This window comes from Rhodococcus sp. 06-470-2, from assembly GCF_002258235.1.
Lineage (GTDB): Bacteria > Actinomycetota > Actinomycetes > Mycobacteriales > Mycobacteriaceae > Rhodococcoides.
Map to the genome: position 1 here is coordinate 1 of NZ_NOYB01000041.1, position 57,671 is coordinate 57,671.

Here is a 57,671-nt window from a genome sequence, read left to right on the forward strand (position 1 = left end):
GGTGTGAACGAGGTCGGCTCGGACTTCCCCGCCACCCTGCTCTGGGAATTCCGACTGTCGTCCCTGGCCACCCAGGCGACCCTGTGGCTGACTCTGGGACTGGCATTCGCGTTCCTCACCGACCGCGCAGTACGCCCGATCCGCCGCGAGGCCGTCACGGCGTAGCCCGGTTCTGCGTCAATGGACCATTGCACCGCTCAGACGTGTGCAAAGTGCCATTGACGCAGTGTGGCCGGCCCGGTCGGCCGGGGTGAATGGACCATTGCACCGCTCAGACGTATGCAATGGTCCATTCACGCGTCCGGGGGTGAGCGATCCGGGGGTGAGCGGTGCGAGGGTGAGCGGTCCGGGTGAGGGGGAGTGAGTGAGCTCAGCCGAATCCGAGTTGATGCAGTCGCTCGTCGTCGATGCCGAAGTGATGTCCGATTTCGTGGGCGACGGTGATTGCAATTTCCCGTCGGGCCTCGTTTTCGTCGTCGACCATCTCGAGGATCGGTTTGCGGTAGATGGTGATGACGTCCGGTAGGTGGCCGCTGTACTCGTAGCGTTCGGTCAGCGCGATGCCCTCGTACAGTCCGAGGATGTCCTCGGTGGGGTGTTCCTCCTCGACGAGAACCACCACGTTGTTCATGAAGTCGGTGAGTTCGCGCGGCAGGGTGTCGAGTGCGTCGGACACGGCTTCCTCGAAGTCGACACGCGTCATGTGGGTGGGAATGTCACCCTCCGGTGGTGATCGGGGCGGCACCGGGCAGTGGTGTCGGCAATGCGCGGCCGTCGGGAGCGGAGGGCGGCGGGACGGGAGCTGCACCGTTGATGAGGATGTCGCCCTTGGCGGTACCGACGATGGTCGCGAAGCCGCCGGAATCGAGTTCCTTGCCCACCGAGCACGTCACCTGCCTGCTACCGGCGAGCCAACTTGCGACATCGATGGTGTCCCAGAACAGGGTGAGCGTCTTGTCTCGCAGTGCGGTGTCCGAGCCGAGGTAGCCGTTGACGGCGTCGGTGCACGTGGCTTCCAGGTATGCGTCCTGGTCGGCCTCGGACGGGTGTCCGCCGGGGAACTGCTGCGTCAGGTTGATCACCGACGCCACCTCGTACGCGTGCGGTGCCGAGCAGTCCACCGGATCGGCAGGCACGTTCTGGTTGATGCCGACGCAGGTGCCGGTCGGCCAGACCTTCGATTGGTCCTGGTCGAGAATCGAGCCGGTCATCTCCATCAGCGCACCGGTGTTCGACGGCATCTGCACTCCGCAGCGCAATGTCCGCTCACCCTTGGCCCATCCGGCCTGGCTGGGGAACATCAGCCCGACGCCGAAGCGTCCGTTGGGATCGAACTTGGCTCCGACGTAGTCGTCGACGGCGGCCTCGCAGTGTTCGTCGCGCAGTTCGCTGAACCGGATGGAACCGGGATACGGCGACCCCGGACCGAACTCGACGCCGGGGTAGACGGCTATGTCGATGTCGCGAGCCACCTCGAAGCGATGGGGATCGGCGCAGGGAACTTCGGCGAGATCCTGTCGGTCCGTCTCCGGATCGTCGGTGGGCGTCCACTGCAGGCATGCGCCCGGATCGGCGGCACCGAAGGACGACGCCGAAACGGGGCCATCGGTCGCAGGCCCACCGGCCGTCGCATGGGTGGTGATCTTCTCGGGCGTCGAGAACCCGTCGGAGAGAAAAACCGTCGCGCCCGCGGCCAGCACCGCACCGACCGCAACCATGGCCAGCCCGCGTCGAGCTGTGGTTGCAGACAGTGTTCGCCGAGACTTCTCGCTCGGCGGAGAGTCTGTTTCGTATCCGGACATCACCCTCCATCATGCCCGAGTATGTTCGGTCCTCATGAGCGACCCAACAGGTGACGACGACCTCAGCGAGCTCGCCGGCCGACTGTTCGCGATGGCCCGCACCGGTGACGCGGCCGCTCTGGCGAGTTACGTCGACGCAGGCGTTCCGGTGAATCTGCACAACGAATCAGGTGACACGCTGGTCATGCTCGCCGCGTACCACGGGCACGCCGATGCGGTGCGTGCGCTGGTCGAGCGCGGTGCCGATGTGAACAAGCCCAACGACAAAGGGCAGACCCCACTCGCGGGCGCGGTCTTCAAAGGTGAGGACGACGTGGTGCGCGTGCTCGTCGACGGCGGAGCCGATCCACACGGCGGTCACCCGTCGGCAATCGATGCCGCCACGATGTTCGGACGCGAGGACTACCTGGGGTTGCTCGGCAAGTAAGGTTCGTTCTCGTGATCGACCTGAAATTCCTTCGCGAGAATCCCGATGCAGTGCGCGCCTCGCAGCGCACCCGAGGCGAGGACCCCGCTCTCGTCGACGCGCTTCTCGATGCCGACGCCTCCCGCCGCGCTGCGGTGCTGGCGGGCGATCAGCTGCGCGCCGAGCAGAAAGCGTTGGGAAAGCAGGTAGGCAAGGCTTCCGCCGAGGACCGTCCCGCGCTGCTCGCCGGAGCGTCGGAGCTCGCTGCCAGAGTGAAGGCGGCTCAGGTCGCCGAAACCGAGGCCGACGCAGCCCTCGACACGGCCCATCGCGCGATCTCGAACATCGTCCAGGACGGCACGCCCGCAGGCGGCGAGGACGACTTCGTGCTGCTCGAGACCGTCGGGCAGATCCCGGAGTTCGATTTCGAGCCCAAGGATCACCTCGAGCTCGGCGAGTCACTGAACCTCATCGACATGGAACGCGGAGCCAAGGTCTCGGGTTCGCGCTTCTATTTCATGACCGGCTACGGCGCGCTGCTGCAGCAGGGATTGCTGCAGCTCGCCGCGCAGAAAGCCGTCAAGAACGGCTTCACCATGATGATCCCGCCGGTGCTGGTGCGGCCGGAGATCATGTCGGGAACCGGATTCCTCGGCGCACACGCAGACGAGATCTACCGCCTCGAAGCCGACGACCTCTACCTCGTCGGCACCTCCGAAGTAGCCCTCGCGGGCTACCACTCGGGCGAGATCATCGACCTCGCCGACGGCCCGAAACGGTACGCGGGATGGTCGTCGTGCTTCCGCCGCGAAGCGGGCAGCTACGGCAAGGACACCCGCGGCATCATCCGAGTGCACCAGTTCGACAAGATCGAGATGTTCTCCTACATCAAGCCCGAGGACGCAGCCGCCGAACACCAGAAGCTGCTGGAATACGAGAAGGAAATGCTCGCCGCCGTCGAGGTGCCCTACCGCGTCATCGACACCGCAGGCGGAGACCTCGGCTCCTCGGCAGCTCGTAAGTTCGACTGCGAGGCCTGGATTCCCACCCAGCAGGCCTACCGCGAGCTGACCTCGACCTCGAACTGCACGACGTTCCAGGCCCGACGCCTCGGCGTGCGCTACCGCGACGAGAACGGCAAGCCCCAGACCGCGGCGACACTCAACGGCACCCTCGCCACCACCCGCTGGATCGTCGCGATCCTCGAAAACCACCAGCAGGCCGACGGCACCGTCCGCGTCCCCGAGGCTCTGGTGCCCTTCGTCGGAACGGATGTTCTGCGCTAGTCGGGTCGTTCCGCAGGCTCCACTCCTGCGCTAGTTGGGTCGTTCCGCAGGCTCCACTCCTGCGCTAGCTGGGTCGTTCCGCAGGCTCCACTCCTGCGCTAGTTGGGTCGTTCCGCAGGCTCCACTCCTGCGCTAGTTGGGTCGTTCCGCAGGCTCCACTCCTGCGCTAGTTGGGTCGTTCCGCAGGCTCCACTCCTGCGCTAGTTGGGTCGTTCCGCAGGCTCCACTCCTGCGCTAGTTGGGTCGTTCCGCAGGCTCCACTCCTGCGCTAGTTGGGTCGTTCCGCAGGCTCCACTCCTGCGCTAGTTGGGTCGTTCCGCAGGCTCCACTCCTGCGCTAGTTGGGTCGTTCCGCAGGCTCCACTCCTGCGCTAGTCCGGTCGGCTCAGGCGATATCGCCGATGCAGTAGCCCTCGCCGCCGATGGCCAGTACGAACGTGCGGTTCTGGTACACCCCGGACGCGTCGATGATGTCTGCGTTGACCTGGGTGTAGATGCCGTTCTGCCCGGTGACGAACACGCTGTCGGGGTCGAACGAGGTGATGCCGGGCAGGATGTCGGGATTGTCCACCAGTGGCGGGGCAGTGGGAACGCCGGTCCCGAGCGCATCCCAGGTCCGACGGCCGTCGCACACGATCGGGTACGTCTCTTCCACATCGCCGAGGTTGACCGGAGTCCCGGCGAGACGTCCCAGGTAGCGATCGACGGTGTAGACCGCGTCTGCCGCGTCGAACACGGGGGCGGTGCCGGTGGGGTAGACCGTGGGGCACGCGTAGCCGGACGCGATCTCACTGCGCTTCACGCTGACCGTTGCGGTGGGCCCGGTCCAGGTGACCGCGTACTGGCCGTCGACGCCGGGGGCGGCAACGGCAGCGAGGATCGCTGCGGGGTCGACGTACATCGTCGGAATGTCGGTGGGCGGAACCGTCCAGCACCGCACCGTGACGACGCCGATTCCGCCGCCGGTGAGGTCGCCCACGAACGGACGCAGCGCCATCGCGGCGTCGGGGTTTCCGGGAACCTCGCCGACGGGTGGGCCGGGCGGGATCGGTGGGGGCGTCGCGGTGGTCGCGGAGGCTGTGGTCGGAGTTGTCGTCGACGCCGCTGTCTCGGTGGTGGTGCTCGAGGCTCCGGACTGTTCGGACGGCAGTCCGACTGCGGAATCACAGGCTCCCACCAGCGCGAGCGTTGCGATCAGCGGCAGCGCGGTCCGGACGACCCTGGTCCGCCGTGGTGGTGCCGCACTGTTCTTCACGTCGTCTCTCCCCCGTTGCTTTCGACCGGACCTGTCATCTCCCGGACCTTTTCTCCGACATCGTCCACCGACTACGCTAACGGACTGTGGAACCCGTCTATCGATCAGTCATCGGCATCGCTCGTGCAGTGTTCGCGTTCGAGGGCCTGAAATTCGACGTCGAGGGCGAGGAACACATCCCTGCCACCGGCGGAGCCGTCATCGCCGTCAACCACACCGGATACATGGACTTCACCTACGCCGGGCTACCGCCACGACGGGTGAAGCGCTACATCCGATTCATGGCGAAGAAGGAAGTCTTCGACAACAAGATCTCCGGCCCGATCATGCGTGCACTGCGGCACATCCCCGTCGATCGAGGGGCCGGTGCGGAGTCGTACAAGTCGGCGGTCCAGAGCCTGCGCAACGGTGAACTCGTGGGCGTGTACCCGGAGGCGACCATCAGCCGCAGCTTCGAGATCAAGGAATTCAAGTCCGGCGCGGCGCGCATGGCCATCGAGGCAGGCGTGCCGATCATCCCGACGGTCATCTGGGGCGCACAGCGCGTGTGGACCAAGGGATACCCGAAACGGTTGGGCCGCACCAACACTCCTATCTCGATCGCCGTCGGTGAACCGCTACCGCCCGTTGGTCCGCCGAACGAACTGACCGAGAAGCTGCGCACGGTGATGCAGAAGATGCTGCTCGAACTTCAGGAGAACTATCACCACGAGGCAGGGGCCTACTGGGTGCCTGCGCGATTGGGCGGCAGCGCACCGACCCTCGAAGAGGCAGACAAGCTCGATGCCCAGGACCTCGCCGCGCGTGCGGCCAAGCGGGCCGAATAGAGCCACGCGATGAACCTCCGTGGTGAACGGGTCGTGTTGCGGCCCGTCACCACCGAGGATGTGCCGGAGCTACGCCGAATACTGCACACCCCCGAGGTGTACGCGCGATGGGGCGACGAGGACGCCGACGAGAACTGGCCGTTCGACAACCCCGACGAGAAGCGTCTGGTCGTCGAATTGGACGGCGCACCAGTGGGATTGATTCAGTACGGCGAAGAGACCGATCCGATGTACCGGCACGCGACGATCGATATCTTCCTCGACCCGGCAGTACACGGCCGCGGCGTCGGAAAGGATGCCGTGGGCACGCTGGTGCGGTACCTGACCGCCGAACTGGGGCATCATCGTGTGGTGATCGACCCCGCTGCCGACAACGCGGCAGCGATAGCCTGTTACAGCGCAGTCGGATTCGAGCCGGTCGGGATCATGCGTCGATACGAGAAGGGCCCGAGCGGCTGGCACGACAGCCTGTTGATGGACTTGATCGTCGAGTAGCTATCGGTGGTTCGCCGGAGTGGAGCCCGCGGAACGACCCGTAGGGCCAGGAAGTGTCAGTCGGAACCGCGCACCGGTAGGCCCTGCGGCACAGACGAGTTCACCGGCGTGAGCGCGCGCCAGCGTGCGCGCTATGGACAACCCGAGTCCGACGCCGCCGGAGGAACGGTCACGCGCAGCGTTCAACCGAACGAGCCGCTCGAAGATGCGCTCACGATCGGCTTCGGCGACACCGGGACCGTCGTCGTCGACGGTGACGAACGCCTGTGACTCGGTTCCTGTCGTCACTCGGACGCTACCGCCCGGCGGCGTGAAGCGAGCGGCATTGTCGAGTACGTTCGACAGAACCTGCTCGATGCGGCCGACGTCCACCCTGACCGGCACCGGTTGCGAGGCGTCGACCTCGAACCGGACCTGCGGGGACAGCAGTGCAGCACGCTCGACGGTGCGTCGAACCACGTCGGCGAGATCCGCGTCGGACAACTCCAGCTCCGAAGTGTTCTCTGCACGAACGGAATCGAGCATGTCGCCCACCAGACGCGAGGCCCTGGCGGACTCGCCGACCAGCAAGTCGCTCCACCTGCCGACCCGATCGGGGCGGTGCTCCGCGTCGCGCTGCAACGACTGGGCCAGCGCCGAGATCCCGGCCACCGGTGTGCGCAGTTCGTGTGCCGCGTCGGCCAGGAATCGGCGCATGTCCTCCTCTGCCCGACGCGCCGACTGGGCTGCCGCAGCTTCCTTGCGCTCGGCATCCTCGAGGGCGTCGAGCATCTCGTCGACGGCCGATGCGGTGCGGCCCAGGTCGGTCTTCGGCTTGGACGGCAGTAGCCGTCGCCCTCTGTCGCCGTTGGTGATTCGGCGTGCGACCGACGTCATCGAGTCCAGGGGGGACAAGGCGCGCCTGACCGCGTAGATCAATGCGGCGGCGGCCAGTAGCAGAGTGACTGCACCGGCACCCACCATGAGAATGCGCAATTGTCGGCGCACATCTGCGATCGCGGTGGTGTCGCCGAGCAGTGACAGCGTCGATCCATCGGGCAGGGGCTCGGTGATTTCCAACGAATCCGACGGCGGGGCAGGAGGATCGGGTGGACCGGGAGGGCTGGGAGCCTTCGACAGGCCGGCGGGCGGAGCCGGGGTCGCGGGCCTGATATCCGGGCCGGGCGGTCCGCTGCCGGGTACGCCGTACACCGTGCCGTCCGCGGCGGTGACGCGAACCCGGATGGCGTCGCCCTGCAACGCCTGCACCAGATCGCCGGGCCCGACGCCGCTGTCCACCAGCTCGACCGCACGGGATGCCCTGTCGGTCAACCGGGCCTCCAGATCACGCCGAAGCTGTTGACCGAGAACGACATCCACCGACGACCCGACGATCACCAGCAATATTGCGAACAGCACGACGACGGTGGCGACCACGCGGGTACGCAACGAGGGCGTGGGTGTGCGGTTCACTGCGGGGCCCGCAGAGCGTAACCGAGGCCGCGGACAGTGTGGATCAACCGTGGCCCATGGGCTTCCATCTTGCGACGCAACGCACTGACATGCACCTCCACCAGATTGCCGTCGTACGCGCCGTAGCCCCAGACCGATTCGAGGATGGACGTTTTCGAGACCGTGCGACCGCGTTGCGCGACGAGGAAGGTCGCCAACCGGAGTTCGGTGGCCGTCAGGTCGAGGACGTGACCGGCGCGCGTGACGACCCCCGCGGATTCGTCCACCAATAGATCGCCCACTTGGATTGCGTCCGAGGATCTGCCGCGTCTACGCAGCACCGATCTCGCTCGCGCGACCACCTCGTCGAGCTGAAACGGCTTGACCACGTAGTCGTCTGCGCCGTCGCTCAATCCGCGCAGGCGGTCCTCCAACTGATCCTTCGCGGTGACCATGATGATTCCTGCATCGCTGCTCTGGCGGACGACGTCGATCAACGCGAACCCGTCCCGCGCGCCGGGCAGCATGACGTCGAGAATCACGACATCGGGGCGAAAGCCTGCCATCGTGGTGTCGAAGTCGTCACCGTCGGGCAAGGACGCAGCGGTGAATCCCGCGTCCTCGAACGCGGCGACCAGCGCCTCTCGGATAGGTAGCGAGTCCTCAACCACCATCACCCGGGGAGCGGAACTGTATGTCATGCCTCGATTGTCACCCACCAGCTGAAGTGATCCTGAAGATGCGGCCGGCTTCAGGGTGACTTCAGCTAGCGGCGGCAGGGTCGATGACAGACCGAAACGAACGACAAAGACTCGAACAAGGAGTGAACGTGAACGATCAGACTCAACCGATCCCCGCCGCATCGAACCCGGAGCCAGTCCCCGGCAACGCGGTTCGAGAGACCCAACCGAAGCGGTGGAAGGGACGGGTGCCGATGGTGGCGACGGCCGCAGCGGGACTCGCAGTAGGAGCGCTGGTGGCGTCGGCAGTCTTCGCTGCCACCGGTCCGGACGTCTCACCCGGAGTATCCACGGTGGCGTCGTCGTCGACCCTCGGGGAGCGAACCGACGGCGGCGGCGGGTCGGATGTCCCTGCGGTGCCGGCCGCACCGGATTCCGGAGACGGATCGACGGTGCCCGCCGTTCCGACACCGCCAGGATCTGCGGACGGCGCAACTCCTCCGGCACCGGCGGACGGGGCAACTCCGCCTGCACCGCCCGCCGGGGGTCCGGGCAAGGGTGGGCCGGGTGGACCAGCTGAAGGTGGGCCAGCTGAGGGTGGCCCGGGCAAGGGTGGACCGGCTCCTCTGTGCGCTCCGGAAAACGGCGCGACGCCGCCTGCGCCTCCGGCCGAGGGTGACGGTGCGACGCCGCCTGCTCCGCCCACACCGGGTGCTGAGGGTGACGGTGTGACGCCGCCTGCTCCGGCCGATGGCGCGACTCCTCCCGCTCCGCCGGCAGCTCCCTCGGGTTCCTGAACCAACCTCTTCCAGCCCCGCACCGTGTTCTCGGTGCGGGGCTGGATTGTTTCTGCGGTTCGTGTGGGCAGGCTCAGGCGATGTGGGGGCCTGCTCGGGCGTGGGATGGTCTGGGTTGTCGGTACGGGTCGACGGTGGCGGGTGGTACGAACCAGGGGTGGTTGTCGGTGCCGATGAATACTTCCCAGTCACTGTGGTGGAGGAGTCGGTGGTGGAATCCGCACAGTAGGACGAGGTTGTTCATGTCGGTGGGTCCGCCGTCGCCCCAGTGCCGGATGTGGTGTCCTTCGGTCCAGGCGGCGGGTTTGCCGCAGCCGGGGAAAGCGCAACCGTGATCGCGGGCGATGAGGGCTTTGCGTTGTTTGGCGGTGACGGTGCGTGCGGTGCGGGCGAGGTTGATCGGGGAACCCGTCTCGTCCATGACGATGGCGGTGAGCAGGCAATCGCAGGCGAGTTGCCGGGAGGTGTTGCGGGACAGTGGTCCCATCCAGGGGAGCCACCCGACGGTGGTGCCGTCGCCGAACAGGTCCCTGTATGCGCCGCGATCCGTTGCACGGCGGTCACTGCCACTGCCACTGCCACTGCCGTTGTCCGGCTCGGTTGGTGCGTCGTCGATGATGGGGCTACCGGTGTTGATGTCGACCGGATCGCCTGCTTCTGTGTCGGATTCGGCTGCAGCGCGCGTGGTTTCGTCGTCGGCGATGTCGTCTGCGTCGGCACTGTCGCGAAGGTCGGCGAGATCGCGCAGGCTGATGTGCAGGTTCAGGTGCGGGCGTTCACCGCCTTCGATGGGTCGATCACTGGAGGCGAGGTACTGGTCGAGGATGTGTCCGAAGGCGTCGGCTCGTCGCTTGGCGGGGCTGCGGTCGTCTCCGGTTTTGGGTGTCTCGTCGCCGTCGGCAGCGGGGCGGGGTTCGGTCAGCGGTGAGAGTGCGGTGAGCAGCTTTTCTCCGGTGATCGCATCGAAGTCTCCCTTGAGTACCAGCCGGCCGTTGAGGGTCTTGGAGGCGAAGAATTCGTTGCGGTCGGTGTCCTCGGGAGGTGGCTTTTTGCCGCCGAATCTGTCGTTGAGGTTGGTGATGGCTTCGCGGATCCGGCCGGTGCGTGCGTCGGGCCCGGTCGCGGCGGCGATCATCGCTTTCCGCGCTATGTCCTGGCCTTTCTGCGGGAGGTTCTTCGGTGGGGTTTCGGCGAAGGTGAGGATCAACGCGGCGTGATCGACGGACATGACTCCTGCGTTCACGGCGTCGGCGATGTCGGGGAAGTTCTTCAGTCCGCGGGCGAGGGCAACGATCTTGGTGGCCTTGGACGGTGAGAGCAGGGTGGTGGAGGTGAGCCAGCCTGCGGGGCCGGGGAAGCCGAGCTTCTCCCGGCTCACGCGGGTGTCGATCTCGGCGACGAGAGCGATCCGCCGGGCTTCGAGCAGCTGGATCTGGTGGGAGACCACAGCAGACTCGGCGAGGAGTTCTGCCTCGCTCAGTTGCCAGATCGCGGTGGTCATGCCATGAAGTGTATCGAACGTGCGTTCGACTGACAACCATTGTTGAATCGAAAACTGTTGTCCTGCTTAACTATTCGCGGATCCGAACTTGTCGGTACCCCATGGTAGGGGATCGATGAACGCAGATGCACCGAATCTCGGTGGCCGAGCAGTCCGGGGGGGACGATGCTCAAAGCGAATTACTGATCAGCTTCTCGCGCAACACGTTCCAGTTCATCTCGATAGGCCGCCCACCATGCTGCGTCGCCGTCGGTCATGTTTTCGTTCCCCAGTCGCAGCCCGACGGAATCGTCGATGAGTTCGCGCACGATGTCTGCATGCCCGGCATGTCGATTCGTTTCGATGCACACATGCACCAGAACACGGTGCAACGTGACTTCCTGCTTCTCGGCGGGCCAGTGCAGTACGCGTCCGACGGTATCGAGGTCGTTCGATTCGATGGTCTTGTCGGCGTGAAGCCAGGCCTCGCGATACAGGTCGACGATGAACTCGGAGGGTTCATCGGCGGCGGCCCACATATCGGAGTTCGCTTGCGCGACAGCTGATTTTTCCAGTTCGGTGAATCGGGCCGGGAATTCTCGGCCGAAGGTCAGGCCGAAGTAGCCGTACTCGACGATCGCCAGGTGCTTGATCAGACCCAGGAGATTCGTCCCCGTCGGCGTCATCGGCCGTCGTTTCTGGTACTCGGTGAGACCGTCGAGCTTCCATAGCATGTTCTCGCGTGCGATCCGCAGGTACTGGTGCAGCTCGTCTTTCATGCTGGTCGGCTCGCCCATGCTCGTCAGCTCACCGACGCGTGCCAGACCAGAGCGGCAGCCAGCGCGCCGAGTCCGTTCAACGACCAGTGCAGGGCGATAGGGGCGATCAAACTTCCGCTCCGGCTGCGCAGCCACGTGAACACCACACCCGCCGCCGCAGTGGCCACCACGGCCAGCGCTATACCGACTATCTGCCCGAACAGCCCGCCGCCGAGAAACCCGCTCAGCCCCACGTTGCCCGCCGTCAGCCCGAGCGACGACGCGATGTGCCACAGACCGAACAGTAGAGATCCTGCAGCGAACACGCCGCGAGCTCCGTAGATGCGTCCCAGCGTGCCGTGCAGAACCCCGCGGAATGCGAGTTCCTCCGGGATGACGGTCTGCAGCGGAATGACGATCATCGACGCGACGATGGCGGCGGATACGGTTGCGTATCGGTCGGCCATGAAGAACGGCCGAGTCAGCGGCAGCAACGCACCGATCGCGACGGCGGTGAGGACGACCCCGACGGCTCCGAGTGCGTACAGAGATCCGGTCTTCCACTGCTTGGGAGACAGTCCCAGTTCGGCCCACCCCAGACCGCGACGGTTCGCCAGGACGACCAGCAGAACAGCGGCGATCGGAACCGTCGCGACGCTGGCCCACACCGTGGTGAAGTGCGCTATGAGGTTGGTGCCCACGAGTACGAGGACGACGATGGCGACGTCGAGGTAAGCGTGGAAGGCGCGTCGTGGTGCCACGCTCCCGGCCGTGTTCACAGCAAGCATTGGAGCGAGTGTACTGGCGTCAGCTGAGAGCGCCCGGTGAATCGAGGCTCCGGTCGAGGCCTTTGCGGTCGTAGATGCGGGTGAACACCACGCCGAACACGAGCCCGATGAGCAGTCCGAGCGACGTCATCCCCACCGAGTGCAGCAGGCCTGCGTCGAGTGAAGCGTTGAAGTACAGGATCGAGCGGGTGCCGAGGAAGATCTGATGCATCGGCTCGAACTGCGCGAGCCAGGTGAAGAGCCGCGGGCTGGCTTCGAGGGGAATGGTGCCACCCGAGGACGGCAACGCCAGGATGATGAACACGATCAGATTGATCAGCAGTCCTGCCGTGCCGAATGCGGACATCACCGCCAATGCCGTGATGCCGACCGCGGTGATCGCGAACGCGCCGTACATCCACAGGGTCCAGGCGTGGGTGATCGGCATACCGAGCAGATGGCTGATCAGCAGGTAGAGGGCAGAGACGAGCAGGGCCAGGACGACCATCACGAGCCATTTCACGAGCAACGTCCGGAAGCGGTTGATCTGGGTCGGTCCGCGATGGATGTACTTGGGGCCGATCTCCGTCGGCGTGAATCCGAGCAGGCCGTCGACGAGTGCGCTGACGATGGTCGCACCCGTGAACCCCGCCAGGACGAGCAAGAGCGCGTAGTAGAAGGCGGACAGGCCACCGCCGGTGCCGTCGGGCAGAGGATCGTACTGGGCAACGATCACATCGATTGGCTGCGTGAGGGTGAGAGCACTTGCACCGGCGAGCTGAGTCTCGCCGAGCTGTTGGCGTACCTGTTCGGTGATCTGCTGTCCCACAGTTTCATTGACCGACTCGAACGCAGGTGTTGCGACACCGGTCACGAGTGACATTCCGAAACTGCCCGCGCGTGGATTGGTGTAGACCGTAATGATCGGCTTCTCGACGTCCCCGGGAATCACGCTCGCCTGAGCGAGGATTCCCATTCGCTTGGTGAAATCGCTGGGAATGACGATGGAACCGTAGGCCTCGGCCGTCGACAGCAGCGATTGTGCCTGCGCCGGGCCGACTTCCCTGAAATCGACCTTGTCCGGATCGACGTTCTGTAGCAGACCCTCGACGATGTCGTTGCCTATGTTGCGTTGCTCGCCCGCGAGGGTGTCGCCCTCGTCCTGGTTGACGATCGCGATGGGTAGGTCGTGCAGATTGCCCCTGGGGTCGAGCACGCCGCCCAGATACAGCGCGGCGAGAAACGACATCAGGGCCGAGACCACCAGGATGGGCGCGAGCCAGAAACGCGGCGAACGAAGGACGTCGGCCATCGACCGAGGGGTTCTGTCGGAGGTCACCGCATCAGTGTCGCAAGTTCGGCTCCCGTGTGCGCGGTAGTTCGACCCTTGCTACGAGACCGGGATGGAGCCTGCGGGACGACCGCAGGCCCCGCCCGCGCACTCGGGGCGCAGCCGCTGGACCGTCAGGCGTCGGCCCGACGCGGCAGCTTCCACTCCGGGCGCACCCAGTGGCAGGTGTAACCCTCGGGGTACTTCTGCAGGTAGTCCTGGTGCTCGGGCTCGGCTTCCCAGAAATCTCCGGCCGCGGTCACCTCGGTGACGACCTTGCCCGGCCACAGTCCCGACGCGTCGACGTCGGCAATGGTGTCCTCGGCGACGCGCTTCTGCTCGTCGGTGAGGTAGAAGATGGCCGAGCGGTAGCTGGCACCGATGTCGTTGCCCTGACGGTTCTTGGTGGTGGGGTCGTGGATCTGGAAGAAGAACTCGAGCAGATCGCGGTACGTCGTCTGGGTGGGGTCGTAGACGACCTCCAGTCCCTCGGCGTGGTTGCCGTGGTTGCGGTAGGTCGCGTTGGGGACCTCGCCGCCGGTGTAGCCGACGCGGGTGGAGACCACGCCCGGGAGCTTGCGGACGAGCTCTTCGGCTCCCCAGAAGCATCCTCCGGCGAGAATGGCGGTTTCGGTGGCTGCAGACATCGTTGCTCTCCTAGCTCTTTATCGATCGATACGTGGGGTTCAACGAACGAGGCGTCCTCATAATTCCGAATCGTGGGTGCGTTCTCCGACCTCGAGGACCAGTTTGCCGGTGTTGGCTCCGTCGAACAGCAGGTTCAGTGTCGATCCGAAGGCGGGGACGCCGCCGATCTCGATCTGCTCCCGCGCCGTCATCTTGCCGCTGGTGAGCAGTTCGGACAGTGCGTCGATGCCCTCCTGGTAGCGATCGAGGTAGTCGAAGATGATGAAGCCCGTCATCGACGCCCGATTGATCAACAGGGACAGGTAGTGCGACGGGCCGGGTTGCGGATCGGTGGCGTTGTAGCCGGAGATGGCTCCGCACAACACCACTCGCGCTCCCTTGCGCAGCCGTGAGAGGGCCGCGTCGAGGATCTCACCGCCGACGTTGTCGAAATACACGTCGATGCCCTCGGGTGCAGCTGCCTTCAGGCCCTTGTACACCGATTCGTTCTTGTAGTCGATCGCTGCGTCGAAACCCAGTTCCTCGGTGAGCCACGCGCACTTCTCGGGACCACCCGCAATGCCGATCACAGTGGCTCCCTTGGCTTTTGCGATCTGGCCCGCGATGCTGCCCACGGCGCCCGCGGCTCCGGAGATCACCACGGTGTCGCCCTCGGTGAGCTTGCCGACGTCCATCAGGCCGAAGTACGCCGTCAGTCCTGGGAAGCCGAGCGCTCCGAGCCACGTGGGTGCCGGTGCGATGGATTCGTCGACCTTCTGCACCCCCGTGCCGTCCGACAGTGCGTGCTCGGTGACGCCGAACGAGCCCGAAACGATCTCTCCGACAGCATAATCGGGGTGGTGGGATTCCAGCACCCGTCCCACGGCGTGCGCCCGCATCACCTCGCCGATCCCGACGGGCGGTACGTACGAGCGCGCATCGTTGAGCCATCCCCGCATCGCCGGGTCGAGAGAGACGTAGTCGACGGTGACGACGAACTCGCCGTCGCCCGGCGTGGGAATCGGTTCCTCGGTGAGGTTCCACGTCGACTCGTCGGGACGTCCCACCGGGCGCTGAGCCAATCGGATCTGACGGTTCACAGATGTCATCTACCGTTCCTTCCACGTCGAAGACAGGTCACCTCGACACTAGGGCAGAATGACGTCACGATGACCAACGCGCCGAACACCACCCGCCTCGCCCCCCGTCTCGTCGCCAGCGACGTCGACGGCACTCTGCTCGACCAGCACGAGCGTGTCACCGAACGCACCAGGCGTGCCGTGTCGGCCGTCGTCGCCGACGGTGTGCCGTTCGTGCTGTCCACCGGCCGCCCGCCGCGGTGGATCCACCCTGTCGTCGATCAGTTGGGATACGCGCCGATGTCGGTGTGCGCCAACGGAGCGGTCATCTACGACGCCGCCAACGATCGCGTGCTCAGCGCCGAGACGCTCTCGGTGCAGACACTGCAGTGGTTGGCCGACGTCGCCTATCGCGCACTGCCGGGCTGCGGGCTGGCCGCGGAGCGGGTGGGCCGGACGGCACACGACTCGGCCACCCCGCAGTTCGTCAGCTCCCCGGGCTACGAGCACGCCTGGCTGAACCCGGACAACGTCGAGATGACCGAGGACGACGTGGTCGACGTTCCGGCCGTGAAGCTGCTGATTCGTCTTTCCGGCTCCACCAGCGGACACATGGCAGACATCCTGTCCCCGCTGATCTCCGGTCGCGCCGACCTGACGTTCTCCACCGACAACGGACTGATCGAGCTCTCGGCACCGGGAATCACCAAGGCGTCGGGTCTGGCCAAGGTCGCCGAGACCCTGTCGGTGGACGTGAAGGACATCGTGGCCTTCGGCGACATGCCCAACGACGTCCCGATGTTGACGATGGTGGGACTGGGTGTCGCGATGGGTAACGCGCATCCGGCTGCCGTCGCGGCGGCGAACGAGGTGACCGTCACCAACGCAGAGGACGGAGTGGCGCACGTCCTCGAACGCTGGTGGTGACGCGTCGCCACGCTGGGCACGAAGGTGTAGTACCGGAACGCGAAAGGGCCGAGTCACCACGGTGACTCGGCCCTTTCGCTGGTGAATCTCAGCCTGCGGGTGCGGGCTCCGGTGCGGGAGCGGGCACAGGGGCCGGTTCCACCGGTGCTGCAACGGGGTTCTGCATCTCCGCGTTGTAGGTGTCGTTGTACGTCTTGATCACCGTGGTCACGATTCCGGTGAGCTCGTTGAAGATCAGCGAGCCGTTCTCGAAGTCGGTCCGGAGGCCCTCCGGCACCCGGAACTCGTCGGTGAGCGGCAGACCGAGCACGCCGTCGACGCCACCCTGCTGCACGTACTGCTGGAAGATCTTGCCGATGACGGCCACGGCCTGGCCTGCCATGTTGGTGATGATCTCACCGTTGGCGAACTGCGCCTTCTCGCGGCCACCGCTGACCTGCACCAGACCGCTCACCGGTACGCCCAGCGCACCGGTTTCGCCGCCCGAGGACAACCACCTCTGAGCGACGGGACTGGTCGACGCCAGACGCTGCAACTCGGCGACCAGGGCCGGGATGTTCTCGCCCAGAGTGGAACTGACGTCGGTGCCCGGACGGGACGGTGCCGCGTCGGTCACTGCGGTATCGGGAGCTGTGTCGGTCACGTCGGGCGAGACCGGAGTGGCATCTCCGCCGCCGCCGAGGTTCGCCGCAGCGATGTCGCGGATCTCTCCGAGCCGCGCGTATCCGGCGTCACCCGGGCATTCGGTGTTGCCGACGTCGCGGTGACCGAAGATTACCGGCAGGTCGATGCTCTTGCCCTTGCCGACGAACGTGAAATTCGTTCCCTCCGAGGTCATCGTGGTGGTGCCCTTGGGGTCGAGACCGGCCTTGCCGAGTCGCCATCCGAGGAACTTGCCGACCGAATCGATGGTCTCCTGCGAGGGATCCTCGTTGGAGTAGTCGCCCATCATGGCCACACCGACGGTGTTCTCGTTGAACCCGCCCGCGTGGGCACCCTGAACCGGCTTGTCCAGACCGCCCGCGCGGCCCTCGAAGATCTGACCGTACTTGTCGACGATGGCGTTGTACCCGATGTCGCACCAGCCGAGCGTCTGCGCGTGGTACGCGTAGATGGCTCGGACGATTTCGGCCGATTCGGACTTGGAGTAGTCGTTGCTGCCTGCGGTGTGATGCACGGTGGCACCACCGATGAAGTCGTCGATCGTCGGTGTGGCGCAACGGATCGACTCGTCGGCACCCCACTGAGCGCGGGTGATCACGTTCGGGCCTGCGTCACCGGCGACGGGAGTGGCGAGGTCGCTCAGTGCCGAGTCGGCGGGCGACGTGCCGGGGGTGATGAGTACCGCGCTGATGTCGTTCACGGCCGCGGCCAGCTGTTCGGCCGAGCTGTCGGACTCGGGTGCCGGGGCCGCGGGATCGGCCGGAGCCGGATCCTGTTGGCGCAGTGGCTTGCTCGATGACGCCGGGGTGTAGCCCAAGGGCTGTTCCGCGGCAGCGGGAACCTCGGCCGGAGCGCCGGGAGCAGGCAGTTCGACGACCGGAACCTCGGGAACCGGTGCAGTTGCGAAGCTTTCGGGAGCTGCACTGCTCGTCATCGGCGTCAGCAATACCTGCACGGCCTTGGTCAGTCCGACGAAGATCGGTTCGGTGCCCTGCTTTTCCGCAGCGGGAACGGCGTCGCTCGCAGTGGTATCGACCGGCGCGGTTTGCAGCCACGGGCCCCAGGAGCCGTCCTCCAGTTGCCGGCGGATCTGAGCGGAAGCACCGTCGAGCTGCTCGGAGGTCAGGGCCACCATGCTGAACGGGGTGTCCTGCGTGATCTCCTTGACCGCGGCACCGAGTGGCGGACCGGTCGGATCGGCGGCTTCGGGGTTCACCGGTGCAGAGGCGTCCACCCGAGGAATCGGGGCCTGTGCGGTCGCGTTGCCCGGGGCCGGGGTGGTGAGACCCGGGATGTCGGGGATCTCGATCGGCGGGATCACGATGGAATCCGGCAGCGGCAGGTACTTCAGATCGGAGAGCCGCAGATCGGGCAACGGCAGTCCGGTGAGCTCCTGCAGCGGAATCACGATGTCCGGTGCAGCGCTCAGCGCGGTCTCGACGATCTTGGTCGGCACAGTGACGGGGGTTGTCTCGTTGGCCGGTCGAACTCCGGTTGTCGTGCTGTCGGTGAGGCCTGCGACCGCGAAGGGGGTCGCGACGGCCAGTAGTGCGACAGCACCGAGAACGATCGACGGCTTCGTTCGACGGTTCGGCAAGGCGGTACTCCCTGGTTGTTGGTAGGTACGCGTCGTAGGAAGTCTGATTGCTGAACAACATGAATCACATCAGCAACATGAGTCCCATCAGACACAAGGCTAAACCTTAGCTTGACAGTTAGCCATCCCCGGGAAGTTCCGGTGGCGCGGCGCGTCGGGCGCGTCACCTACGCTTTCGAGCTGTGACTGTGCACTTCATCGGAGCCGGACCGGGCGCTGCCGACCTGCTCACGCTGCGGGCCGTCGAGTTCCTGCGATCGAGCCCGGTCTGCGTCTACGCCGGTACCTACATCGACGACGCGATCCTCGACCACTGCTCGGCAGGCACCCGCCTGGTCGACACCGCGAAGCTCGATCTCGACGCCATCACCGGTGAGCTGGTCGCCGCCCACGAACGCGGCGAGGACGTCGCTCGCCTGTGCTCGGGGGATCCGTCCCTCTATTCCGCCCTGGCCGAACAGTCCGCTCGACTCGACGCGGCAGGCGTGCCCTGGGACGTCACCCCGGGCGTTCCGGCCTACGCGGCCGCAGCCGCCGCACTGGGCGTCGAGCTGACGGTTCCCGAAGTGACGCAGTCGGTGGTGCTCACTCGCGCGCAGGCCCGCTCGACGGCGATGCCCGATACCGAGGCGCTGAAGAACTTCGCCGCCACCCGCGCGACCCTGGCGCTGCACCTCGCGATCACCCGCACGCGCATCCTGACCGAGGAACTGACGGAGTTCTACGGTCCGGAGTGCCCGGCCACCGTCGTTTTCCACGCCAGCAAGCCGGACGAGCTGATCCTGCGCGGCACTCTGGCCGATATCGCCGACCAGGTCGAGGCCGCCGACCTGCGGCAGGCAGCGGTGATTCTGGTGGGGCCTGCCCTGGCTCGACGCGTCGTCACCGAATCTCACCTCTACGACGCGTGCCGGGACCGATCGTGAGGATTCACCTGATCGGCATCGGCGGTGGCCACCCCGATCAGATCACCGTCCAGGCGATCCAGAAGCTGCGGGCGGTGGATGTGTTCGTCGTGGCCGACAAGGGCGCATCGGTCGGCGATCTCGGGGCGGCCAGGCAGGAAATACTCGAGCGTCACCACGGCGGCAGCTACCGGGTGATCGAGGTACCCGACCCGCCGCGGGACCGATCGCCCCGGCAATACGAGACCGCGGTCCTCGATTGGCACGACGCCCGCGCCCGCGCCTACGCCGATGTGCTCGACGGTCTCGACCGAGGCACCGTCGTGGGGTTTCTCGTCTGGGGCGACCCCGCGCTCTACGACAGCACCATCCGCGTCGTCGAGCGGCTGGCCGCGTTGCGCGGCGACATCGAGTTCGATGTCACACCCGGTGTCTCCAGCGTGTCGATGCTGGCGGCGAGTCATCGCCTCGTTCTCAACCGCATCGGCGGACCGATCGTCATCACCACCGGTAGAAACTTGGCGGGCGACGTCGCCGCTGGCCTCGACAACCTCGTGGTCATGCTCGACGGCAAGCTGGCCTGCAGCGCGCTGACCGGCGCAGGATGGGACATCCACTGGGGTGCCAATCTGGGAACGGTGGACGAGAAGCTGGTGGCAGGTCCGCTCGACGACGTGCTCGGTGAGATCCGCAGCGCCCGCGAGCAGGTCAAGTCCCAGCACGGCTGGGTGATGGACACCTACCTGCTCCGACGTTCCGTTCGATGACACCGGGCCCGCCGATGGGCACCTGGAGGGGCAGAGCGGTCACGATCGTCGGATACCCTGGTTGCCCGTGACTGCTGTAAGCCCCGAGACCACCTCTTCCGACGCCTCCGTGACCGGCCGATACGACCTCATCGTCGTCGGATCCGGGTTCTTCGGACTGACCGTGGCGGAGCGGGCGGCATCCCAGTTGGGTAAGCGTGTCCTCGTGCTGGATCGGCGGCATCACCTGGGCGGCAACGCGTACTCCGAGGCCGAGCCCGAGACGGGCATCGAGATTCACAAGTACGGTGCCCATCTGTTCCACACTTCGAACAAGCGGGTCTGGGAGTACGTCAACAAGTTCACCGACTTCACCGGCTACCAGCACCGTGTCTTCGCTCTGCACAAGGGCCAGTCGTATCAGTTCCCGATGGGCCTCGGCCTGATCTCGCAGTTCTTCGGCAAGTACTTCTCGCCCGCCGAGGCGCGCGCCCTCATCGAAGAGCAGTCCAGCGAGTTCGACTCCAAGGACGCGCAGAACTTCGAGGAGAAGGCGATCTCGCTGATCGGACGCCCGCTCTACGAGGCTTTCATCAAGGACTACACCGCCAAGCAGTGGCAGACCGATCCGAAGAATCTTCCCGCGGGCAACATCACTCGATTGCCGGTGCGGTACACGTTCGACAACCGCTACTTCAACGACACCTACGAGGGCCTGCCGGTCGACGGCTACACCGCGTGGCTCGAGAAGATGGCCGCCGACGAGAAGATCGAGGTCCGGTTGAACACGGACTGGTTCGACGTCAGAGCCGAGCTCGTGGCCGAGAGCCCCGACGCTCCCATCGTCTACACCGGCCCACTGGACCGCTACTTCGACTACTCCGAGGGCGAACTTGGCTGGCGCACAATCGATTTCGAGACCGAGGTGCTGCCGACGGGTGACTTCCAGGGCACCCCGGTGATGAACTACAACGACGGCGACGTGCCGTTCATTCGAATCCACGAGTTCCGGCACTTCCACCCCGAGCGCCAGTACCCGACGGACAAGACGGTCATCATGCGTGAGTTCTCCCGCTTCGCCAAGAGCGGCGACGAGCCGTACTACCCGATCAACACCCCCGACGACCGGCAGAAGCTCGAGGCCTACCGCGACCGCGCCAAGGCCGAAGCAGCGTCCAACAAAGTGCTGTTCGGTGGACGCCTCGGCACGTACCAGTACCTGGACATGCACATGGCCATCGCGAGCGCACTGAACATGTACGAGAACACCCTGGTTCCGCACTTCGAGACCGGTGCTCCTCTGGCAGGCGACAAGTGACCGCCAAGCACCTGCTCGAGGACGGCATCACCGACGCCGCGCCGGTTCTGGGTAAGTCGTTGTTGCAGCGCGTACTGCTTCCGCGTTCCGGTGAACCGCTCGACGTGCGCACGCTGTACCTCGAAGAAGCGCTCACCAATGCCAAACGGGCACACTCGCTCTCGCGAACCTCGGTCACCATCGGTTCCGAGTCCGAGGTGTCGTTCTGCACCTACTTCAACGCATTCCCGGCGAGCTACTGGCGGCGCTACAGCGTCCTGAAGTCGGTGGTGCTCCGCGTCGAGGTCTCCGGCCACTGCCGAATCGACGTCTACCGGTCCAAGGCCGACGCGTCGCGCATCCACGTCGAGGGCCGCGAGGCGGTCGACGGCGATGCAGCGCAGGAATTTCTGATCGATCTCGGTCCGTTCGAGGACGGCGGTTGGATCTGGTTCGACATCACCTCCGACTCCGAGGTGGTGCTCGAGAGTGCGGGCTGGTATGCCCCGATCGAGGCTCCGGGGGAAGCGACCGTCGCGGTCGGCATCCCCACCTTCAATCGCCCGACCGACGCCGTCAAAGCCCTTGTCGCCCTTGGATCGGACCCCCTGGTGCTGGACGTGATCCAGGCCGTGATCATGCCCGATCAGGGCACCCGCAAGGCGAAGGACGAGCCCGGATTCGACGAGGCCGCCGCGGCCCTCGGCGGCCGGCTCGCCATCCACGATCAGGCCAACCTCGGCGGGTCCGGCGGATACAGCCGCATCATGTACGAGGCGCTGAACAACACTGCCTGCCAACACATCCTGTTCATGGACGACGACATCGAGATCGAGCCCGACTCGATTCTGCGGGCGCTGGCCATGTCTCGGTTCGCCAAGGTCCCCACACTCGTCGGCGGCCAGATGCTCAACCTGCAGGCGCGCAGTCACCTGCACGTCATGGGCGAAGTGATCGATCGCAGCAACTTCATGTGGACCGGCGCACAGAACGTGGAGTACGACCACGACTTCTCCGAGGATCCACTGCGCACCAGCAAACTGCTGCACCGCCGCATCGACGTCGACTACAACGGCTGGTGGATGTGCATGATTCCGCGGGTCGTCGCCGAGGAACTCGGGCAGCCGCTGCCGCTGTTCATCAAGTGGGACGACGCCGAATACGGCTTGCGCGCACGGGAAGCCGGCTATCCGACGGTGACGCTGCCGGGTGCGGCGATCTGGCACATGGCGTGGAGCGACAAGGACGACGCCATCGACTGGCAGGCGTACTTCCATCTGCGCAACCGCCTGGTGGTCGCATCGCTGCACATGCCGGGCGACGGCAAGGGGCTGGTGCTCGACACGATCAAGGCCACGGTCAAGCATCTGTTGTGCCTCGAGTACTCGACCGTCGCGATCCAGAACCTCGCGATCCGCGACTTCCTCGCCGGCCCCGAGCACATCCTCGAGATCCTGCCCACCGCGCTGCCGACCGTGCACGCACTGCGCAAGGAGTTTCCCGACGCGGTCGTCGTCGGCAGCTCCACCGAACTGCCGCTCGCGTCCGGTGAGGAGGTGGGAGCCGTCGGGCTGCCGACCAACCCACTGGCCAAGATCGGCCGCTTGGCAAAAGGGCTGCTGCACAACGCAAAGCCTGCGCACACCCAGCATCACGACCGCCCGCAGCTCAACGTCCCGACTCTCGACGCGCGCTGGTTCCTGCTGTCCCAGGTCGACGGTGTCACCGTCACCACCGCCGACGGCCGGGGCGTCGTGTACCGCAAGCGGGATCGTCAGCAGGCTGCGGCGCTGCTCAAGGAAGCCCTGACGCTGCGCAAGCAGTTGGCAGCCGAATTCCCCGCCCTCAAGGCCCGGTACCGCGATGCCGTGCCGCACCTGACCAGTAAGGAAACGTGGGAACGTGTCTTTCGTTACCAGGCGTAAGGGACAGACCGAGGCTCCGACGGAAGTCAGGATCCTCGAGAAGGTGCAGAGCACCGTCGGCAGTGCCCCCGGCGCGATCACCGTCGCCCGCGGCATGTCGCACTTCGGCGAACACGCCCTCGGCTGGGTCGCGATCGCCGGTATCGGAGCTGCACTGGACCGGCCGCGTCGGCGTCAATGGGCCTCGGTGGCGGTAGGGGCAGTGGGTTCCCACGCCGCGTCGATCGTGATCAAGCGCATCGTGCGCCGGCCACGTCCTCACGACCCGGCCGTCCGCGTCAACGTCTCGACGCCCAGCAAGCTGAGCTTTCCGTCCTCGCATGCGACATCGACCACAGCCGCCGCGGTTCTCCTCGGCCGGGTGACCGGGCTACCGTTACCGGCGGTCCTCGTCCCACCCATGCTGCTCTCGCGCTTGGTGCTCGGAGTCCATTACCCCACCGACGTGCTGGCAGGATCGGCACTCGGCGCGTTGACGGCTGCGGCCGTCGTGAAGTTCGAAGGAGACAAATGAGCGAGGATGCCGCACCCGTAGGCGCACCGCCGAAGAACCTGGCGGACGGCATCGTCAAGGCGCTTCGTCCGCGTCAGTGGGTCAAGAACGTACTGGTGCTGGCCGCACCGCTGGCGGCGGGCTCGGTCACCGACCCCGACGTTCTGCTGTCCGTCGCGCTCGCGTTCGTCGTGTTCTGCTTCGCCGCGTCCGGGGTCTACCTGGTCAACGACGCCATGGACGTCGAAGCCGACCGCGCCCACCCCACCAAGCGATTTCGACCGATCGCCGCGGGCGTACTGCCGGTCAACATCGCCTACGCGATGGCCGTTGTCTCGCTCGGTCTCGCCATCGGCCTCTCGTTCATCGCGAACTGGAAACTGGCGCTGGTCATCGGCGTCTACATCGCGATTCAGCTCGCATACTGCTTCGGTCTCAAGCACCAGGCCGTGCTCGACATCTGCATCGTCTCCTCGGGCTTCCTGCTCCGTGCGATCGCCGGTGGCGTCGCCGCCTCGATCCCGCTGTCGCAGTGGTTCCTGCTGATCATGGCGTTCGGCTCGCTGTTCATGGCGGCAGGCAAGCGCTACGCGGAGCTGCAGTTGGCCGAACGCACCGGAGCGAAGATCCGCAAATCGCTCGAGAACTACACCACCACGTACCTGCGATTCGTCTGGACACTGTCCGCGACCGCCGTCGTCATCTGTTACGGCCTGTGGGCGTTCCAGGAAGACGCGGGCACGGGTGCCAACTGGTTCGCCATCTCGATGATTCCGTTTACTATCGCAATCCTGCGATACGCAGTGGATGTCGATGGCGGCGAGGCAGGCGAACCCGAAGAGATCGCGTTGGGAGACAGGGTTCTGCAGCTACTCGCCATAGCGTGGATCGGAGTGGTTGGTGTCGCTGTCTACCTCGCCTGACCAGCGAGACGCGCGAGAAGAGAACTCCGCTCGGGCATCGATCACCAGGCCCGTCTTCTGGATCGGGACCGTGGTCACCGGGGCGTTGTTCCTCTGGGGTGCGTGGGAGCGCCGCTGGATCGCCGACGACGGCCTGATCGTTCTGCGTACCGTCCGCAACCTGCTGGCAGGCAACGGACCGGTGTTCAACGCGGGCGAGCGCGTGGAAACCAACACCAGCACCATCTGGACCTACCTCGTGTACGCGGGCAGTTGGCTCAGCGAGGGTCGACTCGAGTACGTCGTCCTGACGATCGCACTGATCCTGTCCACGGCGGCCGTCGTTCTGGCGATGATGGGCACGTTCGCGTTGCGTGGTCGCACCGCGTCGCAGACTCTGTTCCTGCCTGCCGGAGTCCTGGTCTACATCGCGGTTCCGCCCGCCCGCGACTTCGCGACGTCCGGCCTCGAGACCTGCCTGGTCATCTTCTGGTTGGCGATGCTGTGGCTGCTGATGGTCCGGTGGGGTCAACGACGGTCGGGTGGCGTCGAGCTGCTGCTGCTGGCCTTCTTCGCCGGGCTCGGCCCGCTGGTGCGTCCGGAACTGTCCATCGTGGCGGTGCTGGCGTTGGCGATGATCTTCCTGGCTCCGCAGAGTTGGTTGTCCAGGCTGCGAGTGTTCGCTTTCGCCGGTGCGGTGCCGGTGCTCTATCAGATCTGGCGCATGGGCTACTACGGCCTGCCGTACCCCAACACCGCGGTGTCGAAGGATGCAGGCGGAGCCAAGTGGTCGCAGGGGTTCGAGTACCTGTCCAACCTCGTCGGCCCGTATCTGCTGTGGTTGCCACTGATACTGCTCGTCGTCGGTGCCGTGCTGTCGGCCTCGCGAGTGCGGTTGTCCCTGCCCCGTACCGTCGGCGGCTGGCTCGCCGCGCTGCGGACGCCGACCGCCGTGGTCGTCTTCGTGTTGATCAGTGGCCTTCTGTTGGCTTTGTATTCGATTCGCGTCGGCGGCGATTTCATGCACGGTCGGACATTGTTGCCGGCATTGTTCACGCTTTTGTTGCCGATTTCCGTGCTGCCGGTCGGTCTCCCGAAACGCTGGGCTGCAGACCGCGCCACAGCGGTTTTCGTCGCCGATCTGTTCGTCTGGGCCGGCATCGTGATCTGGGCCGTCGTGGCGGCCAACACGACTGGAATGCCGCAGGGCTCGATCGTCGGCCGTAGTGGCATCGTCGACGAGCGGGCGTTCTACTCGCTCAACACCGGGCACGCTCATCCGATTCTGGCCTCGGACTACCTCGACTACCCGCGGATGCGAGGAATGGTCGAGGCGATCGAGGACACTCCCGACGGCGGATTGCTGTTGCCCTCGGCCCAGTTCACGTACTGGGATGTCGTTCCACCGCCGCTGCCGATCCCCGAGGGTGGATTCGGTCACACCGTCTTCTTCCTCAACCTCGGAATGACCAGCATGAACGTCGGCCTCGACGTGCGGGTCATCGACCAGATGGGGCTGGCATACCCGTTGGCGTCGCACACCGAGCGGCTCGAGAACGGCCGGATCGGCCACGACAAGAATCTGTATCCGGACTGGGTGGTGGCCGATCTCGGACTCGTCGCCGTCCATCCGTACCTGCCCTGGTACATGGACGAGGACTGGGTCACCGAGGCTCAGGTGGCGTTGACCTGCCCCGACACCCAGGAGCTGCTCACCTCGTATCGGGCCCCGCTGACGAAGGATCTGTTCGTTCGCAATTTCAAGCGTTCGCTCTTCTATGCCGGATATCGCTTCGATCGGGTGCCGAAATACGAAATACAACGATGTGATCTTCCGGCCCCGATATTGAAGGCGGACAATTAGGTGTCCGAACACAAAAAGGTCACCGGGTTGCGCCGAAATGGTCTCGACGCCAAGATGAGCTATCTCGATCCTGTAACGGTGGCCGCCCTCGGTTCGATAAGCGCTGAGGATGTGTGTGCGACCGACCCGAGGGTCGGACGGCAGACATGGTGAACTTGCGAGATCAAGCGTTGATTGCGTAACCGATGTGACGATGAAGCAGCTGAGAGGTCGAGTGCATGCTGGGTAGAAGGAAGAGCCGGTCCGAGGACAAGCGGGGTGGGTCCTGGGGCCGCCGCGCCGCCACGTCCATGCTGATGGCGGTGGTCCTCCCACTGGGATTGGCTGTAGCCGGCGGTGGCGCAACTGCCAACGCAGCCTTCGACGGCAATGCCATCGACGTCTGGACGGACTCGAGCATGGGTCCGATCAAGAGCCGCGTCTGGCGCGCTGCGGACGGCAACACCAATCGCGTCGTCTACCTCCTCGACGGTCTTCGGGCCACCAACGACATCTCCGGTTGGGAGCACGAGACCGACGCCGGTGCCGTGTTGGCCTCCTGGAACATCAACGTCGTCGAGCCGGTGGGTGGACAGTCGAGCTTCTACTCCGACTGGTACGCACCGTCGAACTTCAACGGCCAGCAGACCACGTACAAGTGGGAGACCTTCCTGACGCAGAACCTGCGTGAGAACCTGCGCGCGAACTGGGGCTTCAACCCCAACCGCAACGGCGTCATCGGTATCTCGATGGGTGGCTCGGCTGCTCTGACTCTCGCGGCCTACCACCCGGACCAGTTCAGCTACGCGGGCTCGCTGTCCGGCTACCTGAACATCTCCGCTCCCGGCATGCGCGAAGCAATGCGCCTGGCATTGCTCGACTCCGGTCGCTACAACATCGACGCGATGTGGGGACCGCCGTGGGATCCGGCGTGGCTGCGCAACGACCCGTTCGTCTTCGCCCCTCGTCTGCGCGACAACGGAACCCGCGTGTGGGTGTTCGCAGGTAGCGGCCTGCCCGGCGGACTCGATCGCCCGCGGAGCTTCATCGACTACTACAACACTGCCAACGGCATGGGCCTCGAGGCCATCGCACTGGCGAACAGTCGGGCGTTCCAGATCCGGATGGCCAGCATCGGTGCCAACAACGTCACCTACGCGTTCCCGGCCGTCGGTACCCACCAGTGGGGTTACTGGGGCGAGCAGATCCGCATCATGGCACCGGACCTGAGCGCCAACATCGGTAACTGACCGGCTCACGGATCATTTCGGTCGTTTCGCCCGCTTCTCGGCCCTTCGTGAAACTTCACGACTTTTCAGGGCTGTTCAGCGGGGACCGAGCAGGATAGTCTCCTGTTTCGGGGAAACGTCGAGGTGAAACTGGGACGCTGATCACAGTTTTGCCTTGGAACCGCTCGATGGAATAACCTCCATCGAGCGGTTCGCCTGTTTCACAGCAGACCCTCAGATTTTTCAGGACCACGTCGTCCTTCGGCCCGGAGGGGCCACCAGGAAAGCCCTGTTCGATTGCCGGGGGCCGCACGTCGCGGAGACCGCGTAGATGAGAGAGAGCACGATTCATGCGATTTGCCGGCCTCAGCAGAACACCGAAGGCGTCTTCGCGCTGGCGTCAGCGCCTGCTCGGCGTCGGTGCTGCAGCGCTCGTCCTTCCCCTCGCAGCCGGTGTCGTCGGTGGAGCGGTCGCTGTCGCAGCACCCGCTCCCGTCGCGCATCAGACCCCTGCCGGTGGCCGTGAAGACCTGATCGTCCCGTCCGAGATGGGCCCCATCAAGGTTCAGGTCCAGTGGGCGGCCCGTGGCGGCAACGCCGCTCTCTACCTGCTCGACGGGCTGCGTGCCCGCGACGACCGCAACGCCTGGACGTTCGAGACCAACGCGCAGGATCAGTTCGCCAACGACGACGTGACCCTGGTCATGCCCGTCGGCGGTCAGTCGAGCTTCTACAGCGACTGGTACACCTCGTCGAACTTCAACGGCCAGGAAGTCACCTACAAGTGGGAGACGTTCCTGACCCAGGAGCTGCCCGCGTTCCTCGAGAACTACGGTGTCTCGCGCAGCAACAACGGTGTGCTCGGACTGTCGATGGGTGGTTCGGCAGCACTGACGCTCGCCGCGTACCACCGCGATCAGTTCAAGTTCGCCGGTTCGCTCTCGGGCTACCTCAACATCTCCGCGCCCGGCATGCGCGAGGCCATCCGCGTCGCCATGCTGGACGCCGGTCGCTTCAACGTCGACTCCATGTGGGGACCGCCCTGGAACCCGGCGTGGCTGCGCAACGACCCGTTCGTCTTCGCGCCGCGACTCGAGGGCCTGTCCCTCTACATCTCGGCAGCCAGCGGGCTGCCCGGCGAGTTCGATCGCCCGGCCGCGCCGATCGACTTCTACAACACCGCCAACGGAATGGCGCTCGAGGCACTCTCGCTCGCCAACACCCGTGCATTCCAGATCCGCATGAACACTCTCGGCATCCCGGCCACGTACAGCTTCCCGGCCAACGGCATTCACGCATGGCCGTACTGGGGAGCCGAGCTGTGGAAGGCTCGCGGCCAGATCCTGGACGCGCTCAACGCCTGACACCGATCGAGTAGTCGTTCTTCGAGAAATGCCGCCCCGCGTCTGTGCGCCGGGCGGCATTTTTCGGTCCCGGCCGCGGTCGCGATGCCGACTCAGTTCACAATTGCACCACCAGTCACAGCGCGTCTGCTGCTCGTCGGCATCGGGCACGTGTAGAAAGACATACGAAGCATGTCTCGATAGGAGACCTTCGAAAGTCACGTCGAAAGAGAGTCACCATCATGCGCACTGAGCTTGTTCGGTTCGGTCGGACTACATCGGCCGGTACACGGGCTCGGCGAGCGGCAGCAGCACTGACCGTCGCTTCCGCGCTGATGATCCCCTTCGCGACGACGACCGTTGCCTCCGCTGCCCCCATCGCGCGGACGGCCCCTGTCGCGCTGGCCGGCCCCGCCTACACGCAGACGTCCGGTGCCACCGTCACGTCGGTGGACTGGCTCTCCGATCGTCGCGTCGCGCTGTGGATCCAGTCGCCCTCGATGGGAACGCCCATCCAGGTTCAGCTGTTGCTCGCGCGTGACTGGAACATCAACCCGCAGGCCACGTTCCCGCAGGTGTACATGCTCGACGGTCTGCGCGCGACCGACCAGGAGAACGGTTGGACGGCCGAGACCGACGCCGAGTCGTACTTCGCCGACAAGAACGTCAACGTGGTCCTCCCCATCGGCGGCCAGTCCAGCTTCTACTCCGACTGGCTCGATCAGGACAACGGCAAGAACTACCAGTGGGAGACGTTCCTGACCCAGGAGCTCCCACCCATTCTCGAGCGGGACTGGCGCAGCACCGACACCCGTGGAGTCGTCGGATTGTCCATGGGCGGTACGTCCGCGATGTTCCTCGCCGCGCGCAACCCCGGCTTCTTCAAGTTCGCGGGTTCGCTCTCGGGCATCCTGACCACCACCTCGCTCGGCATGCCGGAGGCAATCCAGTACGCGATGACCGACGCGGGCGGCTACAGCTCGAGCGCCATGTGGGGCTCGCCGTCCAACTCCCTGTGGGCGCAGCACGATCCGTACCTGCTGGCCGACAAGTTGAAGGGCGTCAGCCTCTACATCTCCAGCGGCAACGGCTCGACCGGACCGTACGACCAGCCGTCGGGCATTCCGGGCGTGAGCACCAACTACGCCGGCATGGGGCTCGAGATCCTCTCGCGCCTGACCTCGCAGTCCTTCGCCACCAAGCTCAACCAGCTCGGCATCCCCGCTCAGGTCAACTACCGGCCGTCGGGCACGCACTCGTGGCCGTACTGGCAGTTCGAGCTGCATCAGCTCTGGCCGCAGCTCGCCACCGCACTCGGAGTCGAGGTCGACAAGCCCGCGTGCAGCGTCGCCGGCATGATCGGCAACGCGAGCGGTGCCAACTCGTGGCTCGGACCGTGCTTGACTGCCGAGTACAACGTGGCCGGAGGTCGCGCGCAGGACTTCACCTTCGGCCGGGTCTTCTTCACCCCCGATACCGGTGCGCAGGTCGTCGCCGGAGCCATCGGTGGCATCTACCAGGGCAACAGGGGCCCCGAGGGTGCACTCGGATTCCCGACGACCGGCGAGATCGGAACTCCGGACGGTCGCGGACGATTCAACGCCTTCCAGAACGGAATGGTCTACTTCACGCCGCAGACCGGCGCACACGTGGTCAAGGGTGCTGTGCTCGACGAGTGGGCTGCCCAGGGCTACGAGGGCGGGCCGCTGGGCTACCCGGTGCTCGACGAGGTTCAGACGCCGACCAAGCCCGGATCGGTACAGGGTTTCGAGATCGGTGCCATCTACACCTCGCCCGATGCCGGTGTGCACTCGGTGCAGGGCATGATTCTGGGCAAGTACGGTGAATTGGGTTGGGAGGGTGGAGCTCTCGGGTTCCCCAAGTCCAACGAGCTCGGCCCGATCAGGGACGGCGGACGCTTCAACCAGTTCGAGACGGGCAACATCTACTGGAGCCCGCTGAGCGGAGCCTGGTCCACCCCGTACGGTCCGATCTTCGATGCATGGGGATCGGTCGGCTACGAGGGCGGCCGGTTGGGCTACCCCACCAGCGATCAGTTCGACATCGACGGTGGCGGCAAGCAGCAGAACTTCCAGTTCGGCATCATCACCGTCAAGGACGGCGTTGCCACGATCGCGCCGTAGTTGCTTGCGAAACGACATCAGCTCAGAGTCTTCTCAGAGCGTGGCGGTACTCTCGCCTGCGACCCGACGACCGAAGGATTTCGATCGATGACGCGTAATTCCCTCACCAGGACTCTGTCGCTCGGTGTGTTCGCCCTTGCGGCGAGTTCGATGCTGGTGGCCTGCGGGAGTGACGACTCGACGGCTACCGGAGCGCCGACGACCACCACCTCGGCTGCCGAGACGACGACCGAGGCCGAGTCGACGACGTCGGCCGCAGAGACCACCACTGCTGCGCCGACCACGAGTCCGGGTGAGGCGGCCACCGCGCCGCCCGAGCAGCCGCAGCCCGTCCCGGACGATTTCCCCGGGCCGACGGAAAGCCAGATCGACGACCGCGGCGCGAGCTTCCTGGAGGAGCTGAAGAAGCAGGGGATCACCCCGGCGGGCAACGGCGACATCGCGGTGTCGACGGCCAATTACATCTGTGCCGCGCAGGCGCAGGGCGTCACGGCGGAGGAGATCTCGACCTTCGTCACCGCGAACGTCGGCGTCGAGGCAAGCGCCTCCGGAACGCAGATGAGCGAGACGCAGGCTCAGCAGGCAGCCCAGACCTACATCGCCGCCGCGCAGGCGACGTACTGCAGGCCGTAGAGATCAACGGTGATGGCCAAGCGTAAGCGCAGAATCCTTCCGGTGATCGCCGTTGCGGCGATCATCGGTCTGATCATCGTCGCCCTGTGGTACCTGCTGGCCGGACGGCTGCCGAAGGAGCCGGGCATCCCGGTGCCGCCGGGACCGGAGGAGCCGACGTCGCAGCCGGCCGACTGCCCCGACGTCCAGGTCATCGCCATCCCCGGAACCTGGGAATCGTCGTCCACCGACGATCCGTACAACCCGACGGCCAATCCGGCGTCGTTGATGCTCAACGTCACCCGCCCGTTGCAGGAGCAGTTCCCCGGTTCGCGAGCCGACGTCTACACCGTGCCGTACGTGGCTCAGTTCTCCAATCCCATCGCGCTGCCGCCGGACGGTCAGCAGTCGTACAACAACAGTCGTACCGAGGGCAAAGCCGTCGCCGTGCAGAAGATGACCGATGTCAGTGCACGTTGCCCGTTGACCAACTTCGTCCTCACCGGCTTCTCGCAGGGCGCGGTCATCTCCGGCGACATCGCGGCCGACATCGGAGCGGGCAACGGTCCCATCTCCGCAGATCGTGTTCTGGGCGTCACCCTCATCGCCGACGGTCGACGCGACGGCGTCTCCGGTACCGATGTTCCGGCTCCGCTCGACGGCGTCGGTGCCGAGGTTGCTCTCGGCGGACTCGACCTGCCCGGCATCACGATGACGGGGCGTCGAGAAGGGGGCTTCGGTGCCCTCGACGACCGGACCAACCAGATCTGTGCACCAGGAGATTTGATCTGCTCGTCGCCGTCGGATGGATTGTCGCTCCGCAACATTCCGCAGAGCATCCAGATTCTGATCGGGGCTGCAGGCAACCCGGTTCATGCGTCGTACAACAGTTTCGTCGTCGACGGATCCGGTACGACGGCCACTCAGTGGACCGCTGGGTGGGCCGCCGGACTGATCGAGAATGCCCCGACGCCCGCGCATTCGTGAGTGTCGACGCTTTATAACGGAAACGTCACAACGCGACGTGCAGTGGTCTGGTGCCGCGCACAAACCTTGGCCGCGAAGCCCCCAGCCGGTGTGATCGACTCGGGTCAGCGGCTAGAGTGGCGCCTTGGACCTGCGCAGATCGGCCTCGGCCGGGCTGCTCTCGCCATCAGAAACAAGACCGCTGCACACTCCGAGGAGAGCAATAGATGAGTTCCGCCGAGGCCGCGACCGCAGGGCCGCGCAAATTCCGATTCGCTGCAGGCGGAGAGGGAAACGCCGAGGAGGGCGGGGCTCGGAAGTTCATCAAGCTGGCGCAACAGGCCGAGGAACTGGGTTACGACAGCTTCATGATTCCCGACCACCTGGGCAACCAGGTCGGTCCGATCGCAGCACTCGGCGCGCTCGCCGTGGCCACCGACAAGATTCGGCTCGGCACTGCTGTGTTGGCGAACGGCTTCCGGCATCCCGCGGTGCTGGCCAAGGATGCGGCCACCATCGATGTGCTCTCGGGTGGGCGGCTCGAGCTCGGTCTGGGTGCGGGTTGGATGCGTGAGGAATACGACAAGGCGGGGATCACGTACGACCGCCCTGGCGTGCGGATCGAGAAGTTGGAGGAGACCCTCGAAATTCTCGACGTCCTGTTGCGCGGTCAGGAATGCAACTTCGAGGGCAAGCACTACACGATCGCAGGACTCAAGGGCAGTCCTCGGCCCCGCCAGGGACCGCGTCCTCCCATTTGTATCGGCGGTGGCGGTCCGAGGATGCTCGCCCTGGCGGCCAAGCACGCCGACATCATTTCCGTGGTGCCGAGCACTTCGAAGGAGGGCAAGCTGTTGCTCTCGGGCATGACCATCGAGAAGACCCTCGAGCGTGTCGAGCTCATTCGTGCAGCAGCAGGCGATCGGTTCGACGACATCGAACTGAACTGGGCCATCACCACGATCGTCGTCACCGACGACCGTGAGCAGATGGCCGAGATGGCGCTGGCGGCACTCGACAACGGCTACCCGCCGAACGTGGACGTCGATGTCAAGCTCACCGTCGAGGACATCCTGTCGTCTCCGTACCTCGCATTCGGGACATACGAGGAAATTGCCGATCAGATCCGTAACGTTCGCGCGCGGACGACGATGTCCTATGTCGGGGTTTTCCCTACTCAAATGGAAGCATTCGCGCCGGTTGTCGACTTGCTGAAAGGCGAGTGACGTAGGCGCGTGTCGGTACCATGTAGCTGGCCTTTCAAACCAGGTGCCAAACCGACACCATAAGAGCTACTAGTCAGTAACATAAAACGCTGTTCGGTGTCCGCATGCACGTAGCCGGTCGTGCGGGCCCAGGTCACGCAGGCTGTGTGGCAGCGGATTCGTGTCGGAGGAGATTGAAGTAATGAGCCACACGTTCGACGATTTCATCGATGAGAACGGCCATATCACCATCGGCGAGGGGCAGACGCTCGTCCGCCACGTCGAGGTGAACGTGAAGGAGAATTCCGACACGCTCGCGTACCGGTTCGTCGATTACTCCCGGGAACGTGACGGCGAAGCTCACGAGCTGACCTGGGCCGAGTTCGGTACTCGCCTCAAAGCTGTCGCTGCTCGCCTGCAGCAGGTCACCCAGTCCGGTGATCGAGTGGCCATCCTGGCACCGCAGGGCCTCGAGTACGTCATCGCCTTCTTCGGAGCGATCTACGCGGGCACCATCGCGGTACCGCTGTTCGATCCCGACGAGCCAGGGCACACCGATCGCCTGCATGCCGTCCTCGGTGACTGCAAGCCGAGCGCCATCCTCACCGCGAGCAACTCGGCAGCAGGCGTACGCGCCTTCTTCCGCGCGCTCCCCGCCGCGGAGCGCCCCCGGATCATCGCCGTCGACGCGGTCCCGGACAGCGTCGGCGAGACGTGGGTCGAGCCGACGGCCGGGCTCGACGACATCGCTTACCTGCAGTACACGTCCGGTTCGACGCGGACCCCGGCCGGCGTCGAGATCACGCACCGCGCGGTCGGTGTCAACGCGCTGCAGATGGTCGACAGCATGGAGATCAACCACGACTCCCGCGGCGTCACCTGGCTGCCGATGTTCCACGACATGGGTCTGCTCACCGTCATTCTCCCGGCGCTCGGCGGCAAGTACATCACCATCATGAGCCCGCGTGCGTTCGTGCAGCGGCCCTGGCGCTGGATCAAGGAACTCGCCGCGGTGTCCGACGGCGCAGGCACCTTCGCAGCAGCGCCGAACTTCGCGTTCGAGCACGCCGCCCAGCGTGGTCTGCCGAAGAACGGCGAGAGCCTCGACCTGTCCAATGTCATCGGTCTGATCAACGGCAGCGAGCCCGTCACCACGTCGTCGATGAAGAAGTTCAACGAGGCGTTCGGTCCCTACGGTCTGCCGAAGTCCGCGATCAAGCCGTCGTACGGCATGGCGGAGGCGACCCTGTTCGTCTCGACCAGCAAGCACGCCGACGAGGCCAAGGTTGTCTACGTGGACCGCGTCGAGCTCAATGCGGGCAACTTCGTCGTCGTCGCCCCCGACGCCCCCGGTGCCATCCCGCAGGTGTCCACCGGAACCGTCGCTCGCAGCCAGTGGGCCGCCATCGTCGATTCCGAGACCGGCACCGAGGTTGCCGACGAGCACGTCGGCGAGATCTGGTTGCACGGCGAGAACATCGGCAAGGGCTACTGGGGCCGCGAAACCGAGACCTCCGAGACCTTTCACAACAAGCTCGTCCACCGCAACCCCGAAGGCTCGCACGCAGACGGCGCTCCCGAGGGTGGCAACTGGATGCGTACCGGCGACTTCGGCGTCTACCACGACGGCGAGCTCTACATCACCGGCCGCGTCAAGGACCTCGTCATCGTCGACGGACGCAATCACTACCCGCAGGACCTCGAGTTCTCGGCCCAGGAAGCCAGCAAGGCATTGCGTCCCGGCTTCGTCGCAGCCTTCGCCGTCCCGCTCAACCAGCTCCCGGACATCGTCTTCGAGTTCAGTGGCGCAGCCCTGACCAAGGACCCCGACGACAGCTCCGAGCAGCTCGTCATCGTCGCCGAGCGCGCACCCGGCTCCGGCAAGGCAGATCCGGCTCCGATCGCCGACGAGGTGCGTACCGCGGTCTCCGCACGGCACGGCGTCACCGTTCGCGACGTCCTCCTCGTCCCGGCCGGTTCCATCCCGCGCACCTCGAGCGGCAAGATCGCTCGACGCGCATGCAAGGCCGCGTACATCGAGGGCACGCTGCGTGGCGGCTACCAGCAGACGGCCTTCCCGGACGCAGAACTGCCCGACTGACGGACGCACCCTCCGTATTTCCTCCGACACGACTTGGTGAGTAATGGCTGAACTAGAGACAGACAAAATCGAGCGCGTGGACGGCGGAGACCTCACGGTTGCGCAGCTGCGGGACTGGCTGCGCAACTGGGTTGCAGACGCGACCGGGCAACCGGCGTCGGCCATCTCCGACGACCGCCCGATGGAGGAATTCGGTCTGTCCTCTCGCGATGCCGTCGCATTGAGCGGCGAGATCGAGGAGCTGGTGGGAGTCACGCTGACCGCCACCGTCGTCTACCAGCACCCCACCATCGCCTCGCTGGCCAAGATCATCATCGAGGGCGAGCCGGACGAGCCTGTCGGCACCGTCGACGACGCGTTCTACACCAGCGGCGGGAACTCCGGCGACGCGCACGACGTCGCGATCGTCGGCCTGTCGTCCCGTTTCCCCGGCACCGGACAGACTCCGGAGGAGATGTGGTCGCTGCTGATCGAGGGCCGCGACGGCATCACCGATCTGCCCGACGGCCGCTGGCAGGAATTCACGTCCGATCCGGTCATCGCCGCCGCGGTGGCCGCAACGGTGACCAAGGGTGGTTACCTCGACGACGTCAAGACCTTCGACGCCGAATTCTTCGCGATGTCGCCCAACGAGGTCGTCAACGTCGACCCGCAGCAGCGGCTCGCACTCGAGCTGACCTGGGAAGCGTTGGAGCACGCGCACATTCCGGCCAGCTCGATCAAGGGCAGCCAGGTCGGCGTCTTCATCGGCAGCTCCTCCAACGACTACCAGCTCATCGCCGTCAGCGACCCGGCCGTGCACCCGTATGCCCTCACCGGTACGTCCACCGCCATCGTCGCCAACCGCGTGTCCTACTTCTACGACTTCCGCGGGCCGTCGATCGCCGTCGACACCGCGTGCTCGTCTTCGCTGGTCGCCGTGCACCAGGCGGTGCGCAGTCTGCGTACCGGCGAATCCGATCTCGCCGTTGCCGGTGGCGTCAACATGCTTCTCGCGCCGCCCATCACCGTCGGCTTCGGCCAGACGGGTGTGCTCGCGCCGGACGGCCGAATCAAGGCCTTCTCCTCCGACGCGAACGGCATGATCCGCTCCGAAGGCGGCGGGCTCGTCGTGCTCAAGCGACTCGAGGACGCCGAACGCGACGGGGACGACATCCTCGCCGTCATCGCCGGATCCGCGATCAATCAGGACGGCCGCTCCAACGGTCTGCTTGCGCCGAACCCGGACGCACAGGCCGATGCGCTGCGGTTCGCATACCGCGACGCCGGCATCAACCCGTCGGGCGTCGACTACATCGAAGCGCACGGCACCGGAACCATTCTGGGCGACCCGATCGAGGCCGACGCTCTCGGTCGGGTGGTCGGTCGCGGCCGTGACGCCGACAAGCCGGCCCTGCTCGGATCGGCGAAGACCAACTTCGGACACCTCGAATCTGCCGCGGGCGCAGCAGGTTTGATCAAGGTCGTCCTGGCGATGCAGCAGAACAAGCTCCCTGCCTCGCTGAACTACGCGGGCCCCAACCCGTACATCGACTTCGACAAGGCACACCTGAAGGTGATTCCGGAGGCCACCGACTGGCCGCGGTACACCGGCAAGGCCGTCGCGGGTGTGTCCGGTTTCGGCTTCGGTGGCACCAACGCACACGTCGTCGTGCGCGAGTACGTCCCGGGTGAGGCCGACGGCGCATTCGACCCCGCGGCCGTGGACCCGGAAGCCGTTCTCGTCGAAGGCCTCACCGACGTCTCCGGTGCCGAGCTGCCGATCGTCGCCGACCCCGAGCCCGAACCTGCCGTCTCGGAGGTCGAGACAACCGATCCGGTAGCCGAGGCCGAGACGATTCTGTCCGATGCTGAAACCGGTTCGGAGACAGTCATTCTCGCTGTGTCCGCGGCCCTTCCGTCGCGCCGTAAACGAGCCGCCGGAGAGTTGGCCGACTGGCTCGAAACCGAAGAGGGCAGCACGACGCCTCTCGTCGACGTCGGCCGCACGTTGGCCCGCCGCAACCACGGGCGTTCGCGCGCAGTGGTTCTGGCATCCACCACCGCCGAGGCCATCGCAGGATTGCGCGCCATCGCCGCAGGAAAGCCCGGACCCGGAGTGTTCTCCGCAGACTCACCGGCCTCCAACGGTGCAGTGTGGGTGTTCTCCGGCTTCGGCTCACAGCACCGCAAGATGGCATCGCGCCTCTACCGCACCAACGCGGTGTTCGCCGCCGAGGTCGACAAGGTGGACGAGCTGCTGGTCGACGAGGCCGGCTACTCCATCCGCGAGATCATCCTCGACGACTCGCAGACCTACGAGTTCGAGAACTCCCAGGTGGGCATCTTCGTCATCCAGATCGCCTTGGCCGCAACGCTCCGCGCGCACGGTGCCGAGCCGTCGGCCGTCATCGGACACTCGATGGGTGAGGTCGCGGCCGCATACGTCGCCGGCGGCCTGAACCTCGAAGACGCAGTGCGCATCATCTACGCCCGGTCGCGACTGCTGGCCGAGGGCCAGGACGGACTCGGAGCCGCATCGCAGGGCGCAATGGCTCTTGTCGAGTACACCCCCGACGAGGTCAAGACCCTCACCGATCAGTTCCCCAACGTCGAGCCCTGCGTCTACGCAGCACCGACCCACACCACCGTCGGCGGACCGCGCGCCGAGGTCGAGGCTCTCGTCGAGATGGCCGAGGCCGCAGGCAAGATGGCCCGACTCCTCGACGTCAAGGGTGCCGGACACACCGCAGCCGTCGACGTGCTGCTCGGTGAGCTGGCCGCCGAACTCGCCGGAATCGAACCCGGCAAGCTCACGGCCGGGGTCTACTCTTCGGTCGATCGCGAGGCCCACTATCGCGTCGGGCATGCGCCGATCCACGGCGTCGAGTACTGGACCAAGGGAATGCGTCATCCGGTCTGGTTCACCCAGGCCGTCAATGTCGCTGTGGGAGACGGGCATACGACGTTCGTCGAGCTCGCTCCCAATCCCGTCGCATTGATGTCGGTCGCCGCCACGGCATGGGCTGCAGGCGTCGCCGATTCGACTCTGATTCCGACGCTCAAGCGCAAGGAGGACGAGTCCGAGACCTTCCTCGCCGCTCTGGCGCAGCTGTACGTTCACGGTCATGCACTGGAACTGGCAACGCTGTTCGAGTCCGGCCCGTACGCGGACATCCCGCGAACTGCCTACCTGCGCAAGGAGTTCTGGCTGAACTCGCAGGTCAGCTCGAGCGGTAACGCGCGAGTTCCCGGTGCCCGCGTCGCATTGCCGGACGGCCGCCACGTCTGGGAGGTCCAGGCCTCCGCCGTCGCCGATTTCGATGCACTGGTCACTGCTGCCGCGTCGCAGGTGTTCTCCGATGTGGCACTGGGCGTTTCGGTCTCCCACGCCGGCGTGCCGAAGGCGGGTACGGTCGTCACCACGTTGACCTCGCACCTCGGTGGCGCGTCGGTACAGGTGCACGCGCACGAGGGCTCGGCGTTCACCCTGCTGCACGAGGCCGTCGTCACCTCGGGTGACGTTCGACCGGAACCCGTTGTCGCTGTGGAAGAGCGCTCCTCGTCTCCCATGGAGGAGCTGCCGGAGGTCGTCGAGACGTTCGGTGATCGCTGGGATCCGAACGGCAACCAGAAGCTCGAGGACCGACTGGCCGTCATCGTCGCGGAGTCCATGGGCTACGCGCCCGAGGATCTGCCGCCCGAGGTTCCGCTGATCGAACTGGGTCTGGATTCGCTCAGCGCCGTGCGCATCAAGAACCGCGTCGAGTACGAATTCGATATCCCCACAGTGCAATTGCAGGCCGTGCGCGACGCCAACCTGCGTGAGGTGGAGAAGTACCTGCGCTACGCGATCGAGAACCGCGACGAGGTGCAGGCACTGGCAGACAAGCAGGCGGCGGAGAAGGCGGCCGAACAGGCTGCTGCGTCGCCTGCCGCCGTCGAGCCTGCCCCCGCTGCCGGGGACGCTGCTCCCGTTGCCGAGGACACGACTCCCGTCGAGAAGGCTGCCCCGGCAGTTGCTGCCGCGGCGCAGACCGATCTCGGCGGCAAGGAAGCATTCGCCGAGGCCGCCGGATCCGACGTGCCTCCGCGCGACAATGCCGAGCGGATGACGTTCGCGACATGGGCTGTGGTGACGAAGGAATCGGCCAAGGGAATCTTCAACACCCTGCCGATCCTCGACGACGAGACGGCGGAGAAGCTGGCCGCTCGTCTGACCGAGCGGGCCGGCGGCGAGATCACCTTCGACGACGTCCTGGACTCCGAGACCATCGAACAGCTCGCAGACAAGGTTCGTCCGCACCTCGAGGACGGTGAGATCGACGGCGTCGTACGCAATCTGCGTGCCCGGCCCGAAGGCTCCACAGCCACACCGGTGTTCGCGTTCCACTCGGCCGGTAGCTCCACCGTCGCCTACGAGCCGCTGCTGCGGAAGCTGCCTGCCGGCACGCCGATGTACGGCCTCGAGCGCGTCGAAGGCCCCATCGCCGTGCGAGCTGCGGAGTACGTGCCGCTGATCAAGGCGATCCAGCCCGAAGGACCATACGTGTTCGTCGGCTGGTCGCTCGGCGGCATCCTCGCCTACGAGGTCGCGCGTCAGATGGAGGAAGAGGGCATCGAGGTCGCCTACGTGGGGCTGCTCGACACCGTCATGCCCGGCACGCAGATCCCGGACACCAAGGACGAGGTGCGCAAGCGCTGGGAACGCTACGCGGCGTTCGCGAAGAAGACGTACAACGTCGACTACCCGATTCCCTACGACAAGCTGGTCGACTCCGACGACGAGGGACAGATCCGCATCATCACCGATCTGGTCAAGCTCAGCGGTGCCAAGATCCCCGGCGGGATCATCGAGCATCAGCGCACGTCGTGGCTCGACAATCGGGCCATCCAGACGGCCGAGCTCAAGAAGTACGGCGGGCACGTGACGCTGTACATGGCCGACAAGTACCACGACGACGCGATCGCTCTCGAGCCCGCGTACGCCACCCGCGAAGAGCACGGTGGCTGGGGACCGGTGGTCGAGGACCTGGAGATCGTCTACGTCGGAGGCGATCACCTCGCGGTCGTCGACGAGCCGTACATTGGAAAAATTGCGGCCCATTTGTCGAAGACGCTCGAGAACATCGAGTCTGCAAGAACCGGAGCGTAGATCTTGAGTGGCACCACTGCGGAGAAGCTGGCCGAACTACGGACGAAGCTCGAACAGGCCGAGGAACCGGCCGGCGACATCGGCGTAGCCAAGCGTGCGAAGAAGGGCATCCCCAGTGCCCGCGATCGCGTCAAGTCGTTGCTCGATCCCGGTAGCTTCGTCGAGATCGGCGCACTGGTGAAGGCCCCGAACGACCCGGCCGCTCTCTACAGCGACGGCGTCGTGACCGGCCACGGAACCGTCGACGGTCGTCCGATCGCCGTGTTCTCGCACGATCAGACGGTGTTCGGCGGAACCGTCGGCGAGATGTTCGGCCGCAAGGTCGCCGGAATCATGGACTTCGCCATCAAGATGGGTTGCCCGGTCGTCGGTATCAACGACTCCGGTGGAGCTCGTGTGCAGGACGCGGTCACGTCCCTGGCCTGGTACGCCGAGCTGGGTCGACGCCACGAGGCGCTGTCCGGTCTGTGCCCACAGATCTCCCTGATCCTCGGCAAGTGTGCCGGTGGTGCCGTGTACGCGCCCATCAACACCGACATCGTGGTCGCCACCGAAGAGGCGTACATGTTCGTCACCGGTCCGGACGTCATCAAGTCCGTCACCGGTGAGGACGTCAGCCTCGAAGAGCTGGGCGGTGCGCGCGTCCAGGCTGTCAACGGCAACGTGCACCACGTCGCTGCCGACGAGAAGGCCGCTTTCGAGTGGATTCGGAACTACCTGAGCTACATGCCGTCGAGCTGCCAGGAGGAGTCGCCGGTGATCAACCCGGGGCTCGAGCCGGAGATCACCGAATCCGATCGCAAGCTCGACTCGTTCATGCCCGACGCCGACAACGCCGGTTACGACATGCACGACATCATCCTGCGCATATTCGACGACGGTGAATTCCACGAACTGTCGGGCCAGACGGCACCGAACGTCATCACCGGCTTCGCCCGCGTCGACGGTCGGCCGGTGGGCATCGTCGCCAATCAGCCGATGCACCTGTCCGGGGCGCTCGACGCCAAGGCAGCGGACAAATGTGCCCGCTTCATCCGCCTCAGCGATGCCTACAACATTCCGATCATCTTCCTCGTCGACACACCCGGCTTCCTGCCCGGCGTCGACCAGGAGACTCTCGGCGTCATCCATCGCGGCGGTCGTTTCATCTTCTCCTTCGTCGAGGCGACGGTGCCGAAACTGACCGTGGTGATCCGCAAGTCGTACGGCGGTGGATACGCGGTGATGGGCTCGAAGCAGCTCGGATCCGACATCAACCTCGCCTGGCCGACCGCCCGCATCGCCGTCATGGGTGCCGAAGGTGCCATCAACATCATGAGTCGTAAGCAACTCGCCGAGGCCGGAGAGAACGCACCGGCTTTGCGCAAGCAGCTCATCAACTTCTACAACGAACACGTGGCAACGCCCTGGATCGCCGCCGAACGTGGCTACATCGACGCGGTCATCGAGCCCTCGCAAACCCGCCTCGAAATTCGTAAGGCCCTGCACATCCTGAAAGACAAGGAAGTGCACAAGAGTCCACGTAAGCACTCGCTGCTTCCGATCTAGTCGAACCGAAGTGGGGCGATCCTCGTTTGTCGGGGTCGCTCCGCTCCCGTTCGCGTCAATGGACCACTGCACCGGTCAGACGTATGCAATGGTTCATTCACGCACCAGCCGCGGCTGTGTCAATGGACCACTGCATTGCTCAGACGTGTCCGATGGTCCATTCACCCGGCCGATTGGCGTGGAACCATCACGACATCCGGTCGAGGTCTGGCGAGAGCGTGTTGGTAATTCTTTCGTAAGTCGTCGAGCACCTGTGTCGGTCGATCGCGGATGTCTTGTGGTGAATGGGATACGACGATCAGTCCGTGGGCCTGCATTCGGTTGCGTCGAGCTTGTGTCCGCTGGTAGTCGGCCGGTGACAGGTGGTGGGTCACGGAATCGATTTCACGAGCCAGTGCCACGGCGTCGATCCAGCCGTCGGTCTTGGCGATGAACTCTCCGCTCGGGGCGTAGATGTCGCAGTTGTGTGTCATTGGAGGCAGCCCGCTGCTTCGGTACAGGCGTTGGTCTTCGAGTTCTGCCACCGAGTGCGCGTTGTCCCGCAGCTCGAGAAGTACACGGCGCGTGAGTGCGCTGTAGCGGCGCGGACCTTCGGCCAATTCGGTGGCGATCTCGTCGATGGACACGCCGTCTCGTTGGAGTACCTCGGTCAGCAGGGCAACGCACCGTGTCTCGGATTTCGCGGCCCGCGTGGCGTCGACCAGTGAACGCACCAGAGGAGCAACGCGGATGCTGCCCTTGGTTATGGGCTTCGGAAGCCGCCACGTGCGCTCTGCTCGCACGAAAGACACCGATGCCCGACGCATCTGCGCGGGTAGCAGCAGATGAACCTCCCCGGCGGACCCGTTGGTCCCGTATCCGAACGAATCGAGTCCGACGCAGCCGGTGATCATGCTCATCGGTCCGCCGTACGCGAGCGCCGCGGCTGAGCGCTTGAGCGTCGACGGATGACCGTTGCGCAGCAGTACGACGCCCGGTAGCAACCGCTGCCACGGACCGCCGGGCGCGCATCTGCTGTCGATCGCTGCATCACTCACGCCCGCCTCGCGAAGCTGCCGGCGCGTCACAACGCCGGCCGAGCTCAGGTCGAACAATGAATCTGCGTTCCACAATCGTCTCTTCATGCCTGAAGAGTGGAATTCGGATCCGACACGTTCGTCGCCTTCGGCGCTGCCGCCAGGCGGTCTGTGGATCAACGACCACTCTGTGGATGAATTGGCCGTCACCAGTCTCTAGGTGCACGACGCTGTCGGGCTCGGATGTTAAGGCCGGCCGATGGCGCTACCAACTCCGATGGCCGTCTGCGGGCGGGCCCCTGCCCCACGGAAGGTGAATGGACCATTGACGCGATCAGACGTAGGCAATGGTCCATTGACCCACGACGGGCCGAAACGTGAATGGACTCTTGCACGGTCGAGACGCATGCAAAGGTCCATTGACGCGGAGCGGGGGCGGGCGGGGTCAGTCCTCGAATACTCGCAGTTGTCCGTCTTTGTAGAAGCCCGATCGGGTGACGTCTGCTGTTTCGAGTTCAGCGGGCACGGCGCTCGGGTAGTACTGCTCGTAGCGCTCCAACGAACCCCAGTCTCTGGCCCAGTCGTTCTCGAGGTAGGTGGGGACGGTGACGGGCTTGGCGAGTAGTTCGGACCAGCCCAGGGGGCCGCCGTTCTCGCCGGACTGCCAGGTGTCGGTGGAGCTGACGGCGAGTGGGCGGTCGGGGAGGATGCGATATCCGGGTACCTCGGCGACGCCGTACCGGTGGTCGAAGGGACGTTGGCACGGGAATTGGAGTCCGACGGCCCAGTCGAGCAGCACGGGCTGTTCGCTGCCGATGAGGGTGTTCAGGTTTTCCATCACGGGCACTCGCGGCGGAGTGAACGCGAGCCACTGGTCGCCGGTGAGGTTGGGGTCGTTGGCGACGATGCGGACGGCGTCGGCGTCGGGTGCGATGTCCGCCAACGGGATTCGGAGGTTGCGCCACGAGGGTGCGGGTCCGATGTCGCGCGGCAGGTAGGTGCCCTGGGCCTGGACGCTACCGTCGGGCTGGCGCTTGCCGTATTCGAGCAGTAGCGACTGTCCGTAGGTGAGGGCCCCGGTGTCGTCGTACGACCAGATGCGTCCGGCTGCGGAGAAGACGACCAGGGGTGCGTCGTCGCTGCGGGCGGGTAGTTGGTACCAGCTCGAGGTGGCCGACGCGGGCTCCTGGATGCCTTCTTGGTAGGAGCCGAGGACGGGGGTGGTGGCCGGGTCGAGTCCGAAGGGCAGGGCGGCGGAGGAGCCGTTGACGCCCACTTCGCCGGTGCCTCCTGCGGTACCCGAACTCTGGCCTTCCTCGAAGGCGGGTCCGACGGCCTGTTGGTCGGTATTGCCTTGTCCCGGTTTGACTTCCACGGCGTCCGCGCTGAGGTCGCTGGGAACGCCGTCGGCGGTGAAGTTGCGCAGTGTGCTGCTCGATCCGCCGAGGGGTCCTGCGACGGGGTCGAAGTCCTCGGGTAGCGGGCTCAGCACGCCTGCGTTGGGGTTCGATTCGACGAGGACGTCGTTGGCGAGTCCGCACGAATTACCCAGTACCGATTGCACATTCGAGCGTGCCAGCGAGTAGGCGGGGTACTGCGAGACGGCTCCCTTGACGAGCGAGAGTATCTCGAAGAGCACCATGATTCCGGCGATGACGGTCAGCGGTGCGGCAGCGAACTTGCGGATGCGTTTGCCGCGCGCGGATGTCGGTTTCGGTTGTGGGGGAGCGTATCCCTCGCGTAGGTACTGGAATGCGGCGACGGCGAGGACGAGTCCGAAGAGGATGAGGAACAGGGTGCCGGACTCGTTGCCACCGAGCGAGACTGTCTTGTCGAACCACGGAACGCCGTAGCTCGAGACGTACCAGTAGCCGTTGATGCCCGAGAACGACAGTGCGAGAACGAACATCAGTCCCGCGGTGAACAGCGACCGGTTCCGCCGTGAGCGCAGGGCGCTGGCCGAGACGGCGACGGCCGTCAGCGCGGCCAGGCCACCGGCGATTCCGGCGTAGGAACCGAAGTGGTGAGTCCACTTGGTGGGGTTGAACATCATGAAGAAGATGGTGCCGAGCACGACGCCGAGCAGGCGCCAGGCCGGACCGTTCGCGATGCCGGGGATGCGTCGGCGGCGCAGCAGCACGAACAGTGTCGTGAACAGGCACAGGATCATCGTCAGGAATGCGAAGCGGCGTGCGACCGAGCCGTCGACGGTCTGTACGAAGAGGTAGTAGTAGCGCAGGAAGTCCTGGTACCACGCCTCGTTGGGGCCGATGATGGTGCGGACTCGGGTCGACTCGATGACCGTGGCGTACGTCTGGTCGGCGAAGACGACGACGAGGACCAGTACGCCTGCTGCGGCCAGTGGTGCCAGCATCGCGAGGGTGCCCACCTGGCGGTGGCGTCGGACGACGATGCGCGCGATGGGCCGGGCCCCGGCGAGAAGCGCTGCCACACACATCAATCCGGTCGGCGCGGCGGCGAGGGTGAAGGCTCCGATGAGACATGCTGCGGCTGCGGGGAGCAATCGGCCGGTGGCGATGGATCGTTCCACCGAGCACCAGGTGAGCAGTGCTCCGAGGGCGACGATCGGTTCGGGGCGCAGACCGTTGTTGTACGGCAGCCAGAACGCGAGGAACACCAGTCCGCCGGTCCACAGGGCGACGTTGGACTTGCGGACGGCACGGCCGAGGCGTGGCACCACCTCGCGGCTGATCACCATCCAGCACAGGACGCCTGCGATGAGGGCGGGCAGGCGCATCCACGGGCTGGCGGTCGAGATCTTGGCGAAGACGGCGAGTACGTCGTAGTACCAGCCGAACGGGGCCTCGGGGACGCCGAACCAGCGGAAGTAGTTGGCCATGTAGCCGGAGTGATCGGCGGCGCGGGCCATCGTCAGCAGGTAGCCGTCGTCGGAGGTGTTCGCGCCGACGAAGTGCCAACCGACCAGAGCACCGAGCACGGTGACGTCGACGCCGGTGAACTTCCACCAGTGCGACGGGAAGAAGCGGCGGTGCGCGCGACCGTCGGTGCCGTCGAGTCGACCGAGCGCGCCGATCGCCAACAGGGTGCAGGCGATCGCGAGGATCATGATCAGGGACTTCAGGAGCGTCGGCGACGACGAGAACCGCGAGTCGACGTCGACGGTGACGGACATGTCGGCCGGAGCCGCACCGCTGAGATCGCTGAAGATGCCCACGACCTGGGGGCGTAGGTCGCCGTCGAGACGGCCTTGGATCGGTTGGCCGTCGTCGTCGGTCAGTCCGGTGAATGCCGCGGAGGTGTACTGGTCGTTCGAGGTGATCTCGATTGTCGCGCAGCGGGTGCTCTCGACGTCGGCGCGAGGTGCCGTCGCGACGACCACGTTGCGGTCGAGAACGTCGACGTTCGATTCGCCGACGCGAACGAACAGACTGTTCAGTGCCGCGCCTTCACCCTGTGGGGGTGCCGTTGCCAGCAGTAGCCCGCCCGACGCGGGGAGTGCTGCGACGGCAGAGCACGGGAGGGTCGCGGTGAGACTCAGGGGTGCCTGGGACACCAGCGGGGCGTCCACGTCCTGCAGGAGCCCGTTCTGCGGCCACGCGATGGTGGCGGTGGTCTGAGTGACGGGTGCGAACGGAGTGATCAGCGCGAACAGCACACCGAGAACGCCGGCCACCATGGCGATCAGCCGGGGAACGCGTACCTGAGCACGAAGTTCGTCCGAGGCTCGCAGTGGAGCGGGAACGGGTGGACCAGCTGATGAATCTGTCACGACGTCGGGCACGAGAGTCGATGTTATGCGAGCGTGACGAAGAGGTCACACAGGCACCGTCCCCGGAATCGTTACAGAACCAGGGGATCAGTCGGTTTTCATCGGCCCGTCGCTGGCCAATCCGGACCGTGACTGCTGCTCGACGTCGATCTCGGCCGTCGCCGCGTCGGGATCGAGTGGCATGTATCTCTCGATCGAGCCCCAATCTCGGGAGTAGTCGTCGGCGAGGTACGACGGCAGTGTCTGCGCTCCGAGGAGCAGTTCGGTCCAGCCGAGCGGGCCGCCGCCGATCGAGTCCTGCCAGGCGTTGGTGGATTCGGCACCGGTGCGGTCGGGCAGGATGCGGTACTTCGGTACCTCGGCGACGCCGTCGCGATGATCGAACGGACGCTGGCACGGAAACGCGAGTCCGACGGCCCAGTCCAGCAACACCGGATCGGTCGATCCGACCAGGGAGTTCAGTGTCTGGGTCTTCGGGACGCGCGGCGGGGTGACGGCGAGCCATTGATCGCCGGCCAGGTCGTTGTCCTCGGCGACGATGCGCACGACGTCCGCGTCGGCGGGCAGGTCGTTCATCGGGACCCGCAGGTTGCGCCACGACGGCGACGGACCGATATCGAGCGGGGTGACGCGGCCCAATGCCTGAACGTCGCCGCCGTCGCGGCGTCCGTATTCCAGTTCGACGCGTTGGCCCGGGGTGACGACGCCGTCCTTGTCGACCGATCGGATGCGGCCTGCGGCGGCGATGGCAATGAGGTCGCCGTCTCCAGGAAGCTGGTACCAGCCCGAGGTCAGGGACGCGGGCTCGGTGGCTCCGAAGCTGCCCAGCACCGGAGTGGTTGCAGGATTCAAACCGAACGGCAAAGCGACTGTGCTGCCGTTGATTCCGACGTTCTCGTTGGTTCCGCCGGAGGTGCCGGCGGAGTTGGACGAGGTGGCCGCGGCGCTCTGTTCGGAGTCCTCGGGGCGGATGGAGTTGGCGCTGCCCTGCGCGGTGTCCTCGGAGTCTGCGGTCAGGTCCTGGGCGACGCCGTCGGGGGTGAAGCCGGTACTGCCGCCTGCACCCAGAGCGTCGGCTGCGGGATCGAGCGGTTGCAGGACCGAGCCGTTGACGTCGGTCTCCACCTGCACGTCGCCGGCGAGTCCGCACGAGTTTCCGGCGAGGGCGGAGAAGTTCGATCGGGCAATGGAGTACGCCGGGTACTGCGCCACAGCGCCTTTGACGAACGAGAGCACCTCGAAGGCGACGACCCCGCCGGCGACGATGGTCAGCGCGGACGGCGCGAAGCGTCGACGCGTGGTGGGTTCCTCTCGGCGATAGGGCAATCGGACGTGCTGATAGGCGGCGTAGAGCAGCGTCAGAACCGTCAGGCCGAGCAGGATCGTCGAAAAGCCTTTTCCGGCAATGGACGGCGGCTTGTCGAACCACGGAATGCCGTAGCTCGAGACGTACCACCATCCGTTGGAGCTGGTGAACGCCACCGCCGTCAGGAACAGTACGGCGGCGGTGAACAGTGTTCTGTTGCGCGGGGATCGGACGGTTGCCGCGGTGACGGCAACCGCCGCCAGCGCGGCCAACGATGCCGCGAGACCGGCGTACACGCCGAAGTGGTGCGTCCACTTGGTGGGCGTGAACATCATCAGAGCCAGTGCGCCCAGGATGATTCCGAGGATCCGACGCGACGGCCCGGTGGCCGTGCCGGGGATGCGTCCGTTCTTGCGGAGCATCACCGCGATGCACACGACGATGCACAGCAGCATCGCGAACATGCCGAATCGTCGGGCGAGCGAGCCGTCGGGCGAGATGGTCATCAATGCGTCCCAGCGGACGCGTTCTTCGAACCACGGCACGTTCGGTCCGATGGCCGAACGCACCCGGGTCGCTTCGAGGACGGTGCTCAGAGTCTGGTCGGCGAAGATCGCGATCAGCACCGCCAGTCCCGACGCGACCAGCGGCGCAAGGACGGCGAGCAATCCCACCTGGCGAGCTCGCTTGACCACGATCATCACCAGCGGGCGCAGTCCGGCGAGCAGGGCGGCGACGGCGATCAACCCGGTGGGACCGGCGGCGAGAGAGAACGCGGCGATCAGGGTGCCGATGGCGGCGGGCAGCAGCCGTCCGGTGGCGATGGCTCGTTCGATCGAGCACCACGTGAGCAGGGCACCGAGGGCGATGATCGGTTCGGGGCGCAGTCCGTTGTCGTAGGGCAGCCAGAAGGCGAGGAACACGAATCCGGCGGTCCACAGTGCGACCCGGTTGGTGAGCACCGCGCGACCGAGGCGGGGGATGACCTCGCGGCTGATCACCAGCCAGCACAGCAGAGCCGCGATGGTGGCGGGCAGGCGCATCCAGATACTGGCGGTGCTGACCTTGGCGAGGGCGGCGAGCATGTCGTAGTACGGCATGCCGAACGGTGCTTCGGGGACGCCGAACCAGCGGAAGTAGTTGGCCATGTAGCCGGCGTTCTCGGAGACGCGGGCCATGTTGAGCAGGTAGCCGTCGTCGGAGGTGTTCGCGCCGATGAAGTGCCACAACACCAGCACGCCGACCACGACGGCGTCGACTCCGGTGATCGACTTCCAGCGTGAGGGGAGGAATCGGCGGTGGCGTCGACCGTCCATGCCGTCGAGGCGATGCAGCGAGAACAGGGATGCGATCACAGCGAGTGCGCCGACGATCATGGCCAGCAACTTGAACGCGGTGGGACTCGAGGAGTAACGCGAGTCGATGTCCGCGCGCACGGTCAGGCCGTCGACCGGGGCGGTGAGGTCGGTGTAGACGCCGACGACCTGCGGCCGGATGTCTCCGTCCACCGTGATCGCCTCGCCGTCCAGATCGACGATGGTGTTGGTGGCGTTGGACGACACGGTCAGGGCGCAGTTGCCGCTCAGCTCGGAAACGGGAGTCTCGGCAAGAACCCGATCGCGCAGCAGAACCTGCAGTCGGCCGTCGTCGACCCGCACGATCAGTGCCTTCTGCTCGGTCTTCGCAGCGGCGATGGGTGCAGTGGAGACCAGGGTGCCGCCGTCGGTGAGAGCACTGGCCGCGCTGCACGGAACGGTTGCTTCGAGGTCGACGGGCGAGTAGCTCACCAGCGGGGCATTGACGCTGCCGAACGAACTCTGCGGCCACGACAGCGTCGCGACGTCCTGCTGAACCGGCAGCAACGGAGTCGCGATGGCCAGAACCGCACCGATGATGCCGGTGACGATCGCTACCAGCCGGGCGGTTTTCGGGTTCGGAGCGGTCTCGGGCACGCCGACGATGCTATGGGACGAGCGTCCGCACATCCCACACCCATACGCCACCGGTGTATCGAGGCTGGACACCGACGAGGTCGGTCACGGTGGTGCGTAGGGCGATGGTGTTCTTGCTCGGCGGCAGGACGACGACGTCGGCCTCCCAGAACGCCATGTCCTGCGCTGCCTGACTTCGCTGATCGTCGGTGATCTCGGGAACGGTGCCCGAGTCGTAGACCGAGCCGAGCAGCAGTGCGGTGGGCCGGTCGACGGCTCCGTACTTGGCGACCTTGTCTTCTTGGTCGCTCGGTCCGACGAAGTATCCGGCGGCCAGCTTGAAGCCCATGTCGGCGTCCATCTGCCAGCGCAGCGGGCGCGCGTCCTCGGGCCGTGGGAGGGGAACGGTGACGACGGAACCGTCGTCGACGTAGTTCTCCCATTCACCGTCGGCGAAGAACTCCGGGGTCGGGGACTTGTCGACGGTGACCAGCGGCGTCGGGATGAGGGGCACGAGCGCGAGGGCGAGTCCGGCGATCCAGAATGCAGGCAGCGGACGCAGTCCGTTGCGGAACGTTCGATCGGTGGCCAGGACGAGCAGCAGGGCCAGGGCAGGCACTGCGCCCAACGCGAAGCGGGTTTCGAGCACGGATTCGACGAGGGGGTACTCGGCGAGCTTCGTCCACGGCAGCGTGATGCCGGTGTCGTTCTTGCCGATCACCAGCGTCGCGCCGAGCGAGAGCACGCTCATGACGATCGCGGTCGCGGCGGCGGCACGGGCCGATGCGACTCGCCACATCCACACCGCGGCAACCAGGCACAGCACCAGCAGCGGCCAACCGAAGTACGCGTTCTCCTCGGTGGCGTTGATGCGGACGTTCTGCCCCGGCGTCGCCTCGCCGCCGAGGGATTGCGTCGGGAACTGGAACAGCGCTTTGGCGTCGTTGCCCATCGGCCCGTGTTCGAGGAACGAGTACGACTGCGGGCCGAAGAACTGCCACCACAGCGGAAACGCCACGAGAGTCAACGCGATGCCCGCCGATACGGCGAGTCGGGGCACGGCATTGCGGACGGCGGGCCACAGCGATCGCGGCCGTGACAGGTAGTAGACGACGGCGAAGATGGCGAACGACATCGCGAAGATCAGCAGCGGTTCTTCGCCGAGCAGGACCTGCAGCGCGACGATCAGGCCGAGGCCGACAGTGTTCTTGGTGGTACCGCCGCCGCGGGCGATGCGGGTGACCAGCATGACGATGACTGGAAGCAGGAACAGCACCACGAAGTTGGGGTGGCCGTTGGCGTGCGAGATCGCGCCGGGGGCGAAGCCGCACAGCGCACCGCCCATGGCCGCGGCACCCTTGGATGAGTTGAGCTGGCGGGAGAACAGCCAGAACCACGCGAACGACGTTCCTGCCAGTCCGACGGTGAGGGCAATTGCCCAGGTCACCGTGGGTCCGAAGAGCAACGTGATCGGGGCCAGCGGGATGGAGATGCCGAACATCGCCGTGTTCGCCATCAGATTCACCCCGAGCGGGTAATTCTGCAGGTCACTCGCAAACGGGTTGCTCAGCGAAGCAACCGAATGCGCGGCGACGGAGAAGAACCACTCCCACATGGTCTGGTCCTGGCCGCTGTTGTAGAGGTAGCCGCCACCCAGATTGCGCCACTGGCCCTGCAGGACGTAGACGGCAGCGACCAGAAATCCGACCGCTGCAACGACGTCACCACGTCCGACGCCGGAGTGTCGAGCCGGTGCCGTTGTCGGCTGCCGCTCGAGAACTCTCTGGTCGTGGGTGGTCATCGCGTCGAGGTTACAGAAACATCACGGTGGGCGAAAACTGGAACGACCGGGGTCACAGCGGGAGGTGCTGAGGCTCTCCGCCATCGACAGTGTCGAGCGAGACGCATTCCTACGAGGGCGCAACCCATCGCGGGGGTGGCATTTCGGCTGGGCCCCCGCCCCGAGCTTTCGATGCGACCATCGGCCGCAGCCTCGTTCGATCAGCCGAACTCCGGTGTTGCGCCGAATGTAGGACTCCACGTTCGTAGTTGTGGGTGAGACGGCTCTGGTGCGGGGTGGCCGTTGGCGATGACATCGAGTTCGGCGATGTGGGAATCGAACGCTTCACGGCCGGCGTGCGTGAGCTTGACCCACGTCACTCTCCTTGCGTCCGAACGTGACAGCGACGCAGTCTTGTTCGTCGAGACGTAGCCGGCGTCGGAGAGAGCTTTGAGATGTTTCGACAGCGACGCGTCGCTGATCCGAAGGGTGTCACGAATGACCGCGAAGTCGATCTCGTCGATTCGGCGCAGAATTCCGCACACGCGCAGGCGGACGGGTGCGTGTATGACGGCGTCGAATCTCGGTCCAGCACTTGGATTTTCGGTCATGACCAAGTGCTCCGGCTCCGCCGGCCGGTCAGTTGCCGGATGCCTCCGGCGTGTAGGTGGCGTCGGTATTCGCCGTCGAACACGCGGCCCCCGAACAGCACGATCACGAAGCACATGGCCTGCGGCACGAGAACCCACCACGCGGACAGTGACGCCACCACGCCGTAGGACACGCTCAACAGGCCGAGCACGCCGATCAGAAGCCCGACCAGAACACCCCATCCGGTCGAACCCACTGCCGCCGGCCGCACTCCGGATATGCGGGGATAGAGCAGAGCCAATGTTGTTGCTACGACGACGGGGAGGGCCGCGAGCGCCGCACTGACCTTGCCGTCGGGCAACGCCGGTGTGCCTACGTACAGGGCGGTGGATGCCGCGAAGGCCGGGTAGAGCCAGGACGGCGCAACAAGACGGTCGGCGAGGGCGACGCGATCGGCGTGGAGTGCACCCAAGAGATCGCGAGCGTAGGCCGGCGACTGATGACTTTCCATAGCGGCAACACTAACACTTTCCCTAGAGGCAAGTGTTATGTTCGGTTCTGCCATCGCACGACACACACATGGAGGTTCATGAAAAAGCATCCGGCCATCACCCGTTCACTCGTCCTCTCCAACGCGCTCGCGGCAGTGATCGGCTCGAGCTCCGCGCACACGCCGAGCCCCACCTTCGACGTGCCGGCCCGCTGAACAAGCGATGAGACATACCGAACTTGCCAGTCCGAACGACGAAAGACGACGCCCTCGTGAACTCCGGAGGGTCCTCGTTCCGAATCGGAAGAGAAGAGAAGACGTGAAAATTGCTCTGAAGAATCTTGTTCCTGTCGTGACGTTGTGTGTATTGGCTCTGAGTGGTTGTGCCAGTGGCGATTCGGATACCAGTTCAGCGTCGGAGCTGAGACCGGTGCCCGCAGAGACCGCAACCAGTTCGGCTACGGCCGAGCCGTCGACAGCGCTCGAGGTCGAATCCCAACAGGAATCGACTGTCGCTCCGCCGACGCGAACACCGGAGGAAGCAGCCGACCTGGTGCCGGGTGGTGGTGGTGCGATCTTGCAGCCGTCGGGAGACGAACCAGGCAACGTCGATCCCGCGACGTTCCGGACGGGAGGCGGTCAATACAACTTCGTTTCGCCGACGGGCAACATTCACTGCGGCATCTGGGACGCCGATGGGCCCGAGGGGCGAGTGGGATGTCAGGCGGTGGACGGCAGGAACCCCTTCGAGGGGCCCCAATGCTCGAACGCCGAGAACGACAAGGTCGCCGTTCGCGTCACCGGGGCGGGCCCGGAAAACCTGTGTACGACGCAGGGCATCTACGTGAACGCGAACGCTCCGGTGCTCGAGTTCGGCCAGGTGCTGTCGGCCGAGGGCGTGGTGTGCGAGTCCGGTCCCGACGACATAGTCGCATGCACCGCGCCTGCGGGCGGGTTCACGTTCTCCCGAGGTATCAACTACACCTACTGATCCGGTCGGTCATGCAGTGCGCACCACCAGCGCGAAGGGTCCGATGTCGGTCACGGTGAAGCGTGGATCCTCGAACAGTGCCTCGGGGAAGGTGACGGTGTAGCGGCGCACGTTCGGGTCGTTCGGGTAGACGTCCTCGGCCAGGCGCAGGGTGTAGCCGTCGGCGCCGCGGCGGAACAAGAACGCATCCGGTGCGCGCCACTGGCTGCTCTCCAGCGCGTCGATCAACTGATCGGGTGTCTCGAGTTCGGTCCATTGCTCGATGGCATCGGCTCGCTGATCGAACTGCGCCAGCGGGTTGGCGTAGTGAGAGGTCAGTCCTTGGAAGCCGAAGTACGGGTAGTAGCTCAGGAACGAGGTGTCCGCGGTCAGTACGACGGTTTCGTCGCGCGGACGCTGGGTCTGCTCGGTCAGGGCTTCGTCGACCTCGCGGTAGTACGAGACCGCGCTCGGTGGGCGCATGTCGGCGCGGTTGCCGTCACCGTCGGTGTCGGAGTAGGCGACGGTGATCTCGGTCTGCAGTACCTGGGGGATGTTCTGCGCGTAGGTCATGGCACCGATGGCCGCTACGACGACGGCCGCGATACGGAACTTGGGTGGCTCGTTGATGGCCTGGTAGATCGCGTGGCTGCCTTCGAGGAAGCCGAAAACGCCTGCGCTGCCGAGCAATACGATCAGGACTGCTTCGAGGCGGAACGAGAGCAGGGTGGTGCCCGCAGCAGTGGCTGCCATGGACAGCAGAGTCCACAGGTAGATCGATACGACGCCGACGCCGAGTGCCTGTGCCCGGCGTGAGGACGAGAACCGCACCGCGACCCATACTGTGCCGATGAGGCACAGTCCGCCCATCAGGGAGAACTCGAACATCGGGAAGGGAAGTGTCGCACCGGCTTCGGGCAGGTAGTGCAATGCCGTGCCCGACGTGGACGGCGCACCGCGCAGGAATTCGATCAGGTACGGCAGCCACACGGTCGCGGCGATGAGGCCCGAGATCGCTGCGATCGCGGCGACCTTGATCGCGATGGGAACCAGGACGTTCCAGGACTTCCGCTCGCGATATGCGAGGACCGCGGCGAACAGTGCCATGAGTACGACGGTGAACGCCGCCAAACCGAGGTACAGCGTGTAGAACGTCGCGGCCAGCCCGAGGAAGAGTCCGGTGCCGACCACCGCGCCCCACCCACCCGATGCGCTTCGGTGCAGCGCTCCCCACGCGAGGACCAGTGCCGGAGCGAAGAGCATCACGATCACGGCGCTGTATGCCTCGGGGGAGGCGTGGGCGACGACGAGTGCGGTGGTGACGGCGCTGACGGCGACAGCCCAGTCGGCTCGGATGAGCGCCTTCCACAGCACGAACGACACGACGGCGGTGACGGCGAGTAGCCCGATTGCGTAGGGCTTGAACACTTCCCAGCCGTCCATGCCCAGGATGTTGCCGACGCGTCCGCCGAGCCAGAACCAGCCGGCGGGGTAGAACGGCGGGATGTCGGCGTACGTCATGTCCCGCAACGACGCCGAATCCGTCAGCCGAGTCAGGTATTCGGTGCGAAACTCCTGGTCTACGGAGATGCCGAACAGGTAGAGCTTGGTTGCAGCCAGCGGCATCCCGAGGGTGACGGTGACGAAACCGCTCAGCCCGACCCATGCTGCGAGTCGAGCGATCCACGGCCACTTGTGAATTCGGTACAGGTAGATCGACGCGGCGAACAGTGCTGCGGCAACCACCTGCCCGAGCGTCGTGATCGCGCGGGTGACGTTGGACGAGTTGAACGCCGGCCACTGAACCAGTGAGAAGGCGTACAACCCGACCGTCGCCACCACGACTGCGAAAAGCGCACCGAGAGCGATCTCCCCGACGGCAGAAGCGGTTCTGCGAGCCGGTGCAACCCCGATTGTCATCGAGATCAGATGGGCAGCTTGCGGAAGATCGGCCGCGGCACGTGCCGCAGCACCATCATCACCAGACGCCACGGCGCGGGAGTCCAGATGAGGGGAGTGCCCTTGCGTGACGCGTTCACCGCGAGCTTGGCGATGACCTCCTTGTCGACGGTCATCGGGGCTTCCTTGACGTGCGCGCTGAACTTGGTGCGCACCATGCCCGGACGAACGACGGTGACCCGAGGTCCGAACTCGCGCAACGCTTCTCCGAGTCCGAGGTAGAAGCCGTCGAGTCCGGCCTTGGTGGAGCCGTAGACGAAGTTGGAGCGTCGTACCCGCTCGCCCGCCACCGAGGACATGACGATGATGCGGCCGTAGGCCTGCGCCTTCATCTTCTCGCCCAGCAGCACGCCGACCGAGACCGAGGCGGTGTAGTTGATGTTCGCGGCGAGGACGGCCTTGCGCTGGTCCTGCCAGAGCTGCTCGGCATCGAAGTCGACGGCGAAGGCCACGATGGCGACGTCGACGTCACCCTTGGCCCACGCCGCGTCGATGACCTTCGGGTGCGAGGCCGTGTCGAGTGCATCGAAGTCGATGACGTCGACGGACTTCGCGCCCTTGGCGTTCAGCTGTGCGACGGCGCTCTCGCGCAGCGGATCGTTCGGCAGCGCGGCGAGGATGACACGTGCCGGCGACTTCGACAGGTACTCCTCGGTGATCGCGAGACCGATCTCGCTGGTGCCACCCAGAACGAGAATCGTCTGGGGGTTACCTACGGCGTCTATCGTCACAGCAGTTCCAGCCTTCTAGCCATATCGGAGGCGAAAACGCCTGTGGGGTCAACGGATCGACGAACCTTGATCCATTCGTCGATTCGCGGGTACATCGAGTGGAACGTCTCGGCGGTGGTCCGCGAGTCCTTCGCCGTGTAGAGGCGTCCGCCGAATTCGAGAACGCGCTTGTCGAGCTCGCGGACGAATTCGTTGAGGCCCGGCTTGATGGGGAAGTCGACGCAGATGTTCCAACCCGGAATCGGAAAGCTCAGTGGCGCTTTGTTACCCGGCCCGAACAGCTTGAACACGTTGAGGAACGAGTAGTGGCCCGACCGTTGGATGTCGACGATGATCTTCTTGAACTCGTCGACGGCCTCCGGCGGCACCACGAACTGGTACTGGAGGAAGCCCTTGGAGCCGTAGGCGCGGTTCCATTCACCGAACATGTCCAGTGGGTGATAGAACGCCGTCAGGGACTGAACCTTGTTCCGGTAGTTGCCGGCCTTGCGGTACCAGACCTCGCCGACGGCGGAGAACGTGTACTTGTTCGCAAGACCGTTCGGGA

At 65.5% G+C, this 57,671-nt stretch carries 45 protein-coding genes (1 of these 45 running past the window's edge); 24 read left to right on the forward strand and 21 right to left on the reverse strand.

Going from position 1 to position 57,671, the window contains the following annotated elements:
- The coding region (locus tag CH276_RS23365; RefSeq protein WP_141214775.1) for a CbtA family protein at positions 1-165 on the forward strand (165 nt) is incomplete at its 5' end.
- 205 nt (positions 166-370) lie between these two features.
- Here the strand turns inward: CH276_RS23365 and CH276_RS23370 are convergent.
- Positions 371-703, reverse strand: coding sequence for a metallopeptidase family protein (locus CH276_RS23370; protein WP_082073870.1), 333 nt, complete (start codon positions 701-703; stop codon positions 371-373).
- Positions 704-716: 13 nt separating this feature from the next.
- Positions 717-1,802: a septum formation family protein gene (locus tag CH276_RS23375; RefSeq protein WP_094631856.1), complete on the reverse strand. Its 1,086-nt coding sequence runs from the start codon at positions 1,800-1,802 to the stop codon at positions 717-719.
- A 34-nt stretch (positions 1,803-1,836) separates the two neighbouring features.
- On the opposite strand from CH276_RS23375, the gene CH276_RS23380 reads away from it, so the two are divergent.
- The gene (locus CH276_RS23380; protein WP_094631857.1) at positions 1,837-2,229 is read left to right on the forward strand and encodes an ankyrin repeat domain-containing protein; all 393 of its coding nucleotides are present in this window, start codon (positions 1,837-1,839) and stop codon (positions 2,227-2,229) included.
- Positions 2,230-2,240: 11 nt separating this feature from the next.
- The gene (gene serS / locus CH276_RS23385) at positions 2,241-3,494 is read left to right on the forward strand and encodes a serine--tRNA ligase (protein WP_032396455.1); all 1,254 of its coding nucleotides are present in this window, start codon (positions 2,241-2,243) and stop codon (positions 3,492-3,494) included.
- Positions 3,495-3,878: 384 nt separating this feature from the next.
- Here the strand turns inward: serS and CH276_RS23390 are convergent, their stop codons facing one another.
- Positions 3,879-4,748: a hypothetical protein gene (locus tag CH276_RS23390; RefSeq protein ID WP_032396454.1), complete on the reverse strand. Its 870-nt coding sequence runs from the start codon at positions 4,746-4,748 to the stop codon at positions 3,879-3,881.
- 86 nt (positions 4,749-4,834) lie between these two features.
- On the opposite strand from CH276_RS23390, the gene CH276_RS23395 reads away from it, so the two are divergent.
- Both CH276_RS23395 and CH276_RS23400 read left to right on the forward strand, forming a co-directional pair.
- A complete protein-coding gene (locus CH276_RS23395) occupies positions 4,835-5,575 on the forward strand; it encodes a lysophospholipid acyltransferase family protein (protein WP_094631858.1) in 741 nt (246 codons plus the stop codon).
- 9 nt (positions 5,576-5,584) lie between these two features.
- Positions 5,585-6,070, forward strand: a complete 486-nt coding sequence (locus tag CH276_RS23400) for a GNAT family N-acetyltransferase (protein ID WP_094631859.1) — start codon at positions 5,585-5,587, stop codon at positions 6,068-6,070.
- Here CH276_RS23400 and CH276_RS23405 read toward each other — a convergent pair whose 3' ends face one another.
- Together CH276_RS23405 and CH276_RS23410 are read right to left on the reverse strand one after the other, a co-directional pair.
- On the reverse strand, positions 6,071-7,522 hold the full coding sequence (locus tag CH276_RS23405; protein WP_094631860.1) for a sensor histidine kinase: 1,452 nt from the start codon (positions 7,520-7,522) through the stop codon (positions 6,071-6,073).
- Entirely contained in the window at positions 7,519-8,202 is a 684-nt protein-coding gene (locus CH276_RS23410) for a response regulator transcription factor (protein ID WP_217901431.1), read from the reverse strand. Before CH276_RS23410 ends, CH276_RS23405 begins: the two co-directional genes overlap by 4 nt.
- A gap of 128 nt (positions 8,203-8,330) precedes the next feature.
- Here CH276_RS23410 and CH276_RS28275 point away from each other — a divergent pair, with 128 nt between their 5' ends.
- Positions 8,331-8,978, forward strand: coding sequence for a hypothetical protein (locus CH276_RS28275; RefSeq protein ID WP_141214776.1), 648 nt, complete (start codon positions 8,331-8,333; stop codon positions 8,976-8,978).
- Positions 8,979-9,051: 73 nt separating this feature from the next.
- On the opposite strand, the gene CH276_RS23420 is transcribed toward CH276_RS28275, so the two are convergent.
- From CH276_RS23420 to CH276_RS23445, 6 genes are all read right to left on the reverse strand, one after another.
- Complete coding sequence (locus tag CH276_RS23420; protein WP_094631863.1) at positions 9,052-10,479, reverse strand: HNH endonuclease signature motif containing protein; 1,428 nt, start codon at positions 10,477-10,479, stop codon at positions 9,052-9,054.
- 179 nt (positions 10,480-10,658) lie between these two features.
- Positions 10,659-11,255: a DinB family protein gene (locus CH276_RS23425; protein WP_441344245.1), complete on the reverse strand. Its 597-nt coding sequence runs from the start codon at positions 11,253-11,255 to the stop codon at positions 10,659-10,661.
- A 5-nt stretch (positions 11,256-11,260) separates the two neighbouring features.
- Positions 11,261-12,004: a CPBP family intramembrane glutamic endopeptidase gene (locus CH276_RS23430; protein WP_094631864.1), complete on the reverse strand. Its 744-nt coding sequence runs from the start codon at positions 12,002-12,004 to the stop codon at positions 11,261-11,263.
- A gap of 19 nt (positions 12,005-12,023) precedes the next feature.
- Positions 12,024-13,295, reverse strand: a complete 1,272-nt coding sequence (locus CH276_RS23435; protein WP_094631865.1) for a YhgE/Pip domain-containing protein — start codon at positions 13,293-13,295, stop codon at positions 12,024-12,026.
- Between the two features lie 152 nt (positions 13,296-13,447).
- Entirely contained in the window at positions 13,448-13,960 is a 513-nt protein-coding gene (gene msrA / locus CH276_RS23440) for a peptide-methionine (S)-S-oxide reductase MsrA (RefSeq protein WP_094631866.1), read from the reverse strand.
- Between the two features lie 57 nt (positions 13,961-14,017).
- A complete protein-coding gene (locus CH276_RS23445; protein ID WP_094631867.1) occupies positions 14,018-15,049 on the reverse strand; it encodes an NADP-dependent oxidoreductase in 1,032 nt (343 codons plus the stop codon).
- Between the two features lie 60 nt (positions 15,050-15,109).
- Here CH276_RS23445 and CH276_RS23450 point away from each other — a divergent pair, with 60 nt between their 5' ends.
- Positions 15,110-15,946 carry a Cof-type HAD-IIB family hydrolase gene (locus tag CH276_RS23450; RefSeq protein WP_045197985.1) on the forward strand — a complete coding sequence of 279 codons (837 nt, stop codon included), beginning with the start codon at positions 15,110-15,112 and terminating at the stop codon, positions 15,944-15,946.
- A gap of 88 nt (positions 15,947-16,034) precedes the next feature.
- On the opposite strand, the gene CH276_RS23455 is transcribed toward CH276_RS23450, so the two are convergent.
- Entirely contained in the window at positions 16,035-18,206 is a 2,172-nt protein-coding gene (locus tag CH276_RS23455) for an N-acetylmuramoyl-L-alanine amidase (RefSeq protein ID WP_094631868.1), read from the reverse strand.
- A gap of 182 nt (positions 18,207-18,388) precedes the next feature.
- On the opposite strand from CH276_RS23455, the gene cobM reads away from it, so the two are divergent.
- From cobM to CH276_RS23535, 16 genes are all read left to right on the forward strand, one after another.
- Entirely contained in the window at positions 18,389-19,132 is a 744-nt protein-coding gene (gene cobM, locus CH276_RS23460) for a precorrin-4 C(11)-methyltransferase (RefSeq protein ID WP_094631869.1), read from the forward strand.
- Positions 19,126-19,878 carry a precorrin-6A synthase (deacetylating) gene (gene cobF / locus CH276_RS23465; protein ID WP_217901435.1) on the forward strand — a complete coding sequence of 251 codons (753 nt, stop codon included), beginning with the start codon at positions 19,126-19,128 and terminating at the stop codon, positions 19,876-19,878. Before cobM ends, cobF begins: the two co-directional genes overlap by 7 nt.
- Positions 19,879-19,945: 67 nt before the next feature.
- Positions 19,946-21,175 (forward strand): UDP-galactopyranose mutase, encoded by a 1,230-nt coding sequence (glf, locus tag CH276_RS23470; protein ID WP_176459409.1) that lies wholly within the window; start codon positions 19,946-19,948, stop codon positions 21,173-21,175.
- On the forward strand, positions 21,172-23,079 hold the full coding sequence (locus CH276_RS23475; RefSeq protein ID WP_032396439.1) for a glycosyltransferase: 1,908 nt from the start codon (positions 21,172-21,174) through the stop codon (positions 23,077-23,079). The genes glf and CH276_RS23475 overlap by 4 nt, the downstream gene beginning before the upstream one ends.
- Positions 23,057-23,593 (forward strand): phosphatase PAP2 family protein, encoded by a 537-nt coding sequence (locus CH276_RS23480; protein ID WP_094631872.1) that lies wholly within the window; start codon positions 23,057-23,059, stop codon positions 23,591-23,593. Before CH276_RS23475 ends, CH276_RS23480 begins: the two co-directional genes overlap by 23 nt.
- Entirely contained in the window at positions 23,590-24,495 is a 906-nt protein-coding gene (locus CH276_RS23485; protein WP_045197991.1) for a decaprenyl-phosphate phosphoribosyltransferase, read from the forward strand. The genes CH276_RS23480 and CH276_RS23485 overlap by 4 nt, the downstream gene beginning before the upstream one ends.
- Entirely contained in the window at positions 24,473-26,338 is a 1,866-nt protein-coding gene (gene zomB, locus CH276_RS23490) for a flagellar motor control protein ZomB (protein WP_094631873.1), read from the forward strand. Before CH276_RS23485 ends, zomB begins: the two co-directional genes overlap by 23 nt.
- A 218-nt stretch (positions 26,339-26,556) precedes the next feature.
- On the forward strand, positions 26,557-27,567 hold the full coding sequence (locus CH276_RS23495; protein ID WP_176459410.1) for an alpha/beta hydrolase: 1,011 nt from the start codon (positions 26,557-26,559) through the stop codon (positions 27,565-27,567).
- A gap of 329 nt (positions 27,568-27,896) precedes the next feature.
- On the forward strand, positions 27,897-28,910 hold the full coding sequence (locus tag CH276_RS23500) for an alpha/beta hydrolase (protein WP_045197995.1): 1,014 nt from the start codon (positions 27,897-27,899) through the stop codon (positions 28,908-28,910).
- A gap of 221 nt (positions 28,911-29,131) precedes the next feature.
- Entirely contained in the window at positions 29,132-31,033 is a 1,902-nt protein-coding gene (locus tag CH276_RS23505) for an alpha/beta hydrolase-fold protein (protein ID WP_094631874.1), read from the forward strand.
- A gap of 87 nt (positions 31,034-31,120) precedes the next feature.
- Positions 31,121-31,666: a DUF732 domain-containing protein gene (locus tag CH276_RS23510; protein WP_032396436.1), complete on the forward strand. Its 546-nt coding sequence runs from the start codon at positions 31,121-31,123 to the stop codon at positions 31,664-31,666.
- A gap of 12 nt (positions 31,667-31,678) precedes the next feature.
- Positions 31,679-32,632 carry a cutinase family protein gene (locus tag CH276_RS23515; RefSeq protein WP_032396435.1) on the forward strand — a complete coding sequence of 318 codons (954 nt, stop codon included), beginning with the start codon at positions 31,679-31,681 and terminating at the stop codon, positions 32,630-32,632.
- A 206-nt stretch (positions 32,633-32,838) separates the two neighbouring features.
- Positions 32,839-33,837, forward strand: coding sequence for an LLM class F420-dependent oxidoreductase (locus tag CH276_RS23520; RefSeq protein WP_032396434.1), 999 nt, complete (start codon positions 32,839-32,841; stop codon positions 33,835-33,837).
- Between the two features lie 181 nt (positions 33,838-34,018).
- Positions 34,019-35,917, forward strand: coding sequence for a long-chain-fatty-acid--AMP ligase FadD32 (gene fadD32 / locus CH276_RS23525; protein ID WP_094631875.1), 1,899 nt, complete (start codon positions 34,019-34,021; stop codon positions 35,915-35,917).
- A 43-nt stretch (positions 35,918-35,960) separates the two neighbouring features.
- Positions 35,961-41,051 (forward strand): polyketide synthase Pks13, encoded by a 5,091-nt coding sequence (gene pks13 / locus CH276_RS23530; RefSeq protein WP_094631876.1) that lies wholly within the window; start codon positions 35,961-35,963, stop codon positions 41,049-41,051.
- A gap of 3 nt (positions 41,052-41,054) precedes the next feature.
- Entirely contained in the window at positions 41,055-42,599 is a 1,545-nt protein-coding gene (locus tag CH276_RS23535) for an acyl-CoA carboxylase subunit beta (RefSeq protein ID WP_094631877.1), read from the forward strand.
- A 161-nt stretch (positions 42,600-42,760) separates the two neighbouring features.
- Here the strand turns inward: CH276_RS23535 and CH276_RS23540 are convergent, their stop codons facing one another.
- From CH276_RS23540 to CH276_RS23565, 6 genes are all read right to left on the reverse strand, one after another.
- A complete protein-coding gene (locus CH276_RS23540; RefSeq protein ID WP_094631878.1) occupies positions 42,761-43,723 on the reverse strand; it encodes a hypothetical protein in 963 nt (320 codons plus the stop codon).
- A gap of 337 nt (positions 43,724-44,060) precedes the next feature.
- Positions 44,061-47,378 carry an arabinosyltransferase domain-containing protein gene (locus CH276_RS23545; RefSeq protein ID WP_094631879.1) on the reverse strand — a complete coding sequence of 1,106 codons (3,318 nt, stop codon included), beginning with the start codon at positions 47,376-47,378 and terminating at the stop codon, positions 44,061-44,063.
- Positions 47,379-47,453: 75 nt separating this feature from the next.
- The gene (locus tag CH276_RS23550; protein WP_094631880.1) at positions 47,454-50,657 is read right to left on the reverse strand and encodes an arabinosyltransferase domain-containing protein; all 3,204 of its coding nucleotides are present in this window, start codon (positions 50,655-50,657) and stop codon (positions 47,454-47,456) included.
- Positions 50,635-52,404 (reverse strand): glycosyl transferase, encoded by a 1,770-nt coding sequence (locus CH276_RS23555; RefSeq protein ID WP_094631881.1) that lies wholly within the window; start codon positions 52,402-52,404, stop codon positions 50,635-50,637. Before CH276_RS23555 ends, CH276_RS23550 begins: the two co-directional genes overlap by 23 nt.
- Before the next feature lie 200 nt (positions 52,405-52,604).
- Positions 52,605-52,994: a transcriptional regulator gene (locus tag CH276_RS23560; RefSeq protein ID WP_094631882.1), complete on the reverse strand. Its 390-nt coding sequence runs from the start codon at positions 52,992-52,994 to the stop codon at positions 52,605-52,607.
- Positions 52,991-53,485, reverse strand: a complete 495-nt coding sequence (locus CH276_RS23565) for a hypothetical protein (RefSeq protein ID WP_094631883.1) — start codon at positions 53,483-53,485, stop codon at positions 52,991-52,993. The genes CH276_RS23560 and CH276_RS23565 overlap by 4 nt, the downstream gene beginning before the upstream one ends.
- 409 nt (positions 53,486-53,894) lie before the next feature.
- Here CH276_RS23565 and CH276_RS23570 point away from each other — a divergent pair, with 409 nt between their 5' ends.
- Positions 53,895-54,455, forward strand: a complete 561-nt coding sequence (locus CH276_RS23570) for a hypothetical protein (RefSeq protein WP_094631884.1) — start codon at positions 53,895-53,897, stop codon at positions 54,453-54,455.
- A gap of 9 nt (positions 54,456-54,464) precedes the next feature.
- Here the strand turns inward: CH276_RS23570 and CH276_RS23575 are convergent, their stop codons facing one another.
- The 3 genes in view from CH276_RS23575 to CH276_RS23585 are tightly spaced (at most 5 nt apart) and all read right to left on the reverse strand, a layout consistent with a single transcriptional unit that may run on beyond the window.
- Entirely contained in the window at positions 54,465-56,354 is a 1,890-nt protein-coding gene (locus CH276_RS23575; protein WP_094631885.1) for a galactan 5-O-arabinofuranosyltransferase, read from the reverse strand.
- Between the two features lie 5 nt (positions 56,355-56,359).
- Entirely contained in the window at positions 56,360-57,124 is a 765-nt protein-coding gene (locus tag CH276_RS23580; protein ID WP_037187221.1) for a decaprenylphospho-beta-D-erythro-pentofuranosid-2-ulose 2-reductase, read from the reverse strand.
- On the reverse strand, positions 57,121-57,671 hold the end of the coding sequence (locus CH276_RS23585; RefSeq protein WP_094631886.1) for an FAD-binding oxidoreductase. Its footprint extends 901 nt past the window's final position; 551 of the gene's 1,452 nt are visible here — the last part of the coding sequence; its start codon lies beyond the right edge, outside the window; the stop codon is at positions 57,121-57,123. Before CH276_RS23585 ends, CH276_RS23580 begins: the two co-directional genes overlap by 4 nt.

Coding starts and splice junctions, on each gene's coding strand:
- CH276_RS23370 (WP_082073870.1), bottom strand. CDS start 703: ATGACGCGTGTCGACTTCGAGGAAGCCGTGTCCGACGCACTCGACACC.
- CH276_RS23375 (WP_094631856.1), bottom strand. CDS start 1,802: ATGTCCGGATACGAAACAGACTCTCCGCCGAGCGAGAAGTCTCGGCGA.
- CH276_RS23380 (WP_094631857.1), top strand. CDS start 1,837: ATGAGCGACCCAACAGGTGACGACGACCTCAGCGAGCTCGCCGGCCGA.
- CH276_RS23400 (WP_094631859.1), top strand. CDS start 5,585: ATGAACCTCCGTGGTGAACGGGTCGTGTTGCGGCCCGTCACCACCGAG.
- CH276_RS23410 (WP_217901431.1), bottom strand. CDS start 8,202: ATGACATACAGTTCCGCTCCCCGGGTGATGGTGGTTGAGGACTCGCTA.
- CH276_RS23420 (WP_094631863.1), bottom strand. CDS start 10,479: ATGACCACCGCGATCTGGCAACTGAGCGAGGCAGAACTCCTCGCCGAG.
- CH276_RS23425 (WP_441344245.1), bottom strand. CDS start 11,255: ATGGGCGAGCCGACCAGCATGAAAGACGAGCTGCACCAGTACCTGCGG.
- CH276_RS23430 (WP_094631864.1), bottom strand. CDS start 12,004: ATGCTTGCTGTGAACACGGCCGGGAGCGTGGCACCACGACGCGCCTTC.
- CH276_RS23435 (WP_094631865.1), bottom strand. CDS start 13,295: ATGGCCGACGTCCTTCGTTCGCCGCGTTTCTGGCTCGCGCCCATCCTG.
- msrA (WP_094631866.1), bottom strand. CDS start 13,960: ATGTCTGCAGCCACCGAAACCGCCATTCTCGCCGGAGGATGCTTCTGG.
- CH276_RS23445 (WP_094631867.1), bottom strand. CDS start 15,049: ATGACATCTGTGAACCGTCAGATCCGATTGGCTCAGCGCCCGGTGGGA.
- CH276_RS23450 (WP_045197985.1), top strand. CDS start 15,110: ATGACCAACGCGCCGAACACCACCCGCCTCGCCCCCCGTCTCGTCGCC.
- CH276_RS23485 (WP_045197991.1), top strand. CDS start 23,590: ATGAGCGAGGATGCCGCACCCGTAGGCGCACCGCCGAAGAACCTGGCG.
- CH276_RS23495 (WP_176459410.1), top strand. CDS start 26,557: ATGCTGGGTAGAAGGAAGAGCCGGTCCGAGGACAAGCGGGGTGGGTCC.
- CH276_RS23500 (WP_045197995.1), top strand. CDS start 27,897: ATGCGATTTGCCGGCCTCAGCAGAACACCGAAGGCGTCTTCGCGCTGG.
- CH276_RS23505 (WP_094631874.1), top strand. CDS start 29,132: ATGCGCACTGAGCTTGTTCGGTTCGGTCGGACTACATCGGCCGGTACA.
- CH276_RS23510 (WP_032396436.1), top strand. CDS start 31,121: ATGACGCGTAATTCCCTCACCAGGACTCTGTCGCTCGGTGTGTTCGCC.
- CH276_RS23515 (WP_032396435.1), top strand. CDS start 31,679: ATGGCCAAGCGTAAGCGCAGAATCCTTCCGGTGATCGCCGTTGCGGCG.
- CH276_RS23520 (WP_032396434.1), top strand. CDS start 32,839: ATGAGTTCCGCCGAGGCCGCGACCGCAGGGCCGCGCAAATTCCGATTC.
- fadD32 (WP_094631875.1), top strand. CDS start 34,019: ATGAGCCACACGTTCGACGATTTCATCGATGAGAACGGCCATATCACC.
- pks13 (WP_094631876.1), top strand. CDS start 35,961: ATGGCTGAACTAGAGACAGACAAAATCGAGCGCGTGGACGGCGGAGAC.
- CH276_RS23540 (WP_094631878.1), bottom strand. CDS start 43,723: ATGAAGAGACGATTGTGGAACGCAGATTCATTGTTCGACCTGAGCTCG.
- CH276_RS23550 (WP_094631880.1), bottom strand. CDS start 50,657: ATGTGCGGACGCTCGTCCCATAGCATCGTCGGCGTGCCCGAGACCGCT.
- CH276_RS23555 (WP_094631881.1), bottom strand. CDS start 52,404: ATGACCACCCACGACCAGAGAGTTCTCGAGCGGCAGCCGACAACGGCA.
- CH276_RS23560 (WP_094631882.1), bottom strand. CDS start 52,994: ATGACCGAAAATCCAAGTGCTGGACCGAGATTCGACGCCGTCATACAC.
- CH276_RS23565 (WP_094631883.1), bottom strand. CDS start 53,485: ATGGAAAGTCATCAGTCGCCGGCCTACGCTCGCGATCTCTTGGGTGCA.
- CH276_RS23575 (WP_094631885.1), bottom strand. CDS start 56,354: ATGACAATCGGGGTTGCACCGGCTCGCAGAACCGCTTCTGCCGTCGGG.